Here is a 57,112-nt window from a genome sequence, read left to right as displayed (position 1 = left end):
CGACGGGCCCAGCAGCGAGAACATGGGCGCGCTGAAGATGGACTTCCTCGGCCTGCGCAACCTGACCGTCATCGGTGACGCCGTCCAGAACGTCAAGGACAACCGCGGCATCGACCTGGACATGCTGTCCCTGTCGCTGGACGACCAAAAGACATACGAGCTACTGGCGCGCGGTGACACCCTGGGGGTGTTCCAGCTCGACAGCTCGATGATGCGCGACCTCACCAAACTCATCGCCCCGGCCCGATTCGAAGACATCTCGTCGGTCCTGGCACTGGGCCGTCCTGGTCCGATGGGCGCCAACGCCCACACCAACTACGCGCTGCGCAAGGCCGGCCAGCAGGAGATCACCCCGATTCACCCCTCGCTCAAGGAAGCCCTTGAGCCGATCCTGGGCACCACCTACCACCTGGTCGTCTACCAGGAGCAGGTCATGGCCATCGCCCAGCAACTGGCCGGATACACCCTCGGCGGCGCCGACATCCTGCGCCGTGCCATGGGAAAGAAGAAGAAGGAGGAGATGGACAAGCAATGGGCCACCTTCTCCTCCGGAATGATCGCCAAGGGGTACACCAAGGAGGCCGCCAAGGCCGTCTGGGACGTCCTGGAACCATTCAGCTCCTACGGATTCAACAAGTCCCACACCGCCGGCTACGGACTCGTCTCCTACTGGACCGCCTACCTCAAGGCCAACTACCCGGCCGAGTACATGGCAGCGCTTCTCACCTCGGTCGGCACCAACAAGGACCGGATGGCGCTCTACCTCGCTGAATGCCGCCGCATGAAGGTGAAGGTCCTGCCGCCCGACGTCAACGAGTCCGGGCTGCGTTTCAGCGCCGTCGGCGATGACGTCAGGTTCGGGCTCGGCGCGATTCAGAACGTCGGGGAAAACGCCATCAACGGCGTCATCACCACCCGCAAATCAAAGGGCGCCTACACCGACTTCAATGATTTCCTCACGAAGGTGCCACAGGTCGTCTGCAACAAGCGCACCATCGAATCGCTCATCAAAGCCGGCGCGTTCGACGGGCTCGGCCACCCCCGCCGGGCCCTGGTCCACATCCACGAGCAGGCCATAGACGCGGTCATCGACGTCAAGCGCAAAGAGGCCTTGGGCCAAGACTCGCTGTTCGGCGCGTTCGACGACCCTGACGACAGCGAAATGGGCAATGTCTTTCATATCGCGGTCCCCGAGGGCGAGTGGGACAAGAAGACCAAACTCTCCTTCGAGCGAGAGATGCTCGGCCTCTACGTCTCCGACCACCCGCTCAACGGCGCGGAACGCATCCTGGAACGCAACCGCGACCTGACCATCGCCCAAGTGCTCGACGGCCAGGCAGGGTTCGGCAACGTCCGCATCGCCGGAATCATCTCCGGCGTCGACAAGAAGGTCACCAAGAAGGGCGACGTGTGGGCCATCCTCAAGATCGAGGACCACGACGCCTCCATCGAGGTCCCCTGCTTTCCCCAGACTTACCAGTTGTACGGGAGCAACCTCGCACCCGACCTGGTCGTCTCCGTCACAGGCCGGATCCGCGCACGCGGCGACGGCGAAGATGCCACCGTCTCGTTCAACGCCACCGACATCACATTCCTTGACATCTCCGGAGTCCAGGAAGACGGGCCCGAACCCATCGTGATCTCGCTACGCGAAGAACGCGTGAACCTGGACCTGGTCAACGAACTCAAACGAATCCTGACGTCGCACCCCGGCGACACACCAGTCCGCCTCCGCGTGGAACGCCTCAACCGCAAAATCAGCCTTGTCGCGCTACCCGACTACACGGTGAACATCAACAACGGGGCATTCGCGGGGGACATCAAGGTCCTGCTGGGTGCAAACGCGCTGGTCGCACCGTGACAGGAGATCCGCTTACTCCCCGCTCCGTCGAGGTGGTCCAGTCAACCGACCCCCCTGAATGCGGACGGTGCGGAAGAGCCGGCATTCTGTCCGCCCGAGTCCCGCACAATCTGGTCAACGCGCGCAACGAAACCGTAATGGGTGTCATCACCGTCGTCCTCTGTCCGCGCTGCGATATCGGCCAACCCGAAGCCGGTGCCCTGATCGCTTGGTTCACCGTGAACGCGGAGATCACCGACGAGAACCTGATGGAGGCCGCTGAATTCATTCATGCCTGGGCGTCGGCCGCCAGAGTCCCTGTTCTCAACGAATCCGCTCTGGAAGCCGAGTTCAAAGCATGGCGAGAAGGCAGCCTTTAGCCTCTGTCCGTCCTTGATCGACGTAGCGGGCACCCGGGCGCCCGGACGAGCCCCCACGGCACGTCCGGGCCCCGGAACCTCGGGAAGAGCCCGGCCGGCGGCCTGGAACGGCCATCGGCGGCCGGGCGGCGCCGGTCTAGACTGGCGTTCGATGGATGAAGAGTCGGAAGACCCGCCAGTCCAGCGCTTTCCCGCCGCCTCGACCGGCCACGCTCCCCCTGTCCGGGCGGAACCCGGGGAGTCCCTCCGGCCCGCCGGGCGGGACGGGTGGACGCTCGGTGTCGAGGAGGAGTTCCTGCTCGCCGGTCCGGGGGACGGCGGCCCCGTCCTCGCGAACGCGCGGGTGATGGCCGGCCTCGTCGGCCCGGACGGCTCGCAGGCTCCCGGGGCCGAGTTCAAGATCGAGTTGCTGGCCTCCATGATGGAGTCGGTCTCCCCCGTCTGCACGACCCTGGCCGAGCTGCGCACGCTGCTGAGGTCGTCCAGGGCCCGGCTGGCGCGCGCGGCGGCGCGGGCCGGGGTGCGGGTGGTCGCGACGGGGACGCCGGTGGGCCGCCCGCGCGCGCCCCGCGACGTGTCGGACAAGAAGCGCTACCGCGAGATGCGCGATCTCTACGGCCTGCTGGTCACCCAGCAGGAGACGTGCGGCTGTCACGTCCACGTCGGGGTGGCCGACCGCGAGATGGCCGTGGAGGTCGTCAACCGCCTGCGGCCCTGGCTGCCCACGCTGCTGGCGCTGTCGGCCAACTCCCCCTTCTGCGAGGGCGCCGACACCGGGTACGAAAGCTGGCGCACCGTCGCCCTCTCGCGCTGGCCCGCCACCGACATCCCCCCGCGTTTCGCCTCCGCCGCGCACTACGACCAGGTCACCGGCATGCTGCACCGCAGCGGCGCGCTGGTCGCCACCGCCCACCCGTACTGGCTGGCCCGGCCCTCGGCCCGCTTCCCCACGGTGGAGCTCCGCGCGGCGGACGTCGCGGCGACCGTGGACGAGGCGGTCCTGCAGGCGGCGCTGAGCCGCGCGCTGGTCCGCACCGCCTGCGCCGAGATCGCCGGGGGCGGCGACGCGCCGCCCGCCGAGGACGAGGACCAGATCCTCAGGGCCGCCCTGTGGTCCGCCGCCCGCTACGGCCTGAACGGCACCGGCGTGCACCCGAGGACGGGCGAGCAGGTGCCCGCCCGCGCGATCCTGGAGGAGATGCTGGCCCGGATCCGCCCGGCCCTGCGGGAGGTGGGCGACGAACCCGAGGTGGACAGGCTGCTCGCGGACCTGGACCGCACGGGCACCGGCGCCGAGCGCCAGCGAACCCTGATCGGGACCGGCGACGTCGCCGCGGGGGCGGCACGGGTGGCCGACGCCTTCGCCCTGGAGTCCGGGGACGCCTGACACGAGGGGCGTCCTCCGGGCGCTGCGTTCCACGTCCTGTTCTGCCGGGGCTTCTACCGGGGCCCGCCCGCCCGCGTCCGCGCCGCCATGATCGACGCCGCGGCGTACGCCGTGAGGGACGACGCGAAGGACAGGATGTCGCGGATCCCGGCGACGCCCTTTTCGTCCTCGGCCGGTGGCCGCCGGAGGGCGCGGGCGGCGTCCGCCGCCGGGCGACGTGCTCCCGGGCGGCCTCGCCGCGGCCCCCGGGGCTGAGGGCGGCACCGATCGGGGTGCGGATCGCGGCGCCGGTCACGGGCGGGGCGGTCTCGTGGCGCGGGGGCACGGGGTCGGCGGGGGCCCAGTCGCGGCCGTCGCGGGTGTCGGCGCCGAAGCGCGGGCCGGCCAGGGCCAGGAACGCGGCCGCGGCCAGGAGAATCAGGAGATTGGTCATTTCCAGTCCACTTCCTTGCCTATGCCATCCAGCCTTGACATCTTTGGACGGACTAGCCAGATCCAATAGAAGGCGGAATGGACCGGATTTCTACCGAACGTGATGTCGTCACGCTCCTGGGTGACTGGGCGACGGGCCGCGGCCCCCTCTACCGTCGCCTGGCGAACGCGATCGGCGGGGCCGTCGAGGACGGCGCGCTGCTCCCCGGCGACCGGCTGCCGTCCGAGCGGAAGCTGGCGCAGACGCTGCGCGTGAGCAGGGCGACCGTCGTGGCAGCCTACGAGGAGCTGCGCGCGCGCAGCCTGCTGGTGAGCCGCCAGGGCAGCGGCACCAGGATCGCCAGGGACGTCAAGGTGCGGCCTCCGACGGCCGACGGGCGCGTCCCCGGCGGCACCGCCGTCACGATCTTCCAGCGGCTGATCGACGGCCCAGGCGAGCTGATCTCCATCGCGGTGGCGGCGGGCGGGGCCGCGCCGGAGCTCGCTGTGGCGCTGCGCGAGCTGGTCCGCGACGACCTGGACGAGCTGCTGGCCGGCCCCGGCTACCACCCCTCCGGGCTGCCCGCGCTGCGCGAGGCCATCGCGGCCCACCTCACCGGCGCCGGGCTGCCCACCGCACAGGACGAGATCCTGGTCACGACGGGCGCGCACCAGGGGCTCGTGCTGGTGACCGAGCTGTACGTCCGGCCGGGGGCGACGGTGGTGGTGGAGTCACCGAACTGGCCGGGCTGCCTGGACGTGTTCCGCGCCGCGGGCGCCCGGCTCGCGACCGTCCCGCTGGACGACGAGGGGCCCGAGATCGGCGCGGTCGCCGCCCTGCTGCGCGAACGCAAGCCCGCCCTGCTCTACCTCATGCCGACCTACCACAACCCGACCGGCCTGCTCATGTCGGCGACGCGGCGGCGCCGGATCGCCGAGCTGGCCGCCGAGCACGAGGTGCCCGTCCTGGAGGACAACGCCTACATGACCTACCACCCCGAGTCGGAGGCCGTCCCGGCGCCGCTGGCGGCGTACGCGCCCGCGCGCGCGGAGATGCTCTCCCTCGGCTCGCTGGCCAAGGCCGTGTGGGGCGGGCTGCGCATCGGCTGGGTGCGCGGCCCGGCCGAGATCGTGCAGCGGCTGGCCCGCCGCAAGGTCCTCGCCGACATCGCCAGCCCGGTGCTCGACCAGGCGCTCGCGGCGCGGCTGCTGCCCCGGCTGGAGGAGATCCTGGCGGCGCGGGCCAAGGAGCTCGGCGAGCAGCTCGACCACGTCGACGCCCTGCTGCGCGCGCGGCTGCCGGGCTGGCGCTGGCGGCGTCCCGACGGCGGGGGCGCCCTGTGGGTGGAGCTGCCGGGCGTGGACGCCACGGCGTTCGCCCAGGTGGCGGTGCGGCACGGCGTGGACGTGGTGCCCGGCGGGGCGATGGACCCCGGCGGCGGGCACGCCAATCACATACGGCTGCCGTTCACCTTCGCCCCCGAGGTCCTGGACGAGCTGGTCGACCGGCTGGCCAGGGCCTGGGCGGAGTTCGAACGGCACGGCCCCGCCCCGGCCACCCAGGTGGTCGTGTGAACGGGCTCGGCCCCCGCCGGTGTGGGCGGCGGGTCCTGCCCCGCAGCGGTGCGAGCGGGTGCGGCCCCGCGCCGGTGCGAGCGGGTCCGGCGGGTGCGGACGGGTCCGGCGGGTGCGGACGGGTCCGGCCCCGCGCCGGTGCGGACGGGCTCAGCTCCCGCGCCGGCGCATCAGCCCGTAGAGCACGACCCGCATGACCGGCCGGTCCTCCTGGTCGAGGAACTCGCCGCGCTGCTGCAGGACGCCGCAGTCCGGCCTGGTCAGGGAGGCGGCCGCGCCGAGCACGGTCACCCGTCCGGTGAGGACGTCCCCGGGCCGGACGGGCCTGAGCCACCGCAGCTCGTCGACGCCGGGCGAGACCTCGGCGTCGGCGTGCCGCAGCACCTCGTCGGCGTAGAGCCGCATGAACATGGCGGTCACGTGCCAGCCGCTGGCGATGAGGTCGCCGCCGCCGAGGTGGCGGGGCTGGGGGTCGTACTCCCGCGCGAACCGGACGATCTCCTCGTGGGTGACCTTGCGCGCGCCCAGGTCGAAGACGTCGCCGATCCGGAAGTCCTCAAAGGCGCGCGGCATCCGCGGCTCCCGTGCCCAGCCGTCCGAGCCGCGCCGCCAGCCGGGGGAAGAGGGCGAGCGCGTTGCCGGTGAAATCCACGTCGGGGACGTCCCGCAGGTGCCGCAGGGTGGCCGTGACGACCTCGTCCTTCATGAACGGGTAGTCCGTCCCGAACAGGATGTTCTCCCGGCCGGTCACCTCCCGCAGGCAGGCGAGCGTCGCGGGCGAGGCGGCCTGCGCGGTCTCGTAGTAGAACGCGCGCACCGCCCCGGCGACGTCCGCGCGGGCGTCCGGAAGCACCCAGGTCGAGGCCAGCTCCAGCCGCCAGGCCAGGTACGGGACGGTGCCGCCCGCGTGCGCGAGGACGAACCTGACGCCAGGGCAGCGTCCCACCGTGCCACCGAAGATCAGGTTCGCCACCGCGCGCGTGGTGTCCATCACGAAGTCGACCAGCGGCGGCGGGACTGCGGCCGCGAACCCGGGGCCGCCCGCGCACGAGCACCGGTAGTTCGGGTTCGGGTGGACGAACACCACGGCCCGGCGCCGGTCCAGCTCGTCGAAGACCTCGGCGAAGGCCGGGTCGCCCAGGTACCGGCCGTCGCCCAGGCTCGCGGGCAGCACGACGCCGTCCATGCCGAGCACGTCCAGGGCGTGGCCGATCTCGGCCAGGCTCGCCTCCACGTCCGGCAGGGGCAGGACGGCGAGGGCGCCGAACCTGCCGGGGTGGTCGCGCACCGTCCCGGCCGTCCACTCGTTGGCGAGGCGGACCAGCGACGCCGCGCCCCGGCCGTACGCGGCGTCGGGCAGCAGGATCGACAGGACCGCCGCCTGAACGCCGCCCGCGTCCATGACCCGCAGCGAGTCGGCGACCGTCCACTCCGGCAGGGGGACGCCCGGCGCCATGTGCGTCACCCCGCGGCGCCGCAGCTCGGCGACGAGCGGCGGGTGGTAGGCGTGGTGGTGGACGTCGATCCAGCCGCCCGCCACGTCAGAGCCGCCCGGCCTTGGGCAGCTCGCTCAGCGCCGCCTCCAGCTGGGACTGCGGGATCGTGTAGTCCTCCAGCTTCCCCGCCAGGTAGGAGTCGTAGGCGGCGAGGTCGAAGTGCCCGTGCCCGGACAGGCCGAACAGGATCGTGCGCTCCTCCCCCGTCTCCTTGGCGGCCAGCGCCTCCTGGACGGCGCCGCGCAGGGCGTGCGCGGACTCCGGGGCGATGACGAAGCCCTCGTGGCGGGCGAACCGCACGGCCTCGGCGAACACCTCGGTCTGCTCGTAGGCGCGCGCCTCGATGTACCCCTTGTCGTGCAGCGCGCACATCGTCGGGGCGTCGCCGTGGAAGCGCAGCCCACCGGCGTGGATCGGCGCGGGCATGAAGCCGTGGCCGACCGTGCGCATGGGCAGCAGCGGGCCGAGCCCGGCCGCGTCGGGGTAGTCGTAGGCGTAGGCGCCGCGGGTGAGGGTCGGGCAGGCCGTCGGCTCGGCGGCCACGAACCGGGTGCCGGGACGCTCCCCGGACAGCCGGTCGGCCATGAACGGGAACGCCAGGCCCGAGAAGTTGGAGCCGCCGCCGACGCAGCCGATCACGACGTCGGGGTAGTCGCCGGCCAGCTCGAACTGGCGCCGGGCCTCCAGGCCGATGACGGTCTGGTGCAGCACGACGTGGTTCATCGCCGACCCGAGCGCGAAGCGGGTGTCGTCGTGGGCGAGCGCGTCCTCGACGGCCTCGCTGATGGCGATGCCGAGGCTGCCCGGCGACTCGGCGTCCTTGGCGAGGATGTCGCGGCCCGCCTGGGTGCGCTCGCTCGGCGAGGCGAACACCTCCGCGCCCCAGGTGTGCATGAGCGAGCGGCGGTAGGGCTTCTGCTCGTAGGACGCCCGCACCATGTAGACGGTGACGGCGACGTCGAACAGGCTGCCCGCGAAGGACAGGGCCGAGCCCCACTGGCCCGCGCCCGTCTCGGTCGTCACCCGCCGCACGCCCTCCCTGGCGTTGTAGTACACCTGCGGGATGGCGGTGTTCGGCTTGTGCGAGCCAGCCGGGGAGACGCCCTCGAACTTGAAGTAGATCTTCGCCGGGGTGTCCAGCGCCTTCTCCAGCCGGTCGGCCCGGCACAGCGGCGAGGGACGCCACATCCGGTAGATGTCGCGCACCTGCTCGGGGATGTCGATCCAGCGCTCGGGCGAGAACTCCTGCTCGATCACGGCCTGCGGCAGCAGGGCCGCGAGGTCCTCCGGCCGCAGCGGCTCGTAGGTCACCGGGTGCAGGTACGGCGGCAGCGGGGCGGGCAGGTCGGGCAGGATGTTGTACCACTGCCGCGGGAGCTCGTCCTCGGTCAGGATGAACTTCTTCACCGTGATCCTTCCGTCCTAGAACTGCGGGGCCGCGCTGGGGGCGCGCAGGGTGCCGAGGTGCTTGTGCCACAGGTGGTCGGGATTCTGCTCGACCTGGCGGGTGATCTCACGCATCTTGACCAGCGCGGCGGGTTCACCGCCGTCGTAGACGTCGCCCTGCAGCATCTTCAGGACGTCCAGGCGATATCTCGGGTCCGCGACGAAGGCCGTGAACAGGATGTTCAGCCGGTAGTAGATGGAGATGAACTCGTACCAGTTGCTCACGGCGTTGCGGAGCTTGCCCTCGTACGCGGCGAAGGCGGGCTTGGTGAAGTCGCCCTTCTCGGCGGCGGCGAGGATGTCGTAGGAGGCGATCCTGGCCCCGTTCATGGCGACGCTGACGCCGCTGGAGAAGATCGGGTCGACGAAGCGCGCCGCGTCGCCGATCATCAGCCAGCCGTCGCCGCAGATCTCCCGCATCGCGTAGCTGTAGTCGCCCTCGGGTTTGAACGGCCGGACCCGCCTGCTCGCGCGCAGCGCCTCGGCCAGCTCGGGGCGGCTTTCGACGCACTTCCAGAAGAACGTCTCCCAGTCGGAGCCGGCGTCGCTGAAGTGCTTCTTCTGGGTGACCACCCCGACGCTGGTGACCGTGTCGGTGATGGGGATCTGCCACACCCAGGTGTCGGTGATGGGCAGGAAGTGGATGAAGATGAAGTCGGCCTGCTCCTTGTTCACCGCCAGGGCCGTGCGGTCGAGCCCGTCGAACCAGGTGTGGACGGCGTACTGGTTGAAGACCGGGTCGGAGACCTTCAGCTTGAGCTGCCGGCCGAGGAAGGTGTTGCGCCCGCTGGCGTCGACGACCATGCGCGCCCGCACGTCCATCTCCCGGCCGCCCATCGAGAAGAACACCTGCGGCTCGGGCTCGCCGAAGTCGACGCGCCGCACGCGGATGCCCTCGTACACCTTGGCCCCCCGCGTCTCGGCGTGCTGCAGGAGCAGCAGGTCGAACAGGCCACGGTCGACGTGGTAGGTGTAATCCTGCGAGACGCCGGCCTGGTCGCGCTCGTTGAACTCGATCTCGGCGGCCCGGAAGCCGTGCGAGAGCTCGAAGCCCAGGGTGGGGATCTTCGCCTCGGCGGCCGAGGTCCACGCCGCGCCGTACTTCTTGGGGAACCCGGCCGCCTCGACCTTCTCCAGCGCGCCGATGTCCGACAGCACCGGAGTCGTCGCGGGGATCAGCGACTCGCCCACGTGCTCCCGAGGGAAGAGCGAACTCTCGAACACCGCGCAGGACAGGCCCGCCTGCGCCAGGTAGGAGGCGACGGTCGATCCCGCCGGACCGCCCCCGATCACGGCCACGTCGAAGTCAGCACCGGACATGATTGGTCTTCCCCTCGTTGAGACGCCCGCGGGCACACCCGGGCAGGGTCACGCGGCGCCGAGGCCCGCGACGAGCCTGCCGATGCTGCGCAGGTCCTTGAAGTTCTGGCCCACCATTTCCTCGGTGGGGATCTCGATTCCGAAATGCTCCCTGACGAAACCCACGAGCCGCGTGGTGGTGAGCGAATTGAGAATGCCCCATTCGAGTAACGGAGTGTCCGGCTCTATGGCGACATCCGTCGCGTCGAGGATTCGCTCGGTCAGATACTTCCGGAGTACGTCGGCGACCTCCGACTCGTCCATTCACCAACTCCCGTCTCACAAGTGACCCACCGGGACGGTCACCGGCATGAGACTACGAAGCCCCGGTCAGCGCTGTCCTCATGACAAATGCTGAACTTCGGCCCCGCCGGACGGCCACCACCCGCGACGACCGCCCGTACTTTATGAGGGGGCACAAATGAGGGGGGCCACCTCCGCAGGACGGCATTTCCCCCCGGCCCCGGGCACAACGGCGGGGCGCGTCTTCCCCAGGAATGATGAGGACAGCGGAAACGGGCCGATCCTAAGCTTCCGGACGTGGATTTCTCCTGGGATTCCGGACAGCGGGAGCGCTACGAGCTGGTCTGGAACGAGACGCGCACATGGCCCGACGTGAAAGAGGGATTCTTTTCCCGCGAGGACTGGGAGCGGTGCGCCGGGCTCGGGCTGACCGGCCTCTCGGTCCCGGCCGCGCACGGCGGAGGAGGGCTCGGCTTCCTGGACACGGCGCGCACCGTCGAGGCGTTCGGCCGGGGCTGCCCGGACATGGGCCTGGTGTTCGCGACGATGGCGCACCTGTTCGCCTGCGCGATGCCCGTCGCCGAGCACGGCGCCCCGGAGCTGCGGGAACGGACGCTGCCCGGCCTGTGCTCGGGCGAGCTGATCGGCGCCAACGCGATCACCGAGGAGGACGCCGGCTCCGACGTCACCGCGATCACCACGCGGGCGGTGCGGGACGGCGGCGACTACGTGATCACGGGGGCCAAGTCCTTCGTGAGCAACGCCCCCGTCGCCGACGTGTTCACCGTCTACGCCTCGACCGACCCCGCGTTCGGCCACCTCGGGCTGAGCGCGTTCGCCGTCCGCCGTGACACCCCCGGGCTTACTGTGGGCGAGCCGTTCGCCAAGGTCGGGCTGGACAGCTGCCCGGCGGCGATGGTGTGGCTGGACGGCTGCCGCGTCCCGGCCGCGAACCGCCTCGGCCGGGAGGGGCAGGGCGCGGCGATCTTCCAGTCCTCGATGCGCTGGGAGCGCACCTGCCTGTTCGCCGCCTACCTCGGGCGGACCGAGCGCCTGCTGGAGCGCTGCGTCGCGCACGCCGCGGAGCGCCGCCAGTTCGGCCGCCGTATCGGCGGCAACCAGGCGGTCTCCCACCGGATCGCGCGGCTGCGGCTGCGCCTGGAGGCCGCGCGGCTGCTGCTCTGGCAGGCGTGCTGGCGGCTCGACCGGGGCGAGCACGCCGTGCTGGACATCGCGATGGCCAAGCTCGCCGTCAGCGAGGGCGCGGTCCAGGCGGGGCTGGACGCGATGCAGATCTTCGCCGGGGCCGGGGTCCGCGCGGGCGGCGGGATCGAGCGCGAGCTCAGGGACGCGCTCCCGGCGACCGTGTTCTCCGGGACGTCGGAGATCCAACTCGAACAGATCGCCAAGGAGCTGGGACTGTGATGCTGCACGAGCTGGTGCGCGACAGCGCGCGCCGCACTCCCCTGGCGCCCGCCGTCGTCGCGCCCGACGCGACCCTGACCTACGGCGAGTTGGACGCCGGGGCCGACCGGGTCGCGCGGGCGCTGGCCGCTCTGGGGGTGCGGCGGGGGGACCGCGTGGCGCTGTGGCTGGACAAGTCCGCCCGCGCGGTGGTCGCCATGCAGGCGGTGCTGCGGCTCGGCGCCGCGTACGTCCCCGTCGACCCGCTCAGCCCCGCCGAGCGGGCCGTCCACCTGGTCACGGACTGCGCGCCGCGCGTCGTGGTCACCACCGGGCCGCGGCGGCGGACGCTGGAGTCCGCCGGGGTGGACGTCCCCTGCCTGACCGAGGACCCCCGAGGCGAGGCCGCGGACGCCGCGGACGCCGCCGCCGGGCCCGGTTCCGGACTCGACGCAACCCCCGACGACCTCGCGTACATCCTTTACACCTCAGGTTCCACCGGCGTACCCAAAGGGGTGTGCCTGTCACATCGCAACGCGCTCGCCTTCGTGGGCTGGGCGGCGGCAGAACTGGACGCGACCGCGTCCGACCGGTTCGCCAACCACGCCCCGTTCCACTTCGACCTGTCCGTCCTGGACCTGTACGTGGCCTTCACCGCCGGGGCGTCGGTGCACCTCATCCCCCAGGAGACGGCGTACGCGCCGCGCCTGCTGGTCGACTTCCTCGTCGGGCGGCGCATCACGGTGTGGTACTCGGTGCCCTCGGCGCTGATCCTCATGGCCCGTGACGGCGGCCTGCTCGACGCGCGTCCCGAGGACCTGCGGGCGCTGCTGTTCGCCGGCGAGCCCTACCCGGTGACGCACCTGCGCCGCCTACGCGACCACCTGCCCGGGGTGCGCTTCCTCAACCTGTACGGTCCCACCGAGACCAACGTGTGCACCTTCCACGAGGTCGTCGCGCTGGACCCGGGCCGCGTCTCCCCCGTCCCGATCGGGCGCGCCTGCTCGGGCGACCGCGTCTGGGCCGTCCGCGAGGACGGATCCCCGGCCGCGCCCGGGGAGGAGGGCGAGCTGGTCGTCGACGGGCCCACGGTGATGCTGGGCTACTGGGGCCACCCGCCGCAGGACGGCCCGTACGCCACCGGCGACCGGGTCGTGCTGCAGGAGGACGGCGAATACGTGTTCCTCGGCAGGCGGGACGGCCAGGTCAAGATCCGCGGGCACCGCGTGGAGATCGGCGAGATCGAGGCGGTGCTCCAGGGGCATCCCGCCGTGAGCGACGCGGCCGTCGTCGTCACCGGGAGCGGCATCGACGCCCGGCTGGTCGCCTACCTGGTCCCGGCCGGGGACCGGGGCCCGGACCTGCTGGAGGTCAAGCGGCACTGCGCGGCGTCGCTGCCCCGCCACATGATCGTGGACGCCGTCCGGCACGTCGCCGCGCTGCCGCGCACGCCGACCGGCAAGGTGCACCGCCGGCTCCTGGTGGAGGCCTGATGAGCCACCTGTCCACGGGGGCCGTGGACGCCGGCCCCCGCTCGCCCGAGCCGGCCGCGCCCCCGCGCCGCGGGTTCACCACCCTCGTCTACGTGCTCACCGCGGTGGTGCCGGCCGTGATCGCGCTCGGGCTGCTGGTCGCGGTGAGCGGCGCGTCCGGGCGGGGCGGGACGACGCCGGCGATCGGGACGGCGCCGATCGACCACACCGTGCAGCTGTTCGTCTCGATCGCCATGGTGATCCTGGCCGCGAAGGTCTTCGGACGGCTCGCCCGCCGCCTGGGACAGCCCCCCGTCGTCGGCGAGATCTTCGCGGGCATCTGCCTGGGCCCGTCGGTGCTCGGCGCGCTCGCCCCCGAGGCCGTCGGCTGGCTCTTCGCGCCCGAGCTGCGGCCCGTCCTCCAGGGCCTGGCCGACCTCGGGCTGATCGCGCTGATGTTCGTCGTCGGCCAGGAGTCTCGCCAGACCTCGCTCAGGGGGCAGGGACGGATCGCCATGGCGATCGCGCACGCCGGGGTGGCGGGCCCCTTCCTCGGCGGCGCGCTGCTGGCGATCCTGCTGTACCGGGACTGGGCGGGGCCGCGGGCCGACCCGGTGGTGTTCGCGATGTTCCTCGGCTCCGCGCTGTCGATCACCGCGTTCCCCGTGCTGGCCCGCATCCTGGCCGAGCGGGACATGCTCCGCTCGATGCTCGGCCGGCTGAGCATGCTGTGCGCCGCGATCGCCGACGTGGTCGCGTGGTGCCTGATCGCGGCCATGACCGCGATCGCGGGCCGCGACACCCCCGCCCGCGCCGTGCTCACCGTCCTGCTCGTGATCGTGTACGGCGTCGCCATGGTCTGGCTCGGACGTCCCTGGCTGGAGCGGATCTTCACCGCCCTGGAAGGACGCGGCGAGCCGTTGCGGCTGCTGGTGCTGCTGGCGGGGCTGCTGCTGTCGGCGGCGGCGACCTCGGCGATCGGCATCCACGCGATCTTCGGCGCCTTCCTCTACGGCCTGTGCTGCCCGGCCGGGCTCCTCACCCGGCTCACCGGCCAGATCGACATGGTCGCGGGCACGCTGTTGCTGCCGTTCTTCTTCGTGGGCACCGGGCTGCGCATGGACGTGTGGCGCAGCGGGTTCGACGCCGAGCTGGTCGGCGTCGCGCTGCTGGTCATCGTGGTCGCGATGCTGGGCAAGCTCGCCGGGCCGATGCTGATGGCCCGGTCCTCCGGGCTGAGCTGGCACGACTCCACCGGCCTCGGCGTGCTGCTCAACGCCCGCGGCCTGACCGAGCTGGTGGTGCTGAACCTGGGCCTCGCCCTCGGGCTGATCGGCGACCGGCTGTTCGTCGCCCTGGTCGTCATGGCGCTGGTCACCACGGCGATGACGGCGCCGCTACTCGGGCTGCTCGACCGGCTGCGCGCCCGCCGGCACGGGCACGCGCGCCGGCTGTAGCCCGAGCAGCAGTCCCCCGACGACCAGGGCCGCGCCGAGGAACTCCGGCCAGCCCGGACGGCCTGTGCCCAGCACGAGCGCGGCGATGATGGTGCCGAGCGGGAGGAAGCCGGAGAACAGGCCCGCCCGCTCGGGTCCCAGCCGGGGCAGCGCGTCGTACCAGCAGAAGAACGCGAACGCCGTCACCACCACCGCCAGGTAGGCCAGCGCGGACGCCTCGGGAAGCGTGGGGGCGCGCAGCATGCCGGGCCCGTCCACCACGAAGCCCGCCACCAGCAGCAACGGCACGGCGGCGGTGGCCGAGTAGGCCGCCACCCGGATCGCGCCGAGCCTCGGCAGCAGCGGGATCGCCAGCAGCGAGAACCCCACCTCGCCGCCGAGCGCGCCGAACGCCAGCAGCACGCCGACGAGCGTGGCCGCGCCCAGGCCGATCGTGACGGCCGCCCCCGTGGCGACCAGGACCGCCGCCGCCACGACGTGCGGGGTCGGCCTCCTGCCCTCCATGAGCGGCGTGGCGAGCGCGAAGATGATGGGGACGGTGGCCACGATCGTGCCCACCATCGCGGGGTCGGCGTACCGGGTCGACTCGACGATGAACACGTTGAACGCCGCCAGCCCGACCAGCGCGAGCAGCACGACCAGGAGCACCTCGCGGGCGCTCAGCCGCAGGGGCGGCAGCCTCCTGGCCCGGGCCACGGCGAACAGCAGGATCGCGCCTGCCGCGTAGCGCACGGCCTGCCCGCCGTACACCGGGTACGCGTGGAGCGCGGGTGAGACCCCCGTCAACGTTCCCACGCAGAACATCGCGGTCGCCGCGCCGATCATGCCGCGCCGCCGACCGGCCGCGTCTCGTATGGACGTCATGGCTTGCCATCGTGGCAAGTGGCCGGACCCTGCGAAAGTACCAATGCGCCGCGAAATGGACTGAGCCTCCGCAGGCCCCGGCGCGCCGGTCGGCTAGTTGCGGTCGTCATCCGGATATGTCCGGCGCATCAGGGCCGCGTTGTTCTCCCCCACCTTCGTCAGGCCGGTCTCGTAGGCGTAGATCACGGCGGACGCCCGGTTGCGCAGGTGCTTCTTGTGCAGCACGTTCTGCACGTGCGACTTGACCGTGCTCTCGCTCAGCGAGAGGTCTCGGCGTTGGTGTAGCCGCGGGCGAGCAGGCGCAGCACCTCCAGCTCCCTGCCGGTCATGTCGGAGACGGGCGGCGGCCTGAGACCGGACGGCGCGGGCGGGCGCGGCCTCCTCGGGTGCGCCTCGGGGGCCAGGAAGGAGTACCCGGCGGACAGCATGCGGATCGCGGCGCGCAGTTCCTCGGCCGACGCGTTGGTGTACAGCAGGCCGCCGACCTCCGGCTCGGGCGTGTCGAGGTAGCGCGCGTCCCAGGCGTCGACGAGCGCGAGGAAGCGGGGAGGCCGGGGCGAGACCTCCGCAGCGATCTTCCGGACGGCCGCGATCGAGTCGGCGCAGTCGGTGAGCGGGCCCGTCACGACGATCTCGGGGGAAAGGTCCCGGATGCCGCGGATCGTGTCGGCCGTGTCGGTCGTCTCGCCGGTCACGGCCATGTCGCCGGCCTCCTGGACGATCTCCTTCAACCCGATCCGCAGCAGCGTACGGCTTTCGGCCAGCAGGACCGTCCTTTTTCGTGCGCCATTTTTCATCGTCACCGTGTCGGGCCGGGGAAATCGGGGAGGCGGCGACGCTCGTCCCCTCCGTCCGCGGACGACACCGGGGTTGCGGTCCTTACCGGATCGCGTAGCGGACAGGCCCCCACCATCCGATTTGTCATACCTTATGTATACAACAAAGGCATCATGGCTGTATCTACCGAGTTTGGGCAGAAAATTTAGTGCCATACCCCAAGTCACCCCGAGAGGGAGACTTTTCCGTGAATTCACCCGTTCACATGCACATCACCGCAGCTCACACGGCCCCCACCAGAGAGTTTCGCCCTCGGCGAAGCGGTTGCGGACAGGCATCAATGACCTCCGCCTTACGGACGGGAATTCGATCCCATTAGGGATAGCCCGGAAGAGAGGCCCGCGAACGCGCCACGTCCGCATTACGCCCTAATCGCGAGAGCCACCGAACCCTAACTCCGTCCGGCAAAAAAGAATTTCCGCGTCTTGACCAGCGGAGAATTCCACCGAAACGCGGACCACTCCCGGCGGAACAGCGGCGGCCGGGCGTACGTCACCGGCCCTCGCCCGGGAAGGCCGCGTGCTCAGCGAGGCGTACGCGCCGCGCGGACGTACCGGGGCCGTCCACATGGTCGAGACTCAGTCGGTGAGCACGACCGTGCACGCGGCCTCGGATTTATTCGAAGTCGAACTCGGCAGCGCGGACGCCCGCCAGGAAGGCGTCCCACTCCGCGCGGGTGTAGACGATCACCGGGCCGTCCGGGTGACGACTGTGCCGTACGGCGATCCGGCCGCTGCCGTCGAGGATGGGACCAGCCTCGACGCAGTTGGGGCCGGCGTCAGGACTGAAGCTACTGATGTGCCATGCGACCGGAGGACGATTTTCGGGAGTCATCATTTCGCCTTCCATCTTGTGGCTACCCGAGCTCGTCGACGACTGCGCTGATCAAATCAGTCGATTGAGCCGGGTCGAGCGAATCAGTCCGTATGCGGTCAAACTTCAGTGTAAGCCTTTCCAGCCCCTCTGCCTCGACGTAGATACCGCCTGCTGATGTGTCCACATATGCGACCTGGGGATACGGCTCCGGCATCGCGAAGATCCTGAACGAGCCATCATGACTGGCATGTGCGCCGGAGACGAATGGAAGGATCCTGATCTCGATGTTCGGCCTTTGAGCCAGTTCGACCAGATGGGCAAGCTGCTCTCTGAGGTTGGCACGCCCTCCCACCGTCCGCCGTAGCACGCTCTCATCCAAGATCGCTTCGATGTGCGGCGGCTCGGGGTCAGCGAGGATCTGCTGACGGTCGAGGCGGAAATGGATGCCGGAGGCGATCTCGACCGGCGATGATCGGGCGCGTGGACATGCGGATTCCCCGGACTTGGCCGCTCCCCTACGCGCCGGCGGGTGCCTTACACACCGGTGACCCGGCGCGCCGCGCGGACGTACCAGCGGCCGTCCACGTGGTGCAGGGTGAGCGGGCGGCCGAAGCAGCGGGAGAGGTTCTCGCTCGTCAGGACGTCGTGGACTGGCCCTGCGGCCAGGACGCGGGCGTCGCTCACCAGCAGGGCGTGCGTGGTGGTGGACGGGACCTCTTCCAGGTGGTGGGTGACCAGGACCGTCGTCAGAGCCGGGCGGCCGTGGGCGAGGTCCTCGATCGCGGTGATCAGGTCCTCGCGGGCGGGCAGGTCCAGGCCGGCGAACGGCTCGTCGAGCATCAGGATCGCCGGGTCGGCCATGAGCGCGCGGGCGATGCGCACCCGCCCCCGCTCGCCCTGCGAGCACACCGCGAACGGCCGGTCGGCCAGGTCCTTGCAGCCGAGGTCGGCGAGCAGGGCGTGCGCCTTCTCGTGCTCCCTCGGCCCGTAGCGGTCCCACAGCGGGGCGCTGCTGCCGGTGTGGCCGGTGAGCACGACCGTGTGCGCGGTGAGGCCCTCCTCCTCCATCAGCGCCTCGTCGACGAGGCGCTGACTAGCCGCCACCAGGCCGATGTGGCGGCGCAGCTCGCGCAGGTCGACCCGTCCCAGCCGGTGGCCGAGGACGGACGCCGCGCCCGAGCTCGGGTGACGTACGGCCGCCGCGACCGAGAGCATCGTGGTCTTCCCCGCGCCGTTGCGCCCAAGGATCACCCAGTGCTCGCCGAACTCCACCCGCCAGTCCACCTCGGCCAGAAGCGTGCGCCCCACGACCCTCACGCTCACTCCGGCCATGTCCACCGCGGCACCGGTGGCGCCGTCAAGGCCGTTCTCCAGGCTCATCGAACCTCCTTCACCTCTCGCAGCAGGATAGGGGCCGGTGATCGGACGTTGACCCGGATGCGCGGCCGGCGAGGGGAACCGAGGGGAACAGGGCCGGGCCACCCACCCGGGTGCGGGTGGGTGGCCCGGGTCGTGGTTCAGCCGATCGTCGTGATCACCTTGTCGGCGTCGCGGGTCAGGACCCCGCGGACGTCGGCTCTCGGTACCAGCTTCTGGTCGGCCACCAGCTTCTTGAAGGCCGCCAGGTGACGGACGGCCTTGGCGTCCTTGCCCGACGCCTCCGCGATGCGGGCCTTGGTCAGCTCGCCGGTCAGTGACTTGTGTGCGGACCGGGACAGCCAGCCGGTGCTGTGGAACCTGTCGATCAGGCTCTGCATGTCCCGCATCGAGGTCGTGACGCTGAACCGCACGTTCGTCGTCAGCGAGTTGCCCGCGTTGTCGGTGGCGGTGACCGCGACCGTGTGACCGGCCAGGGCCTGGGTGAAGAGCGGGAGCACCGTGCCGGCCGCGAGCGAAGCCCCGTCGAGGGTGCCCGACGTGGTCTTCACGCCCGATGTGGTGTCCACGGCCTGCCAGGTGATGCGCAGATCCTGGCTGTCGCCGTACGCCTCTCCGTCCGAGACGCCGGAGACCATCAGGGTCGGGCGGGTGCCGTCGATCTTGAGGACGGCGGCCTTCTCCTGCTCGGCGGTGCCGGCGTTGTCGACGGCCCGGTAGCGCACCTCGTGGGTGCCGTCTCCGCCGACCACCACGGGCCGGCCCTCGTAGGCCTTCCAGCCGGCCTGGTCGAGGGAGTACTCGATGCGGGCGACCCCCGAGGTGGCGTCCTGCGCCGACAGGAGCACCGGCACGTCACCGTCGTTCCAGCCGGCGTCGTTGGGCGCGGCGAACGACGCGGTCGTCTGCGGCGCCGTGACGTCGATCTTGAGGGTGAGCGTGCGGGCCTCCTCGACGTTGCCCGCCCCGTCGCGGGAGCGGTACTCCAGCTTGCGCGTCCCGTCGCCGCTGACCAGGACCGCCTCGGTGTAGGGGGTCCAGGGACCGGCGTCGAGGCGCCACTCGGTGGCGGCCACGTCGGAGGCGTCGTCGGTGGCGGTCATCGAGACCTCGACGGGACCTGAGGTGTACCAGCCGTCCTTGCCGTTCGGCTCGGCCGCCTTGGCCGTGGTCACCGGGGGTGTCTTGTCGGCTTCGGCGACCGGCGTGAACCCGAACCTCTGGTTGTCGGCGTTGACGCAGTTCCACTGGATCACCGCGCCGCCGTCCTCGTGGGACCCGCTGTTGATGTCGAGGCACAGGCCGCTCGCCGCCGAGGTGATCTTGTAGGTGTCGCCCGAGGCGAGGGGGAAGAACCGCTGGTTGACCTGGTCGGGGGCGGTAGAGGGGTGACAGCTCCACTGGACGAGCTGGGTGCCCGCCGCGCCCGAGCCGCCCGGCACGTCCAGGCACTTGCCGCTCTTGAGGTTCTTGAACTGGTAGCTGCCGTCGGGGAGAGGCATCGCCTCCCACTTCTGCTCGGGGCCCTGCGTCCCGCTCTTCTGGACGATCAGCGCGTCGTCGGCGTCGCTCACCGGCGTCACGTTCTTGCCGCTGTGCTGGGCGGTGATCGTGTAGGTGCCCGGCTTCAGCCCGCCGCCGATGTCCTCGCCGGTGAACTGGACGGCGTCCAGGTCGAAGGCGTTGTTCCTGCTGTTCTTGAACACGACGTAGATCGTCTTGGTGCGGACGTCGGACTTGACCGGCGTCGACACGGTCATCTGGTAGTTGTTCCAGTCTCCCGTGTTGGGAACGGGGGTGGTGGCCAGCAGCGCGCCGGTGGGCGAGTCGGCGTGCAGCTCGACCGATCCGCCACCGTACGGGCTGGACAGGCGGTAGCTGACGGCGGTGACCCCGTTCAGGTCCATCGGGGTGAAGGCGATCCAGTCCTTGTCGCTGACGTCGCCGATGCGCTTGCCGCTTTCGGCGCCGGGCTCGTCGATGACCCGGACTCCCGACATCGCCGTGAAGTACTCGGCCTGCTTCCGCCTGGGCTGCAGGATCGTCTTGGCGTAACCGGTGAGCGGGTTGCCGCCCTTGTCGGTGTAGTGGGCGTTGATGACGTAGTAGAGGTTGGCGCCCGCCGGGTGGCCGCCGATGTCGCTGGTGGAGATCGTGCCCTCGCACCCGGGGATCTCGACGGTCTCGTGCTCGTGGTCGTCGTGCCCGAGCGCCGGGTTCACGAACACCTTCGAGCAGTCGATCGTGGTGTCCTCGGGGTCGGTGACCTTGACCTTGTACGGCACGTTCTGGCCGAACTCGATCACGCTTCCGTTCGGCGGCGTCTCGATGGTGACCGTGGGCGCGGTGTTGCCCGACGTGATCAACACGTTGGCGAACCCCTCCTTGCCCGTGACGTCGGTCACCTTGAGCTGGGCGGTGACCTGCCCGGCGGAGGAGTAGGCGTGGCTCGCCTTGGGCCCGGTGGCGTCGAAGGTCCCGTCCCCGTCGAAGTCCCAGGCGAACTCGATCGGGTCGCCGTCGGGGTCGTAGCTGCCGGCGCTGTCGAAGTCGACGGTGAGCGGCGCCGGCCCGTTGGTGCGGGAGGCGGTGATCTTGGCGATCGGCGCCCGGGCACCCGCGGAGTAGTCGATGCGATAGAGGCCCGAGTCGTTGTTGCCGCCGCCGAACGAGTTGCCCCATTCCAGAAGGTACATCGAGCCGTCGCGGCCGAAGGTCATGTCCATCGGCTTGATGAACGTCTGGTTCGGCAGGAAGCTGTTGATCTTCAGCAGCTTGTCCTCGCCGTCGAGGTGGATCTCCTTGACGTAGTGGCGCGACCACTCGTAGAAGAAGTTCACCCCGTCGAAGTACGGGGGGAACTTCGTCGTGGAGGTGCTGGCGGCGTCGTAGCGGTAGACCGGTCCGCTCATCGGGGCCGAGCCGCCCGCGCCGAGCTCGGGGAAGTTCGGCGAGGTGCCGTAGCCGTACCACATGACGGGCGGCTCGATCGGCGGCAACTCGGTCAGCCCCGTGTTGTTCGGGGAGTCGTTGGCGGGGTGGGCGCAGTCGAACTTCGGCCCGACCACCTTGGTGTCAGGGTTGTACGGCGCGTAGGGCTGGTTGTCGCCGTGGCAGAACGGCCAGCCGTAGTTGCCGGCCTTCTTGATGATGTTGTACTCCACCAGCCCCTCGGGACCGCGATCGGTCGTCGGGCCGCCCCGGTCGGGGCCGTAGTCGGCCGCGTGCACGTACCCGGTCTTCTGGTCGACGGTGAACCTGAACGGGTTGCGGAAGCCCATGGCGTAGATCTCGGGCCTGGTCTTGGCGGTGCCGGGCGGGAAGAGGTTGCCCGCGGGGATGTCGTAGCCGCCGTCGGCCTTCGGCTTGACGCGCAGGATCTTGCCGCGCAGGTCGTTGGTGTTGCCCGCCGTACGGGCGGCGTCGAGCATGTGCTGCCCCGGGCGCCAGTCGAGGGGCGCGTACCCCTGCCAGTCGGGCGACAGGTTCGGCGGGACGTCGTCGCCGGTGCTGAGGTAGAGGCTGCCGTCGGGGCCGAACTCCACCGCGCCCCCGGTGTGGCCGGGCTCGGGGAAGGTCCTCTGCCGGTAGGCGGGCACCTCGAGCAGCTTCTTCTCGGTGGCCAGGTCGATGCTGTCACCGTCCACCGTGAAGCGGGAGAGCCGGTTGACGTCCTCCGTGCTGTTCTCCGGCGAGTAGTAGACGTATATCCAGTGGTTGTCCTGGAAATTCGGGTCGAGTTCCATTCCGGCCAGACCGTCTTCGCCGCCGGTGTAGACGTTGAGCGTGGCCGCGGTGACCGTGCTGTGGGTGTCCGGCTTGTAGATCTTGATCTCGCCCCTGCGCTGGATGTAGAAGACGCGGCCGTCGGCGGCCACGTCCAGCTCCATCGGGTCGGCGGTGTTGTCGTCGAGCACGACCTTCTCGAAGCTGTTGTTCACCGTCCCGCCGCAGTCGCCGGGCTCGGCGCCGGCGGCCCACTTGACGCCCCCGAGCACGTGCTCGCGGAACAGCGGTTCGCTGTAGGAGGCGCTGTCGTGGCCCATGGCGGTCGCCCAGACCTTGCCGCCCTCGGCGTTGCGGCACCAGGAGATCGGGTGGTCGGGCCCCATGGCGGATCCGCCGGGGTTGTAGGTGGTCTCGTCCGCGGTCACCAGGACGTGCACGTTGCCGCGGGGGTTCGGGGAGAAGTTGTACCACTCCTCGGCGCGCTGCCACCGGTGGGGCAGGTTCCTGGTGGAGGGGTGGACGCGGTCGGCCACCTTGGCGGTGCCCTGGAGCACGCCCGGCGAGTGTGCGGGCATGTGGGCGCCGCCGTTGATCAGGTCGTCCCACCAGGGGAAGTCGCTCTCGACGCCCATGTCCAGGGTGTTGTGGATGCCGACGATGCCCTTTCCGGAGCGGACGTACTTCTGCAGCGCCTCGCGCTGCGCGTCGTTGTCCCAGACCATGCCGGAGTTCTGCAGCATGATGACCACGTCGAACGTGGCCAGGTTGGCGTCGTTGAAGTCGGCGGAGTCGGCGCTCTGGACGACCGCGAAGTGGTTGTCGGCGGCCAGTTCCCTGACCATCTGGATGCCGGCCGGAATCGAGTCGTGGACGTATCCCACGGCCTTGGTGAACAGCAGCGCCCTGAAGGTGTCATGGAGCGCTGAGGCGTGTGCCGTTCCTGTTCCCATCAATGTCAGCAGGATCGGGAGGATGAGGGCAGCAAGAAATCGACGCATGTCGAATCTCCGGGGGCTTGATGACGAACCGGTGTTCCTCGCCGGAGGCGCGTCCGCCTAGCGGGCGCGCGCGTAACGAGGTACCGCGAGCCGGTGGCCAAGAACCGAAGCTCGCGGGAAAAGGGGGGCCGGGGATCGGAGCGTAGGAGTTGAGGAACGCGCAGGAAGATCGGACCGGGGGGCAGAGTCGGCGGGGAAGTGGGAACCAGGAACCGACCCCCTGGGGAGACAGGATCGGCGACCGGCGGGGCTGGGAAGGTGCGAGAAGGTCAGAGGGTTCTGAGGAAGCCGAGCCCCTCTACGGCGAGCGCGTCCTGGCTCGGTGCGAGCGGCCTCCAGATGGAGGCCGCGGTGGCGATCGTCTGGTTGTGGGCGGTGAAGGACTCGATGACGAGGGGGCCCGCGTAGCCGGCTTCACGCAGGGCTCGGGTGAATGCGGGCCAGTCGAACCGGTCGGCGCCCGGTGTGCCCCGATCGGTCCCGCAGACCTGCACGTGCGCGATCCGGCCCGCGGCGGCGTGTACGGCCCGCGCCGGATCCTTCTCCTCGATGTTCATGTGATAGACGTCGAGCGCCAGGTCGCAGCCGTCGGGCAGGGCCTCCAGTGCCTGCTCGACCGTGTTGAGGAGGCTGGTCTCGTAGCGGTTGAGCGGCTCGACCGCGATCCTCACGCCGCGCTCGCCCGCGTAGCCGGCCACGGGCGCGAGGTTCTTCCGCAGCTCGGTGTAGATCGCCTGGCGCTCGCCGGGCGACATCCGCCAGGTCCTGCCGACGGAGGCGTAGGCGGGCCCGCCGATCACCGGCGAGCCCACGGCCACGGCCACGTCGACGCAGTGCCGCAGGTAGTCCTGCGTCTCCTCGACCACCTCGGCGGAGGCGGCCACCAGCTCCCGCCCCGGCGGCATGACCAGCACCACCGACGCCTTCAGCCCGTGCTCGGCCAGCAACGCGGCGGCCCTGTGCGGATCCCAGTCGCCGGGCCGCTCGACCGGCAGTTCGATGACGTCGAACCCCCAGGCGGCGACCTTCGGCGCGAGCCGTTCCAGGTCGCCGTCCGTGAGCGGCGACACCCACACCCAGGTGTTCACTCCGACAGGGAACATGTTCACCCCTTCTTACCACCCCAGTTCTCGGGGAAGCCCGGCATGTTCTCGCAACCGCACAGCGCGTAGTGCAGCGGCGGCATGTTCGGCTGCAGGTACGTCGACAGGGTCTCCGAGGTGATCTTGGGCTGGGGCAGGTTCCAGAGCTTGGGCACCTCCTCGCCCTTGAGGACCTTCAGAGCGGCGATGATCGGGGTACGCCACTGGTAGGTGGGGTATGTGGGGGCGACGGCGGTGAGGTCGCCGTCCTTCCACTTCTGGAGGAAGTCCTGCTGGTCCTCGCCGTTGATCGGCGGCACCGGCAGCCCTGCGTCCTCGAACGCCTCGATCGCTGCCACCGCGGTCGCGCCCGCGTCCATCCAGACGCCGTCGATCTTGCCGTAGCGCTGGATGTAGTCGCTGACGATGCTCTTGGTCTTGGCCGCGTCGCCGTCGGTGAACTCGACGCCGACGACCTTGACCTGGCTCTTGTCGAAGGCGACCTTCGCCGCCGACCAGCGGGTCTCCAGCACGTCCACGCCGGGCAGGATGCGCAGCGCGAGGATCTTGCCGCCGGCGGGGACCTTCTCGATGAGGAACTCGGCCGCGTCGGCGCCGAACGCGTAGCCGCCGATCGGCTTGATGAACGTCACCGGGCAGTCGGTCTCCACGCCGCGGTCGAAGACGATGACCGGCACCTTGGCGCAGGCGCCCTTGACGGCCGGGGTGAGCGTCGCCGTCGTGTTCGGCGAGATGATCAGCGCGTCGCAGCCCTTGGCCTGCAGCTCCGCGATGTCGGAGATCTGCTTGTCGTCCTTGCCCTCGGCGTCGAGCGCCGTGAGCTTGCTGATCTCCTTGTGCATGGCCGCCTCGGCCTGCATGGTCTTCCACCCGACCTGCCGCCAGGGGTTGTTGACCGCCGCGTTGGAGAAGCAGATCTCGTAGGGCCCGTCCTTCTTGTACTCGGCGGTGGAGGTCATCTGGGGCGCGATGGCCTGCTCCCAGGGCTTGTCCGCCGGCCCGTCGGGGGTCTGCGAGCGCATGGCGAGCTGGGCTTCGTAGTCGGCTTGGACGAAGAACTTGGACTGCTCTCCGGTGCCTGCCGCGGGCGCCTCCGACGCGGCGGTGGAAGCCGCGGCGGGGGATCCGCTCGCCGACGTGGCCGGCTTGTCGCTCGCGCAGCTCGCGGTGAAGGTCGCGAGTCCTGCCGCGGCGAGTATGGCCACGACGGGCCGACGACGCATCATGGGGTCTCCTTCTAATTCCCGGGGGGTGTTCAGGTGCTTGCCCTGAGCCTGAAGGGCAGCCGTAGGGCTCCAGCCGCCACGGCCGCGATGATGATGACCCCCTGCACGGTGAACTCCAGCGCCCCCGATATCCCGTACAGGTTGAGCAGAGTGAACAGTGCTTCCAGCGTGAGCGCACCGGCCATCGCGGCCACGACCGAACCGCGGCCGCCGCCCAGCACCACGCCGCCGAGGACGACCGCCGTGATGGCCTGGAACTCCAGGCCCTGGCCGACCTGGGCGGAGACGCCCGCGAAGCCGCCGAGCAGGATGCCCGCGACCGCGGCGGCCAGGCCGGACAGCACGAAGGCGAGGATCCTCGCCCGGTCGACCCGCACTCCGGACAGAGCCGCCGCGCGCTCGTTGTCGCCGGTGGCGACCAGCGTCCTGCCGAAGTCGGCACGCATCAGCAGGACGGCCGCCACCCCCACGGCGAGGAGAATCAGCACCGACCAGGGGATCGGTCCGAGGCTTCCCCTGCCGAAGGCGCGAAAGCCCTGCGAGAGCGCTCCGCGCGGCGCGCCGCCCGTCCACAGGAAGACCGCGCCGGACAGTATGAGCATCATGCCGAGCGTGGTGATGAACGACGGCACCCTCAGCAGGGTCGTGACCGCGCCGTTGACCAGCCCGACGAGCAGCCCGAGCACGAGCAGCAGGCCGAGCACGGGCCAGGTGAGCGACTCGTCGCCGTCGATGAGACGGGCGGCGACGACCACCTCGACGGTGACCAGCGAGCCGACCGACAGGTCGAACTCACCCGAGACGATCACGAAGTACTGGCCGGCCGCCAGGATCACCAACGGCGCGGCACGCTTGACGAAGCCGAGGAACCCGGCGGGCTCCAGGAAGAAGGGGTTCACGACGGCGATGGCGACCAGCAGTACGGCCAGCACCCCGAAGATCGGCAGCGTTCGTCTCATGCCCGCCTCCCGTGCTTACGCCTGGCGTAGATCGCCACGGCGGTCACGATGACCACGCCTCGCACCACGTCCTTGAAGAAGGAGTTGACCTCCATCTGGTTGAAGACGCTGTCCAGGGTGGCGAGCAGCAGCACGCCGCCGACCGTGCCGCCGACCCCGCCTCTGCCGCCGGCCAGCGCGGTGCCGCCGAGGACGACCGCGGCGATGGACTCCAGGTCGTATCCGCCGTCGGTGCCGACCGTGGGGGCGCCGGCGCCGAGCCTGCTCGCCAGCAGCAGACCCGCGATCCCGGCGCAGAGCGAGCAGAGCACGTGCGTGACGATCAGGACGCGGTCGGTCCTGACCCCGGACAGGCGCGCGACCTCCTGGTCGCCGCCCACCGCGTAGATGCGGTGGCCCAGCGTGGTGCGCCGAAGCAGAAACCAGGCGGCGACGGCGACCGCCGCCCAGAGGATCGCCGAGACCGGGAGCGGGCCGAGCCGGTCGTAGCCGAGGTGCTGGAACGACTCGGGCACCTTGCCCGCCGGGCCGTCGTAGAGATGGTCGAGAACTCCCTTGATGATCAGCGCGACGCCGAAGGTGGCGATGAACGGGTGGACGCGCAGCTTGGTGATCACCAGTCCGTTGACCAGTCCCACCGCCGCGCTGATCCCGGCGACCGCGGCGACGGCGATCACGATGTTCCCGTCGCGTCCTGCCATGGTCTCGGCCGCCACCAGCGAGGAAAGGCTGATCAGGTACGCCACGGAAAGGTCGAGGGATCCCGCCAGGATCGCCAGCGTCTGGCCGATCGCCACGATCCCCAGGGCGGCCGAGCGCTGCTGCACGCCGACGAGGTTCTCCAGCGACAGGAACTGCCCGCCGCGCGCCGCGACCAGCACCCAGCCGATCAGGATCACCCCGGCCAGCGCCAGGAACACGACTCCGGCCGGGCTCGAGCCGCGGGTTCGCCAAAAAGGCGGGGTGCGCGCGGGCACGGCCCCGATCTGTTCGCTCTCGCTCACGACGTCACCTCACCTGCGGCCAGGCGCATGACGGCCTCCTCTGTGGGGGCTGGGGGAAGGGTGCCGACGACGCGGCCGTCGCGCAGGACGACGATGCGGTCGCTCATGCCGATCAGCTCGGGAAGCTCGGAGGAGATCATCATGATCGCCATGCCGTCGGCGGCGAGCCTGCGCATCAGGTCATGGATCGCGGCCTTGGCTCCGACGTCGACGCCGCGGGTGGGCTCGTCGAACAGCAGGACGGCGGGGGCGACGGTCATCCACTTGGCGAGGACGACCTTCTGCTGGTTGCCGCCGGACAGGTAGCGGACCTCCTGGTCCTCGCGTGGCGGCGTGAGCCGTACCCGCTCCAGCAGCTCGCGCAGCCCCTGCGGACCCTGCCGACCCTGGCGGCCCAGGGCGCGCGCCACCAGCAGGGCGTTGTCGCGGACCGACTGGCGCAGGGCCAGGCCCTCGGCCTTGCGGTCCTCGGTGACCAGGCCGATCCCCGCGGCCACCCCCTCGCGCACCGAACGCGGGCGGCGCGGCGTCATCTCGCCCCGGGTGAACGGTTCCGCGCCGAACAGCGCCTTGGCCAGCTCGGAGCGCCCCGAACCCTGCAGTCCGGCGATGCCGACGATCTCCCCCGCGCGAAGCTCCAGGTCGATGTCGTGCAGTTTGTCGTTGCCGCCCCCGGTCACGCGAAGCCGTACCTCTCCCACGGAGGTGGCGCGCGGCGGGTAGTAGGCGCTCAGATCGCGGCCGACCATCAACCTGACCAGCTCGTCGGTGGAGACCTCGGAGACCGGCACGGTCGTGACGTGCTTTCCGTCCTTGAGCACCGTCACCCGGTCCGCCAGGTCGAACACCTCGCGCAACCGGTGGGAGATGTAGAGGACCGCGATGCCGCGCTCCTGTAATCGCCGGACGAGCCGGTAAAGGAGCTCGACCTCGTGCTCGGCGAGCGCGGCCGTCGGCTCGTCCATGACCACGATCCTGGCGTCGAGCGAGAGCGCCTTGACGATCTCGACGACCTGCTGCTGGGCGATCGACAGCCGCCTGACCAGGTCCCGGGGGCCGAAGGACTCCTCGCCGAGCTCGGCGAGCAGCCGCTCGGTGGCGGTTTCCATGGCCGTCCTGTCGACCAGGCCCGCGCGGGCGGGTTCGCGGCCAAGGAAGACGTTCTCCGCGACACTGCGCTCGGGCAGGAGGTTGAACTCCTGATAGATGATCGCGACCCCGGCCCGCTGCGCCTGGATGGGGTGCCCGAACGACACCGGGCGCCCGTCGATCTCGATCGTGCCCTCGTCGGGCGCGTGTACCCCGGCGAGGATCTTCATGAGGGTCGACTTGCCCGCGCCGTTCTCTCCCATGAGCGCGTGGACCTCGCCCGCCGCGACCGTCAGGCCCACATCGGACAGCACCCGCACGCCGAGGAAGCTCTTGCCGATGCCCGTCATGGTCAGCACGCGGTCCACCCCCCCGTACGCGCGGAGGTCAGAGGGGCCTCGCGGATCAGCGCGGCGCCGACTATATTCACGCCGGCGAGAAGGGGCGACCGGACGTGTATGCCGCCCATGAATCCGGTCCCGATGATGCCTAATTTGGGTTTGTCGGAAAGTTGCGGACTTATACCCTCCATGTTTCGGGATCGTAGATCCGACTTATGACGATGGTCAAGCAAAAGTCGGCCACGTCTCGGCAAAACCAAATCGCCGAGCACCCGGGGCGCCCACGCCGACGCGAATCAGCCGGTATTCGTGCAGGTGGGAATCGGCATCGGCTGCGGCATCATCACCGAAGGACGGCCGCTCGCTGTCGGCATCCACAGAGCCGTCCTGCGCCGGCTGCCGTCCGGGGCGGACGTGGTCACGGTCAGGCCGCGTCGCACGCAGCCGAGAATGTCGGTTCTCACGCGGCCGGGACCCTCAGCTGATGAGATCGCCCCGGCGGTTCCATCAGGCGGAGGAGGACTCGGTGACCGACGGGCTCGGGAGCGGGGTGGGCTCCCCGGACTCGCCGTCGCCCCACTCGGGGACCTGGCTGATGCTGACCGTCGGCTTGGGCGTCTTCGTCGGCGTCGGCTGCCTTGTGGGCTGCTTGGTCGGTGACTTCGTCGGCTGAGGGTCCTTGGTGGGCTTGCAGGGCCGTTCCTGGCCGCGCTTGTTCGTGCACGGCGGGTCGCTCTCCTGCGGGGGCGGAGGCGGGGGCGGCGTGGTGCGCTCGGGCACGGGGGACCGCACCGGGGTCTCCCACGGGTCGCCGCCGCCCACGGGGCCGCCGGTGGGGTCGGCGTGCCCGGTCGCGACCGGGGTCCGCGCGTCGGCCAAGCCCGGCGGCAGGCTTCCAGGCCCCCCTGTGTAGGGCGACCGCGACGTCCCGGAGCCGGTCACGGGGGTGGAGGTGTCCAGCATCTCCACGGGCACGCGGGTGCCCTGGATCGGCACGACCACCGGAACGGTCCCGGGGTCGCCCGCCCGCCGCTCCACCGTCGTGCCGCCGGTCCCGGCCGCGACGACGGTCACCGCCGCGATCGACACGGTGGCGAGGGCCGCGAAGCCCGCGTGCGAGGTGTGGCCGCGCCGCGCGGCCGAACGCCGTGCCGCCCGCGCGCCGGTCGTGCCGGCCGCGTCGCCGGGCGGCTCTCCCGGCGAATCCTCGGGGCGGGCCGGAGGATGGGCGACGGGGGCCCAGATCTCCTCCATCACCGCGTCCACCGCGTCCCGGCGGTCCCAGGACCGGTCCACTCCCCCGGCCTCCAGCAGCCACGTCAGCAGCGCCGCCGCGCCGGGACGCGCCCCCGGCTCCTTGGCCAGCGCGGCCGCGACCGGATCCCACAGCAGCTTGGGCACCGAGGCCAGCCGCGGGCGCTCCACCAGGATGCGCCGCGTCAGCACGTCCGCCTCGCCGGCGCCGAACGGGTGGTGGCCCGTGGCGGCATAGGCCACCAGGCAGCCCCAGGCGAAGACGTCGGAGGCGGGGATCGCGGGGCCGCCCGTCAGCCGCTCGGGCGCCACCCAGCCGGGGCTGCCCATGATCTGGCCCGCCTGCGTGTGCGCGACCGCGGCGTCCACGTCCCTGGCGATGCCGAAATCGATGACGCGCGGCCCCTTGGGCGACAGCAGGACGTTGCCCGGCTTCAGGTCGCGGTGGACGAAACCGGCCTCGTGGATGGCGGCCAGCGCCGCCGCCGCGCCCAGCGCCACACCGTAGGCCAGGTCGGGCGTCAGCGGGCCGCGCGCCGCGACGACCTGCGACAGGGACGGCCCGGGGATGTACTCGGTGACGAGGTAGGGGCGGTCGCGGTCGATGCCGTGCTCCAGCACCGCGGCGGTGCAGAAGGGGATGACGCGCCGCGAGAACTCGACCTCCTCGGTGAACCGGGCCCGGAGCACGGGGTCGGCGAGATGGACGCCGTGCGGGGTCTTGAGCGCGACCAAGCCGCCTTCCGGGCGCTCGGCGAGGTACACCACGCCCATTCCGCCCGCACCGAGACGGCCGAGAAGAAGGTAGCGCCCGATGATCACCGGGTCGCCCACCGTCAACGGCCGAACGCCTGGAGGCATCCCGCTCGGGATCCCCGCTCCGCCACGTGCCATCCGCAGGAGACCTCTTTCCGAAATGTTCCGAGCAGTCGAGCAGTACGGCACAGGCCACTGTGGCTCTCCCGAAGCACGTTCGGCGCCAACTAGTTCGAAGCGGCATGGGAGGTAAGGCGAATGATCCCTCGAAGTAAGGAGTCGCAGGGTCTCCTGCGATCAGAGAGACTGATGAGGTTTCGGTGAGCGGCCTCGGCGTCGGCCGGCGAGCGGGCCGGGAGGGGCTTCGGGCGACGACCGGGAAGGCTTCGGGCGGCGGCCGGGGAAGGCTTCAGGCGGCGGCCGAGCCGGGGGCCGGATCCGGCGGGGCGGCGGGGTCCAGGCCCGGGTGGGGCGCGGGGGCGCCGGGCGTGCCGGTCACGGCCTGGAGGAAGCGCTCGATGTGACGGAAGACCAGCCGGGCCTCGGGCACCACGTCGGCGAGGATCGGGAACGCGTGCGGCATCCGGTGCCACTCCTCGTAGGTCACCTTGACCCCGGCCCTGCGCGCCTGGAGGGCCACGCGGCGGCCCTCGTCCCGCAGGACCTCGGTCGAGCCGGTGACCACCATGAGCGGCGGGAGCCCCGTGTAGTCGCCGTACACCGGCGAGACCAGCGGGTCGCGGCGGTCGAGGCCGGCCGTCCACCGGCGGGCGAGCCAGTCCACGCGGCCTGCGGGCACGATCGGGTCCACCCAGCGGTTGACGTTGCGCCGCGACTCCGACAGATCGGCCCACGGCGACAGGCAGATCGCCGCCGAGGGCAGCGGCGCCCCCTTGTCGCGCAGGGCAAGGAGGGTGGCGAGGGTGAGGTGGCCGCCCGCCGAGTCACCGGCGATCACGATGTCCCGGGAGTCGTACCCCTGGTCGAGCAGGCCCTCGTAGGCGGCGAGGGCGTCGGAGAGGGACTCCGAGAGCGTGTGCACGGGGCCCTGGCGGTAGTCGTGGGCGTACACCGGGCGCCGGGCGACCGTGGACAGGCGCCAGGTGATCGGCCGATGCGTCGCCGGGGAGCACAAGAAGTAGGCGCCGCCGTGGAAGTAGAGGAGCACCTTGCGCTCGTCCAGATCCTGCCCGGCGCGGATCCACTCCGATCCGCAGGCGTCGTCGCCGTCCTTGACGATCTCGACCCCGGGCGGCGCGTGCAGCGGCAGCCGCTCCCCCAGCGCGGCGATCCGCGCGAGGACGGACATGCCGACGGTGTGGCGCAGCAGGATGGCCGACATAGGCTTGGTCGTGCCGCGCAGGAGGCCGTTGAACGCGCTGGCGCGCCAGCTGATGGGGTACACAGGATGGACGTCCACGTCGATCTCCTGCTGCACGTGTCCCTCCTGCCCGATCCGCGCGGCAGCCTATCTACCAGGCGTTATATCCCGGTTTACATGGACGTTACGTGGTTTGTCGAGTGCTTCCCAAGAGATTTGACCCTGTTGACGGCCTCGCTCCCCCGAAGAGTCAGGAGACGTTTCGGCGGATCTCGCCCAGGAAGCGGATCAGTTGGTCGCGCTCGGTGGCGCTCAGGGTGCGCAGGGCGCGTTCGCTGAGGCGGGTCATCTCATCGGCGATCACGGTCTCGAGTTCTCTGCCGCGCTCGGTGAGCTGGAGCCGGACGAGGCGCGCGTCGGTGGGGTGCGGCTCGCGGCGCAGCAGGCCGGCCGCCTCCATGCGGGTGGTCGCGCGCGTGACGGTGGGCGTGGCGAGTTCCAGGCGGCGGGCGATCTCTCCGGGCGCGAGGCCGTCGGTCTCCCACAGGCACTGGAGGATGAACTGCTGCCCGGCCCGCACGCCGTGCCGGTTGTACGCCGCCTCGGCGGCCATCGCCATCGCCCGCTTGGCCGTCCAGAAAGCGGCCTGGAACTCGTCGGCCACCGCTCCCCCTCTCCGCTCTCCCCGGGCCGGTGCCGCGGACATGTGAGCGCAACGTACCAGGAAAGGGCTTGACGACCTTTCCTGAGCTTCTTGCCGTGCGGCGAACGTTTCAGGCGGGGGGCTTCGGCTGCCGCGTCCGGGAAGGGGCCGTTTAATCGAAGGCGCAACTGGATCGGGTACATCTACAATGCCTCCTGACCTGTTCGGGGCGGCGCGGGGGAACACCGCACCCCGAACACGCCGAGCGGAGCGAGGCCATGAACAGGCCATAAAACAGGAGGTGCCCGACCTTCCCCCTATACGCGACGATCTTCATGTTCGGCTTCCGCCGTCACGCCGTCTACCGGGCCGCCGCCTTCGCCGGAGCGTTCACCAACACGATCTTCGGTGTTCTGCGCGCCTACGTCCTGATCGCCCTGTGGCACGCCAGACCCGGCCTCGCCGGGTACGACGTCGCCGACGCGGTCACCTTCTGCTTCCTCACCCAGGCGTTCATCGGGCCCATGCAGGTGTTCGGCGGCAGCCTCGACCTGGCCGCCCGGGTGCGCACCGGCGACGTCGCCCTCGACCTGCTGCGCCCCGCCTCCCTCCAGCTCTGGACCATGGCCGACGACCTCGGCCGCGCCGCCTACCTGGTCATCGTCAGGAGCGTCCCGCCCATGCTGATCGGCGCGGCGCTGTTCGGCGTCAGGACCCCGGCCCACGCGGCCGGCTGGGCCGTGTTCCTCACCTCGACGGCCCTCGGCGTCGTCGTCAGCTTCGGCCTGCGCTACCTGCTGGCCATGGCCACGTGCTGGATCGTCGACGACCGGGGCCTGCAGCAGATGTCCCTGGTGATGACGACCTTCTTCAGCGGCATGATGCTGCCGCTGATCCTGCTGCCCGGCTGGTTCGGCACGCTCACGCGGGCGCTCCCCTGGGCGGCGATGGTCCAGGTGCCCGCCGACGTCTACCTCGGCAAGACGGACGTCCTGGAGGCCCTGGCCTTCCAGGCGACGTGGGCGGCCGTCCTGCTCGCCGCCGGAGCGCTGGTCACCCGGTCCGCACGCCGCAAGGTGGTGATCCAGGGTGGGTGAGGCGCTCGGCCTGGCCAGGAGCTACGTCCTGCTGGCGGCGACATGGGTCCGCGCCGCCGCGCAATATCCCCTTTCGATGGCCATGCTCACGATCGGCTCGTTCGTCGTCACCTGCCTCGACGCGGCGGCCATCGTGGTCATCTTCGTGCACACGGAAACCCTCGGCGGGTTCAGCCTGCCCGAGGTCATGTTCCTCTACGGGACGGCCGGCGTCTCGTTCGCGCTCGCCGACATGCTGTTCGGCAACGTCGACAAGCTCGGCCAGCACGTGAGGGCCGGCACCTTCGACACGATGCTGATCCGGCCGGTCAGCCCGTTCGTCCAGATGGCGGTGGACCGGTTCGCCTTCCAGCGGGTGGGCCGCGTGCTGCAGGCGGCGATCGTGCTCGCCGTCGCCCTGGCGCGGCTGCACGTGCCGTGGCAGCGCGCGTGGATGATCCCGGTCATGGTGCTGTGCGGCATCGTCCTGTTCACCGCGATGTGGACGCTCGGCGGCGCGCTGCAGTTCCTGCTGACCGAGGCGCCCGAGATCGCCAACGCCTTCACCTACGGCGGCGGCCAGCTCACGCAGTACCCGCTCAGCGTCTACGGCGGCGAGCTGGTGCGGGCCGTCACGTTCATCGTGCCGCTGGCCTTCGTCAACTGGCAGCCGGCGTTGTACGTGCTCGACCGTCCCGACCCGTTCGGCCTGCCGTACTGGCTGCGCTTCGCCGGCCCGGTGGCCGCGGTCACGCTCGCGTGCGCGGCGGGGTGGGCGTGGCGGGCCGGGCTGCGCCGCTACCGTTCCACGGGGAGTTGAACCGCATGATCGAAGTCGACGGGGCCGGCCGCTCCTTCACGGTCACCCGCAGAAAGGGCCTGCTGCGCCGGGAACGAGAGGTGGTGCACGCCGTCAGCGACCTGTCCTTCCAGATCGCGGCCGGGGAGTTCGTCGGCTACCTCGGGCCCAACGGCGCGGGCAAGTCCACGACGATCAAGATGCTGACGGGCATCCTCGCGCCGAGCGCCGGGCGCATCCGCGTGGCGGGCCTGGACCCCTCCCGGCGTCGTACGGCGCTGGCGCGGCACATCGGGGTGGTGTTCGGGCAGCGGACGACGCTGTGGTGGGATCTGCCGCTCAAGGACAGCTTCACCCTGATCCGGCACCTTTACAAAGTAGATCAGGTGCGGCACCGCGAACGGCTCGCCGAGCTGTCCGACGTCCTGGAACTGGGGCCCTTCCTGGACAAACCCGTCCGGCAGCTCAGCCTGGGGCAGCGGATGCGCGGCGACATCGCGGCGGCCCTGCTGCATGATCCTCCGGTGCTGATCCTGGACGAGCCGACCATCGGGCTGGACGTGGTCAGCAAGGCGGCGGTGCGCGAGTTCCTGCGCGGGGTCAACGCCGAGCGCGGCACGACCGTGCTGCTCACGACGCACGACCTCGGCGACATCGAACGGCTCTGCCGCCGGGTGATGCTCATCGACCACGGCCGGCTCACCTTCGACGGCACCCTGGACGCGCTGCGGGCCACCGTCCCAGAGGAGACGTCGATCGAGGACGTGGTCACCCGCCTCTACACCCGCACCGCGGAACCGCGCTGACGGCCCCCGACCTCACCGAGGCCGGTGGGGTCCGGGTCAGTAGTACGCCTCGGGGCTGTCGGCGGCCTCCTCGTACTCATCGTCCTCGTCGTCGCGGCGGCCCGTCCACCGGGAGGGCATGAGCACCGGCACGAACAACGCGATGCCGAGCAGCGCGAAGACGCCCCGGGACAGCAGGTCCTGCATGCCCTTGCCCGCCTGGACGATCATCGGGTCCATCGCGGCGTCGGTGGGTGCGAGGTTGAGCGCCCGGTTCACGTCCAGCGCGTAGATGACCGTCCACGCCAGCAGCGCCATGGAGGGCACGAAGGTCGCCAGGGGCGAGACCCGGCCCGCGACGACCAGGCCGAACAGGAGGCCGACCACGAGCATCGCGCCGATGCCGACGAGCGCCTTGGTGTCGCGCACCGGGTCCACCGCGGTGCCGCCCGCCACGCTCACCATGCCGCGGACCGCGTCCTGCGAGGCCCAACCGGCGCCCGCGAGGAGGACCGCCGTCACGACGACACCGAGCAGCAGGCCGAGAAAATGCCGCATGGTCTCCACCTCGCGTTTCCCGCAATCTGCGAACGCGGGCAACAGTAGCGACAAAACTCCTATTACGGCAGATGTTGGTTCGGGCCGGCGGGACGGGAACCGCGCGGCGCCGCTCGCGTCGTCCGCCACGATGAACGCCTGGCGGCCGCGGACGTCACGATCCAGGACCGGATCCCCCTATGGCGCTGAATATGGGTCGAGGCCCGGCGGGACAGGTGACCCCCCGGCGTGGCACGATGTGGGCGTCATGCGTGCCCGCCTCCCCCTGCGCCTCGCGCGGTCGGCCGCCTTCACGGTCGTCTGCGTCTCGCTCGCCGTGCTCGGCCACCGCGCCGCCGGCGGGTCGGGTCCCGCGTCGTGGGCGGTGGCGGGCGGAGCGGCCACCGTGACCGCCCTGGCGACGCTCATCGCCGGGCGCGAGCGCTCCCCGCAGACGGTCATCGGCTTCCTCGTCGGCACCCAGGTGTTCCTGCACCTGCTGTTCGGCGCCTCCGGGGGCGCCGGGACGGCCCTGCGGGTCCACCTCGGGCACGGGCAGAGCCTCGGCGCCGACGTCGGCATGGCGATCGCCCACCTCACCGCCACGCTGATCGCCGGCTGGTGGCTGGCCCGGGGCGAGTCCGCCCTGTGGTCGGTGCTGCGCCGCCTGGGCACGCTCGCCGTGCGCCGGGCGCGCCGCCTGCTGACCCTGCTGGAGCGGGCCACGCCCGCCCCCCGGCGGCCCCGCCCGGGAGCCGCCGGTCACGTCGCGCCCGCCCCTGTGCGGCGCGAGCTGCGTCACTGCGTCCGCAGGCGCGGGCCTCCACTTCCCGCCGCCTTCTGACCCGTCCGGCGCCCCCGGCCCGCCCCCGTCCATGCCGTCCGGCGGCGTAGGCGACGGCCGCCGCACCACCCGTCCGCGCGCCCCACGCGGACGTCCCTCGCCGCACACCGTGGACGACAGCTCCAGGTGCGCGCGAGCGGACGTGTCCGCGCGAGGCTCCGGACCATGGCGGCCGGCCCGTCCCGCACGCCTCGGCAACGAACATCCGCCGGACAACGCGCCTCCGCCGGGGGATGCCCGTTCACAGGGGACGCACGCCCGCCCGGGAGCCGTGCCCCCGCTCCGTCAGGATCGCCGGCCGATCCCCGGCCGTGCCGTTCCAGTGGGCCGGCCGCTCAGGCGGCCACGGCAGGCCGCCACGGCGGGTGATCACGGCAGGTGGTCACGCCCGGACGGTCCGGCGGCGCTCGCGCCCGATTCGGCTTTACTCATTACAAAGTGGAGATTTCCCCATGTCGCTGACCACCGTCGCACGCCGCGCAGTCGCCGTCACCGCCGGCGCGCTCGCCCTCACCGTGGGCCTGGCCCTCCCCGCGCTCGCACACGTCACCATCCAGCCCGGATCCGTCGAGAAGGGCAGCTTCTCCAAGGTCGCCTTCCGTGTGCCGAACGAGCGGGACGACGCGGCGACCACCAAGCTGGAGATCCAGTTCCCCACCGACCACCCGCTGCCCTTCGTCTCGGTGCGGCCGGTTCCCGGCTGGAAGGCCGAGGTCACGCAGAGCAAGCTGCCCAAGCCGGTCCCGTCCAAGTACGGCGACATCACCGAAGCCGTTACGAAGATCACATGGACCGGCGGGAAGGTCGAGCCGGGCCAGTTCCAGGAGTTCGAGGTGTCGCTGGGCGGCCTGCCCACGGACACCGACCGGCTTCTGTTCCCGACCACGCAGACCTACTCCAGCGGCGAGGTCGTGAAGTGGGCGGACGAGCCGAAGGCCGACGGTTCCGAGGCCGAGCACCCCGTTCCCACCCTCAAGCTGGTCGACCCGGCCCCCGGCGGCGACGAGCACGGCATGGCCTCCCCGAGCGCCTCCGCCTCGGCGCCCGCGTCGTCCCCGGCCGACCCCGCCGTCACCGTGCAGGCGCACGCGGCCTCCGGCACCGAGGACGCCACCTCGGACGGAACCGCCCGCCTGCTGGCCGGCATCGGCATCGTGGTCGGCGTGGTCGGCGCGGCGATCGGCATCGCCGGCTTCCGCCGCGGCCGATCCACCCCGCAGGGCTGACCACGGCCGGGGTCCGGTGCGTCACGGCGCACCGGACCCCGCGTCCCGCCCAGTGCCGGGAGCGGCCGCCGGGGTGGAGTGCTCGGGCCGGATGCCAGGTGGGCGATCAGCTCGTGATGTCGCGGCCGGAGAAACGGCCCCACGCGATCGCGCCGAAGACCAGCGCGTACGCGGCGAAGACGAGTAACCCCTGGCCCATCACGTCGGTCGCGATCGGATCGCGCAGGGCCCCGTCGAAGGACGACCACCACGTGGTCAGCAGATACGGGCGCACGGGCCCGAGCTGCGGGATCGCCCCGATGACCTGGGAGAACACCACGGTGACCACCGTCGCCGCGACCGCGCCGATCGGCACCTCGGTGAGCGTCGACACCGCCAGGCCGACCAAGCCGAGCGCCGCCATGCCCACGGCGCTGTACCCGGTGACGATCAGGACGCGGAGCACCCCGTCCATAATCGGCACCGTCGTGCCCGACAGCAGCGTGACCGGGCCCACGGGGAACATGACCAGGCCGGTGATCAGGCCGGAGACGGCGACCACCGCGCAGGCGGCCAGCCCGAATACCCCGATGTTGACGGCCTTCACCGCCAGCAGCCGGGTGCGCCCGGCGGGCGCGGTGAGCAGGTAGCGCAGGGTGCCCGCGTTCGCCTCACCGGCGATCGAGTCGCCCGCGACCACGCCGACGGCCAGCGGCAGCAGAAGCTGGACCAGCATCGACAGCGACAGGAACGTGAGCATCAGCCCGTTGCCCGCGACCTGCGTGACGATCGCGGGCGTCTCCTCGTCCGAGCCGAACGCCTTCAGCGCGACGCCGATCACCACGGGCACGCACGCGAGCAGGATCAGCATCGCGATGTTGCGCGGCCTGCGGAAAGTGAGCCCCAGCTCGGACCCCACCAGCCGCAGCACCGCCCGCGCCGCCCCTGGCGACGCGTCGGACCGGTCCCGGTGGCCCGCCCCGGCAGCGCGGGCCACCGCCCCGCTCCTCGCCCCTCCGGCCACGGAGGCATCGCCGATCGCGGCACCGCGCGTCGCCGTTCCTGTGCCGGGCTCGGGCGGGGTGTCCGCGGCCGTGGGCGCGGAGGAGGTGCTGTTTTCGGTCTCAACCGTCGACATCGAAACCTTCTCCCGTCAGGCCGACGAACAGCTCTTCAAGACTGGGCCGGACCACCGTGAAGCCGCGCACGGCGACGCCGTCCCCGACCAGCTCGGCGCACACGACCTCCGGCGCGTGGCCGCCCAGCTCGGCCTCGACGTCGTCCTCGCCGGTGCGCACCCGCGCGAGCCCGAGCCGGTTCAGCACGGACGCCGCCTGAGCCGGGTGGGGGGTCTCGACGCGGACGCGGGGCTCGTGCCCGGCCCGCAGCTCGGCGATGGTCCCCTGGGCGACCAGCCGGCCGGTGCGCATCACCCCGATGTCCGTGCACATCTGCTCGACCTCGGCCAGCAGGTGTGAGGAGACGAAGACGGTGGTGCCGTCGGAGGCGATCTCTTTGATGAGCGAGCGCACCTCGCGGGTGCCCTGCGGGTCGAGGCCGTTGGTCGGCTCGTCGAGCACCAGCAGCTCGCGCGGCCCGAGCAGCGCGCCGGCGATGGCCAGGCGCTGCCGCATGCCCAGCGAGTAGGCGCGGTACCGCTTGCCCGCGGCGGCGCCGAGGCCGACGCGGTCGAGGGCGGCGCCCACCCTCTGCCTGGCCGTCCGCGGGTCGGCCTTGGGATCGGCCGCGTCGTACCGCAGCAGGTTGGCCTGCCCGGAGAGATAGGGGTAGAAGGCCGGGCCCTCGACGACGGCGCCGACCTTGGGCAGCGCGGAGGCGAGCCCGCCGGGCATCGGCCGGCCGAGCACCTCGCAGGCGCCGCTGGTGGGGCTGATCAGCCCGAGCAGCATGCGGATGGTCGTGGTCTTGCCCGACCCGTTGGGGCCGAGGAACCCGAACACCGAGCCGCGCGGCACGGACAGGTGCAGATCGTCCACCGCGACCTGGCCGCCGCGGAAGCGCTTGGTGAGACCGCGCGCGACGATCGAGCAGTCACCGGGAGAGGCTTCGGTATGGGTCACCCGAGGGGGCGCCGCCTCGTGCGCCCCCTCCCCCGTGATCGTCGTCACTTGCGGCCGGCCGCCTGGACCAGAGCCTCGGGCGTGACCGCGCCCGCGAAGAGCCTGCCGTCGTCGGTGAGCAGGACCGAGACCAGCTTGGTGGTGATCACCTTGCCGCTGCCCCACGTACCGCTGACCTGCTTGGCGGACTTCAGCACCGACTCGATCATCTGGGCCGGGTCGCCGCCGCCGCGCGGGCCGTTCTGCTGCTTGGACAGGTCGGCGAGCGAGAACGGCACCTCGGCGACGGTCCCCCAGCCGCTGCCGTGCGTGCGCGCGCCCGCGCGGGCGGCCTCGGCGCCGGGCGCGGCGTGGCCGGCCGCCCCGTCCTTGGACCAGGGCTCGCCGGGCTTCGCGGCCTCGGGCTTCTGCTCCTTGACCTTGGCCCCGGCGGGCGGGGTGAACGCGAAGTTCTCCGGCGCGGGCGCGGAGAAGGACACCTGGGTGAAGCCGACCTCGAACGCCGGCTCGGCCGCGCCCTTGGCGAAGATCTGGACGCGCAGCGGGATGTAGGTCTCGCCGTCGAGCGCCAGGGTGACCCGGTCGACCAGGGACGTGGAGTCCTTGGGGGTGAGCACGAGCTGGTAGGCGGCGCGGCCCGCGATGTGCTGGCCGTTCTCGACGGTGACGGCGGTGCTCTCGTCCGCGGCCTTCAGCAGCCGGTCCGCGAGATCCTGCGGGGTGGTGGCCGTGGGCAGCGCCGTGTGCGCGGCCTCGGCCTCCTTGCCCTTGTCGCCCTTGACGCCCTCGGGGAGCGTGAAGCGGGTGACCGTGTTGGTGGCGCTCTCCCACAGCCAGGCCGAGCCCTTGCCGTCGGAGATGACGTCGGTCTCGCTCATCTGGCCCGGCAGGGCGAGACGCAGCCGCCCGTCGCCGCCGTACCAGACCTTCAGCGTGTGCGAGCCGGACAGCAGGGACAGCGGCGAGCTGCTCGTCCCCGACGGCAGCGGCAGCGAGGGCAGGCCGAGCGACGCGGTCTCGACCACGGTGCCCGACATGGCGGGGGGCTGCTGGTGCTGCGCGGTCTTGGCGACCTCGGCGAGCAGTTGCGCGGCGGTGCGGTCGGGAAGCGCGGGGTCTCCCTGCACGGCGGCGATGACGGGCCCCGCGCCGACGGCGGCCCCCACCACGACGAACGCCGCCACGGGGACGGCCCACCTCACGGCGCGCGCCCTTCTCCAAGTGGACTGCATGTCACTCCTCAACGGTAAGTCCTTCGATCCGACACCACGCAGACTGCCGCCCGTGGCCTGAGCCGAAGCTGAGACGGGCTGAGAGAGCTCTCAGATTCCGCCCTGGCCGGCCCGTTCGCGCTGGTGGGGGGCGAGGAGGCGCCGCCGGGGCTCTCAGGCGGGTCTCAGGCGGGACAGGCCAAGATGGGGGGACACCACATATGGGGGGTACGAATGCGCGTGCTCGTCGTCGAGGACGAGAGGCGGATGGCCGCGGCGCTCAGACGCGGGCTCACGGCCGAGGGTTTCGCCGTCGACCTCGCGCACGACGGCGAGGAAGGGCTGCACCTGGCGAGAGAGGGCGACTACGACGTCGTCGTGCTCGACATCATGCTGCCCAGGCTGTCGGGCTACAACGTCTGCAAGCGGCTGCGGGCCGAAGAGAACTGGGTGCCGATCCTGATGCTGTCGGCCAAGGACGGCGAATACGACCTGGCCGACGGCCTCGACCTCGGCGCCGACGACTACCTCACCAAGCCGTTCTCCTACGTGGTGCTGGTCGCGCGGCTGCGCGCGCTCATGCGGCGCGGCGCCCGCCGCCGCCCGTCGGTGCTGCGGTCGGGCGATCTCGCCCTCGACCCCGCGGGCCGCACGGTGGCGCGGGGCGACATCCCGATCGAGCTGACGCCGCGCGAGTTCGGGCTGCTGGAGTTCCTCATGCGCAGGCCCGGTGAGGTCGTGTCCAAGACCGAGATCCTGGAGCACGTCTGGGACACCTACGACACCGACCCCAACGTGGTCGAGGTCTACGTCGGCTACCTACGCAGGAAGATCGACGTCCCGTTCGGGCGCAATGCCCTGCAGACGGTGCGCGGCGCGGGCTACAGGCTGGTGGGCGATGGCGGCTGACCCGTCCCTGTCCCGCACGCCCGGCGAGGCCCCGCCCACCGGCCCCGAGGTGGGCGGCGGGGCGCGTGCCGGGCATGGGGCCGGCGAGGACATGGTGACAAAGGCGGGGCACAGCACGCAGGGCGCCGCGCGGTCGCCCCTGGCGTGGTGGCGGCGGCAGAGCCTGCGGTTCCGGCTGACCGCGACGGCCTCGGCCGCCCTGGCGGTGGCGCTCGCGCTGGCGGCCAGCCTGCTGGTCGGCGTGCTCGGCCGGGCGCTCATGCAGTCCACCGACACGGTCGCCTACCAGCGGGCCAGAGAGGTCGTCGCGCTGGCCGACGACGAGCGGCTGCCGGACCCGATCGCGGTCACCGACGGCACGATCGTCCAGGTGGTGGACGCCCAGGGGCGCATCACGCACGTCACCCCGGGCGCCGACCGGCTGGTGCCGCTGGCCGACCCCCGCTCGGCCGCGCGCGAGTCGTCCGGCGACCGGGGCCGCATGGTGGACGGCGACGCCTTCGGCATCCCCGGCCCGCTGCGCGTGGTGGTCCTGCGCGCCGACCACGGCCGCACGGTGATCGCCGCCCGGCCGTTCAAGGACGTCGCCGACAGCCTCACCACGACCATCCACATGCTCGTCATCGGCACGCCGATGCTGCTCGTGCTGCTCGGAGCGGCGAGCTGGCTGATCATCGGCAGGACGCTGCGGCCGATCGCGGCGCTGCGCCGGGGCGCGGCCGAGGTGAGCGCCGCCGCGCGCGCGCGACGCCTGCCGGTGCCAGAAGCGCGCGACGAGGTGCACGAGCTGGCCACGACGCTGAACGACATGCTGGCCAGGCTGGAGGCCGCCGACGCGTCCCAGCGCGCGCTGATCTCCGACGCCGCCCACGAGCTGCGCAGCCCGCTCGCCAGCATCCGCCTGCAACTGGAGGTCGCGCTCGGCCATCCGGACGGCCAGGACTGGCGGGAGACCGCCGAGGGCGTCCTGGAGGACACGCTGCGCCTGAGCCGTCTGGCCGAGGGCCTGCTGACGCTGGCCCGCCTGGACGAGCGCCGCCGCCCGGCCCGGTGGCAGCCGGTGGACCTCGGCGAGCTGGTGGGAGCGACTGCGGGCCGCTACGACGGCGGCGTGGTCACGGTCACGGCGGCCGAGCCCGCGGTCGTGGACGGGGACGCCATGGACCTCAGCCGGGTGCTGGTCAACCTGATCGACAACGCCGTGCGGCACGCGGCCGCCAAGGTCTCGGTCGAGCTGCGCTCCGCGCGGGCGCAGGCCGTGATCACGGTGACCGACGACGGGCCGGGCATCCCCGAGGCCGACCGGGAGCGCGTGTTCAACAGGTTCACCCGGCTAGACGGGGCCCGCAGCCGCGACGACGGCGGCGCGGGGCTCGGGCTGGCGATCGTCCGCGAGACCGTCCGCGCCCATCGCGGCTCCGTCCACCTGGAGGACGCCTCCCCCGGCCTGCGCGCCGTGATCCACCTCCCCCTCAGCCCCGACCCCTCATAGGCCGGTTCGGTTCGGGGCGGCGGCGCTTGTGCCTCGGCACCCGGCATCCGCCCATGTCCCGGGATATCTGGAATCCGTGGGTCTCCCGGATATCCGGAATCTGGGGGTGGGCGTGGTAATGTCCCTCGCCGATCGGCGCGGCGCCCCGGGTCCGCCGGGGGGCGTCCCGCAAGGGGCCTGCGGCGCCATCCACTCAGCGAGGGAGAACCGCGTGCTTCCCGAGAACGGCCGTTCCGCCGAGGACATCCTCGCCGAGCTCGCCCTGCTGAAGCGGGACGACCTGGAGGTGCGCGGGGGCAAGGTCACCGCCTACGTCTACGACACCGGCCGGCCGGAGGTGCACGACGCGGCCGCGCGGGCGTACTTCGAGATGCTGGAGGTCAACACCCTCGACCCCACGGCGTTCCCGAGCATCGTCGCCATGGAGAAGCAGGTCGTCGGGGCCGTCGCGGAGCTTCTGGGCGGCGGGCCGCACACTCCGGGCATCTTCACCAGCGGCGGCACCGAGTCGATCATGCTGGCGGTGAAGGCGGCCCGGGACGCGCGCCCGGTCGCGGGCAGGCCGAGGATCGTGGTCCCCGTGACCGCCCACCCGGCCTTCCACAAGGCGGCCCACTACCTCGGCGCCGAGGTGGCGCCGGTGGACGTGGACCCGGTCACCTTCCGCGCCGACCCGGCCGCCGTCGCCGCCGCGATCACGCCCGAGACCGTGCTGGTGGTGGCCTCGGCCCCCTCCTACCCGCAGGGGGTCGTCGACCCGGTGGCCGAGATCGCCGCGCTGGCCGCCGAACGGGGGGTGCTCTGCCACGTCGACGCCTGCGTGGGCGGCTGGCTGCTGCCCTGGCTGGCCCAGGCGGGCGCGGCCGTTCCCCCGTTCGACCTGTCGGTGCCGGGCGTGACGTCCATCTCGTGCGACCTGCACAAGTTCGGGTACGCCCCCAAGGGCGCCTCGGTGGTGCTCTTCGCCGACCCGGCGCTGCGCCGGGCCGCGTACTTCGCGTCGGCCGCCTGGCCCGGGTACACGGTGATCAACACCACCGTGCAGAGCTCGAAGTCGGCGGGCCCGCTGGCGGGCGCCTGGGCAACGCTGAACGCGCTCGGCCGGGACGGCTACCTGGGCCTGGCCCGCGACACGCTGGCGGCGACGCGCCGGCTGGCCGAGGGCGTCGGCGAGATCCCGGGCCTGCGCGTGCTCGGCGAGCCGGAGGCGTCGCTGGTGGCGTTCACCGGCGAGGACGGCGTCGACGTCTTCGTGCTGTCGGACGAGGCCCGCAAGCGCGGCTGGTTCCTTCAGCCGCAGCTCTCGTACGCGGGGATTCCGGCGAACCTGCACGTCACGGTCACCGGGGTCACGCTCAAGGGCGTGGAGGCGATGCTCGAGGTGATCGCCGAGTCGGCCGCCGCCGCACGGCGCCGGGGGCCGGCGAAGGTGCCGGAGGGGCTGGCGGATATCCTCGCCTCGCTGGACCTGGACGCGCTGGACGACGCGACCTTCGCCGAGCTGGCCGCCTCGGTCGGCGTGGACCTCGGCGGGTCCGGCGGGCCCGACATGGCGGTGGTCAACACGGTGCTCGACACGCTGCCGGCCGCGACCCGCGAGGCGATCCTGATCAGGTTCCTGTCGCTCCTGTACGGCTGAGGCGGCGAAGGGCCTGACGGCGCGGGGACACGTTCGCCAGGTGACCCGCCGTACAGCGGCGCCGGATTCGCCGTACCAGTCCCACCGCCCGGCGCCGGGCGAGCACGAGACCGTCGAGCGGGAGACTTCGAACCCGCCCGTGAGGCGTTACCGGGCGGCGCGGAGGCGGCCGACCTCGGTGAGGGCCGTGACGGCCGCGGCGGCGTCGTGGACGCGGAACACCCGCGCCCCCTGCCACGCGGAGACGGCCAGCGTGGCCAGCGTGCCGGCGTGACGCTCCTCTACGGCGAGGCCGCCGAGCGTCTCGCCCACGAAGTCCTTGTTGGAGACGGCGACCAGCACGGGCCATCCCGTGGCGACCAGCTCGCCGAGCCTGCGGCCGACCTCCAGCGAGTGGCGCGTGTTCTTGCCGAAGTCGTGGGCCGGGTCGATGAGGATCGCGTCCTCGCGCACCCCGGCGCGCACGGCGCGCTCGGCCAGCCCGACGGTGTGGGAGACGACGTCGGCCACCACGTCGTCGTAGGCGATGCGGTGCGGCCGTGTCCTCGGGGTGACGCCCCCGGCGTGCGCGCACACCAGGCCGATGCCGTGCTTGGCGGCGACGTCGGCGAGGCCGGGGTCGGGTCCGCCCCAGGTGTCGTTGAGCAGGTCCGCGCCGGCCTGGGCCACGACCTCGGCGACCTCGGCGCGGAAGGTGTCCACGCTGATCACCAGACGGGGGTGGGCGTCGCGCACGGCGGCCACCAGATCGGCGACCCTGCGGATCTCCTCGGCGGCGTCGACCGTGTCGCCCGGGCCCGCCTTGACCCCGCCGATGTCGACGATGTCGGCTCCCGCGCGGACGGCGTCGTCCACTGCGGCGAGCGCGGCGTCGAAGCCGTAGGTCCTGCCCCGGTCGTAGAAGGAGTCGGGAGTGCGGTTGACGACGGCCATGACGGCGAAGTCGCCTGGGCGGAACTCGCGGTCACGCAGGCGCAAAGTATGCATCGCCGCCAGCGTACGCCCGCCGTACGGATGCGGGTGCCGGGATCGCCGTGGGGAAGACCGGCTCCACCGGAAAGCGCTCCCATTTGCCGGGAACGCTCCAAAACGACTTAGATCGCGCGCCCGTTCTCCGCCGAGGTGAGGAAGTCCTGGGCCACCGCGGGCAGGCGCCTGCGCGCGTGCACGAGCGCGACGACCCTGCGCAGCGGCGGGTCGAGGGAGCGGACCACGAGCCCGGCCTTGACGGCCTGCTCGGCGGTCCCCCGGTACCAGAGCAGGGACGCCGAGGCGGTGCGCACCAGCGAGGGCCAGGCGCCGCGCTCGTCGGTCTCGGCGGCGACGATCGGCCGTACGCCGTAGGTGGCGAACAGCTGGTCGAACTCCCTGCGCCGCGCGCTGCCCGGCGGGGGCAGGATGAGGCGCATGCCGTTGAGGCGGATCATCGGCACCGTGTCCGGCAGGTCAAGGCCGGGCGGGGAGATCAGGACGATCTCCTGGCGCTCCAGCGGGTGGCTGACCAGGTCGGCCGGGACCGGCAGGTCCGTCAGCCCGAGGTCGGCGCGCTGTTCGCGGATGGCGTGCACGACGCCGTCCCGGCCGTCCGAGCGAACGATTTGCACCCGCACACCCGGATGCTCGGCGACGTAGGCGGGCAGGAGGCGTCCCGCGAGGCCGGGCTCCAGGGTCGGCGGCGACGCTATGCGCAGCTCGCCGCCCCCCGAATGCGTGTGCGTGGCCAGCGCCTCGATTTCGGACACGGCCTCGAGCGCTTCCTTGGCGAGTTTCACGACGCGGCGGCCCTGCGCGGTCACGACCACTCCCCGGCCCGAACGCGCGAAAAGGGTCATCCCCAGTTCGCGTTCCAAGTCGCGAATGGCGCGGGAAAGGGCGGGCTGGGCGATGTACAACGACCTGGCCGCGTCGGTCATGGTGCGGTGCTCCGCAGTGGCGACCACATAACGGAGCTGCTGCAGATTCATGGAATCGAAGCTAGGGCAGAGGGGCGCGGCGATTCCGGAACATCGCAGAGATCACCTTGGATGATTTCAGAATGTAACCATATACGGCTACATCCGTGACTGCTGAGAAATGAGTAGAGTTCTGCCCAAAATGGTGTGAATTGCGGAACCCGTGACTGGGGAGAACGGGTCGGTCCATCGCGACCGGGGAGGGGGCGGACGGAATGGCCACCAACGGGGGCGGCAACGGACGGGAGCCTTTACCACCATCGCACGGGGGGCGTCACCCTTACGGACCACCCCCGGGCGGCGTGCCGCCGGCGCCTCCGCCCGGGCGGCCGTACGCGCCGCAGGGGCCGATGCGGCCGCCGCCCGGCTACCCGCCCCAGGCTCCCCCCGGCCGGTCGCCGTACCCGGGCCAGAACCCCGGGCGACCGCCGGGCCAGAACCCGCCAGGCCGGTTTCCGGGGCCGGGCACGCCGAACCCGGGACAGGGACCGGGACAGGGACCGGCCGCGCCGTACCCGGGCCGGCAGCCGTATCCGGGCCAGGCTCCCGGGCGCCCGCCGTACCCGGGACCCGCGCAGCCGCCTCCCCCGCAGGGCCCGGCCCAGCCGTACCGGCAGCCGTACGCGCCGCCCCCCGGACACGGGACGCCCGCCCAGGCTCCCCCGCCGCAGGGCGGCCGGCCGTTCCCGCAGCCCCCGCCGCCCGGGCACGTCCCGCCCGGTCCGGCGCGAGGGCCGTATGGCCCGCCGGGCTGGGGCGCGCCCGGATGGCGCCCGCCGAAGCGTAGGTCGAGCGGCGCGGCGATCGTCGGCGGCGTGCTCGGGGCGATCGCGGCCGTCTTCGTCCTGCTGGTGATCGGCGGCGCGTTGCTCGCGGGATCGAAGAGCGGCGGCACCACGACCTCGCCCGTGGCGATCCCGACGTACGAGCCGTACACGCCGGGCCCGCGCCCGTCCTTCACGTACACTCCCGTGGAGCCGCGGCCGACGCGCAGCACCGGCTCCCGGCCGGACACGACGCCGCGCACGACCAGGCCCGTCCTCAACACCACGCTGACCGGCAACTCGGTCTACAAGGCGGGTTCGCTGCCGAGGACGAGCTGCCGCGCGAAGGCCACCAACGTCTTCGACAACGCCCAGCTGAAGGCGCTGATCCTCGCGACGTCGAAGTGCATGAACAAGACGTGGGCCGCCGCGCTCGGCAGGGTCGGCATCCCGTTCTCGCCGCCGAACTACGCGATCACGGCCCGGGGCGGGCGCGGCGCGTGCGGGGACTTCCCGCACAAGGGGAGCATCGTTCCGTACTACTGCCCGCGCAACAGCACCATCTACGGCTCCACGTCCGCCATGGCGCAGGGACGGGGGAACCAGCGCGGGTACGGCTCGCTGTCGAGCTGGCACGGGGCCTTCACCGGCATGTTCGCCCACGAGTACGGCCACCACGTCCAGCATCTGACCGGCCTCGAGGACTCGTGGTGGAGCAAGACGCTCGCCTCGCGCACGACGAGCGGCAGGCTGGCGCTCAGCCGCAGGTACGAGTTGCAGGCCAACTGCTTCAGCGGCCTGTGGATGCGGTCGGTCGCCGCGAGCTACCCGATCACGCCCGCGCGCCGCAACGCGTTGTACTACTTCTTCTCCAACGTCGGCGACTGGCCCGGGTACCCGCGCGACCACGGCTCGCCGCCCAACAGCGGCCGCTGGTTCCGCCAGGGCTACGAGCGTCTCAAGACCTACCAGTGCAACACCTGGCTGGCCCCCGCCTCCACGACCTCGTAGCGGTCCGCCCCAGCGCGGCGACATCGCGACTTAAGGCGCTGGTCACCATCCGATTCCCGAATATTGGGCTTGCGTCTGTGATGTCCAGATATGGGGGCTAGAATCCTGGAATCCGTGAACCGGCCGACATGGCGTTTCGCCTGCTTGGCGGCCGGAATCGAACCAGTCAGGGAGCGCTTGTGACGACGCCGCTTGGCCACAATACGGAGGAGGCGGACGCCGGCGGCCCTGAGGAACCCGCTCCCACGCGAGCGGCCACGGCTCCTCCCCGTTTCGCCAAGCCCCCGAGCACCGCGTCCGTCATCGGCTGGACGGGCCTGTCGGCGATCGTCCCGGGCGCGGCCCACCTGCGCGCGGGGCGCCGGCGGACCGGGTTCGCCCTGCTCGGGGCCTTCGGCCTGATCCTGGTGACCGCGGTCGTCCTGGCCCTCGTCCTACGGTCGAACCTCGGCCTGGCCGTGAAGGACAGCACGCTGGTGGCGGTGACCGTCGTCGCCGGGGTCGGCGCGCTGGCGTGGTTCACGCTCGTCCTCACCTCCTACGTCGCTCTCGGCCCGCAACGGCTTCCCCAGAGCGGCCAGGTGGTCTCCGGCGTCGTGGTGGGCGTGCTGTGCGTCACCGTGATGGCGCCCTTCGCACTGACGGCGAGCAGCATGGTCACCGCGCGGGACACCGTCAACGCCGTCTTCCCCTCCGACCCCGACCCGGCCGCCTCGGTGGCGCCGGTCAAGCAGGAGGACCCCTGGAACGGCCGCCGCCGCGTCAACTTCCTCCTCGTGGGCGGCGACGCCGCCGGCAACAGGACGGGCGTGCGGACCGACAGCATGACCGTCGCCAGCGTCGACGTCCGGACGGGCAACGCGGTCATGTTCAGCCTGCCGCGCAACCTGCAGTACGTGCGCTTCCCCAAGGGCGACCCGCTGGCCGCGCGCTTCCCCGACGGCTTCACCGGCGACTCCGGGCAGGGCCTGCTCAACGAGGTCTGGCAGTACGCCGAGGACCACGTCGGCAAGGGCAAGGGCCCGCAGGAGCTCAAGAGCGCCATCGGCCACACCCTCGGGCTCGAGATCGACTACTACGCGATCGTCGACATGTACGGGTTCGCCGCGCTGATCGACGCGATCGGCGGCCTGAGGATCCGCGTCGAGCAGGACATCAAGTGGGGCGGCCACTTCGGGACGGCGGGCACCATCAAGGCCGGCGTCCAGAGGCTCGACGGCGAACACGTGCTCTGGTACGGACGCTCGCGCGTCGACAGCGACGACTTCTCGCGCATGTCGCGCCAGCGCTGCGTCATGGGCGCCCTGCTGGACCAGGCCACCCCCAGCGTCGTGCTGGCCAACTTCGGGAAGATCGCCAGCGCGACGCGGCACATGTTCCGCACGGACATCCCGCGCGACCTGCTGGAGCACCTGGTGCCGCTGGCACTCAAGGTCAAGGACGCCAGGACCACCAGCCTGCAGTTCGTCCCGCCCACGATCTGGCCGGGCGCGGCCGACTGGGTGAAGATCCGCCGCCTGACCGCCCGCGCGATCAAGCAGTCGGAGAACGCGGCCGCCCGCACCGTGGCCGCCGGCGCCAGCGCCTCCCCCACCGCCGCCTCCCCTACCGCCCCGGCCTCCCCCGGCGGCACGCCGTCCGGCCTCGCGCAGGGCACCACCGCGAGCCCGTCCGCCGGCACCCCCGCGGCCACACCGACCCCGACACATTCCCGCCTGGCGGCCCGTCCCACCCCCTCGAAGACCCCCACCCCCAACGACCAGACCGCCAAAACCCTCGCCGACGCCTGCGGCTTCTAACCCGCGACACCGCATCGTGACCAACTACCGGGTGGCCATATCCGGACGAAACGCATCGTCGGGAGAGTCCCCTGGCCGGCCCTTCCCTTCGGGCCATCCGAGCATGTGGCCGGAGTTGCCGCAGTACCGGGCAGGCGCCTGCCCCCGGTTCGTACTCCTCGGTGAAGCCGTTCTCATCGACGGCGCGGAACTGCCCCGCGGCGCGGCGGCATGGTTAAGCCTCGCTGACCGGGCTCGAACCGGCGTCCGGCACACGACTCACGGTCAACTCCAGGTGGCGCGCTTGAGCACATTCGACAGCCCCGGGGTGTTCCAGACGTCCACCACCAGGATCTGCGACTTGGGCAGGAACCACTCCTGCTGGGTGAAGCTCGCCGTCCGCCGGCCACCGTTGTTCGTCACGCACTGGTTGGGCCAGGCGGTGTACTTCGCCTTGTGGCCCCGTCCGACCTGACGCAGACCTGTCGAGGTGGCCTTTTCGGCGGGGTACCAGCTGTTCTTGGCGTTGAACGGGCAGGGAATCACGCCGCTGAAGGGGTGGAACTGGTATTTGCCCGTGTAGGTGATGGAACCGCCCCCGACCGGGAGATTGGTGTACGCCGTCGGCCCGAACAACCAGAACGCCTGGCAGTTCGGAGCGAAGGGTTCCGGCTTCTTGCACTTTCCGGTCGCCACCACGACCTTGTCTCCGTTGCGGTGCACCTTCCAGCCGGCGGGGAGCTTCAGGTTCATGCCCCGGAAGGAGAAGATCGCGGTACGCGAAGCCGACGAGGCCGAGGAGGCCGAGGAGGCCGAGGAGGCCGAGGAAACCCCTGCCGCCGGAAGTCCCGATGCGGCCGAGGCCGCGGCCGGAGCGACGATTACGGCGAGCGCGGCTGGGACGATAACGACAGAAGATCGTTTTCTCATGGTGAGAGAGTACAAGTCCCCACTTGTCGATCTCTAGATTCTCAGTTGCGGTGCGCTTCATCGACGGAACGCCCCGGCGTACTGGGCGTGCTCAGGCGGCGGCACGCCGTCCGGCCTCGCGCAGGGCACCACCGCGAGCCCGTCCGCCGACACCCCGCGGCCACACCGACCCCACACGTTCCCGCCTGGCGGCCCGCCCGCGGGGGACGGATCGGAGTCGCTGGAGTACACGGCCTACGAGTACGGCAGTTCCGATCCCGAGAACCCACGGTTCGACCAGCTGACCTCGATGACGGATCCACGCGGCGGCGGATCCTCGCCCGCGTACCGGACAACTTTCGAGTACGACGCCTTCGGCCAGCTCACCGCCCGGTGGGCTCCCCCCGATACCGGCGGCCATAGGGCCTGGACCCAGTACTACTACACCGTCGGCGACGAGCCTGCCTACGGCGGAGGGGTGGTGCCCCACGGACTGGTACGCCGGGTGATCGCCCCGGGGAGAACCGACCCCGAGCACGGGCCGGTCCATGACTTCACCCTCCCCGACATCGGAGCACGATGGACACAGGCAGGTCGTTTTGTCGGATTCCTGGACTAGTGATGCCCGAGCTCGATCTTGAGAACATCTTGAAGAGCGTGCGTCTCCAAGACGGGGGACTCGTAGAGATTCACGTTCTCGACACGTCCTTCGATGATTGGGCCGCAGTGGTCACATGCCTGCAAGAGGCGGGCTACGTGACAAGCCTGACCTACGCGGGCCAAAGAGTCACCGGCGGGCTGTCTGCGGCGATGTTCACAGAAGGACACGACGCCGGTTACACCCTGGAGATCAAGGTGGGAGAACAACAGACCTGGACGACGGGCCTGTATTCGGAGGATGCCATCGACCTCCAGGGCGATCCGCGATCTATCAAGTCGAGTACGGACCTGACCGAGGTGGTCGGTGTGATGAACCTGATCAGCACAGCAACGGGGAAAACCGTGGTCCTGCTGCCCGAAACCCTCGACCCGAAGAACACGAGACCTTATCTAGCCGTTCAGCGGTGACCCGTGCCCGGCCCCGCCACGCCGGAGCCACTACAGAGCTCGTGCCGTGCGGGGTAGGAGGGCGAAGGCGCCCAGGTACAGGAGGCCGGCGACGACCAGGAGGTCCTCGTAGCCGATGATCAGGCTGAGGTATTCGAGGCAGCCGCCGAGGATCGCCCCCAGCAGGTTGGCGCCGAAGGAGATCGTCGGGTCGGCGGCGTCGGCGAAGCGTTTGGCGAACACGACGTTGGCCGCGAAGATCGGCAGGAACGCGATCACCACCGCGCACACGAGCCGTAGTGGCACCGGTAGCCCGAGCAGCCAGGAATTGGGCACGATCGCGGCGAGCACGAGGCCGCCGAGCAGGATGGCGTACATCACCGGCAGGGACGGCGTGCGGAAGCGCCGCGTCACCTCCACCGCGGCCAGCACGGCGACCAGCACGCCGGCGAACACGACGGCGTTGACCACCCAGGTCGTGCCGAACAGCAGCGCGAAGCCGGTGACGTTCTTGGTCTCCAGCAGCAGGAACGAGACGCCGAGCAGGAACAGGTCGGCGTAGGGCCGCATGCGCCGGAACGGGCCGGCCACGGCGCGCACCGCGACGATGCTGACCAGCAGCACCAGCCCGAGCGTGATCAGGTAGATGGACGGGATGTCGCGCCCGTGCAGGTAGAGGAACGGCCGGTCGTCCACCGCGGGGGGCGGCGTGTCGGCCTTCGCGCCCGCCCACTCGGACGCGCAGCGCTGCGCGTCGGCGGTGACCCCGGCCGTGATCACGGCCTGCTGCCCGCCGCCGACCTCGTCCACGCAGGGCTTGTGCCCGAACGCGGCCTGGGCGGTGGAGGCGAGCCGGTCGACCAGCCACTGCTCGCGGTAGTAGTTGTACATCGAGAAGGCGCCGCCCGGCTTGAGGTGGTCGTGGGCGGCCTTCATCGACTGCTCGGTGAACAGGTAGCTCTCCAGCCGCAGCGAGCTCGCCCCCGAGACCAGGGTGAGCGAGTCGGGCAGCGCGAACAGGATGAGGTCGTACTTCTTGTCGGTGCGCTCCAGAAAGGCGCGGCCGTCGGTGACGTGCGTGGTGACGCGCGAATCGCTGTAGGGCTGGTCGGGGTGGTAGAGGCCGCCGAGCTCGCGCAGCTTGGGGTCGATCTCGACGGCGTCGACGTGCTTGGCGCCCTTGGACAGGGCGATGGCGACGTCGGTGCCGCTGCCCGCGCCGACGATGAGCACGTCGTCGAGTCGTCCCGCCGACGTGGCCCGCTCGTACGGGACGGCGTACTGGCGTTCGTACTGGAGCCTGGCGGCGGCGGGGACGGCCTGCTGGTGCGGGATGCCGTTGACCGAAATGGTGAGGGCGGGCGCGGGGCCGTAACTCTCGCGCTTGTAGGTGACCTTGTAGTACGGGGACCACAGCGCGCCCGCGGTGAGGGTCTCGGAGCCGAGGGCCGCGACCACGACCAGCGAGGGCAGGGTGACCAGCAGGAGGTAGTTGCTCAGCTTGCGTGGCTGCAGCAGCACTCCGTAGGCGACGGCGGCGACGACGCCCCAGACCATGGGCGGGGCGCTGGCGAACGACAGCAGCGAGAACGCGGCGATGCCGGTGAGGCTGCCGATCAGGTCGTAGCGGTAGGCCTCCAGGCGCGGCAGCTCGGGGAAGCACCGGCCGACCAGCTCGGCGGGGCCCATCAGGACGATCGCCGCCGCGAGGAACACCACGGGCAGGATGGCCCACGCGGGCGGCCCGCTGGTGCTCAGGCTGGTGAAGTACAGCACTCCCTCGGTCTCGCGGTTGACGGTCACCGGGAAGAACAGGACCACCAGGACCAGCAGGGCCAGGACGATCGGCGAGTAGTACGGCTGGGCCTTGCTACGGCCGACCCGCAGGAAGCCCAGGCCGATGCCGAGGAACGAGCCGAGCAGGACGAAGTTCGTGAAGTAACTGAGGTGGACGATGTTGGAGCCCGTCCAGCGGATCAGCGCCAGCTCCAGGAAGAGCATGAATGCGCTGGCCACCACCAGCCTGGGGCGCACCGGGAGCCACTGCTCGTCTCCCGTTCCGGACTCTGGACGTGACGGCATGTCCACCTCGGCGATCATGTGTCTCAACGTAGCCAAACGACGCCTCTGACGGAAGGCTTTGCACAAGACCGACTCGGCAGTGGAACGTCCCGAAAAATTTTGGCGCGCTCTTTCGCGGTACCTCGCGGCGATATGGCGGCGCACATGACATTTCTGCTGGTGGACGCGCTGAACGCGATGCACCAACGTTGTTGCGTTCCTACCTCGTGCTCCTTCAGGGTGGTGTCCTCATGCGGGTCCTGATCCAGCTCCGTCCCTCGCCCGACGTCGTCGCCGCCGTCGCGGCCCCCGACCTCACCGCGACCACCGCGGACGTCACCGGCGAACTCCCCGGCGTCGCGCTCGACCACTCCTACACACCTGTCGCCCTCCCCCGCCCCCACCCCGCGGCCGGCGGGGGCGACCCGCTCTCGCTCAACCAGCGGCTGAACTTCTCCATGGCCCCGGAGGAGGCGTCGGTGCTGGTCAGGGGCGAGATCTCCGACGACGAGACCGCCGCCCGCATGGCCCTGCTGCCCGGCCGCCACAACGGCGTCGTCGCCGTCTACGCCGATCCGGTGATCGAGACGAGCCTCACCTGCGGCGGCACCCCGCCCGTCGGGACCTGGCGGGACGTCGAGCGGCTGCTCGCCGTCCCGCGACTCCAGGCCGAGGGATACGACGGCGAGGGCGTCGCGCTCGCGATCTGCGACACCGGCGTCAACTCCGCGCACGTCACCCGTGCCCTCGGCCGGAGCTTCACGGTCGACGCGCGCCGCAGCTGGACCCCCGCGAGCGTCTCCGGGAGCGCCGGGCGGTTCCCCGTCGACCACGGCACGATGTGCGCCTTCGACGCGCTCATCGCCGCCCCCAACGCGTCGATCATCGACGTGCCCGTGCTGCTGTCCCGCCGGCAGGGCGGCACGGTCATGGACGGCCTGCTCTCCGACGCCATCGCCGCGTTCTCCCACCTGCGCACGCTGCTGGACGCCCAGCCCGCCGCCACCCGCTCGCTGGTGGTGAGCAACAGCTGGGGCTCGTTCTCCCCGCTGTGGGACCTGGCGCCCGGCCAGCCGGGAAACTACTCCGACAACGCCGCCCACCCGTTCAACATCATCGTGGGCAGCCTGGAGCGGGCGGGGGCCGACATCCTGTTCGCGGCGGGCAACTGCGGGGCCGAGTGCAAGGACCGCCGGTGCGCCTTCCCGGCGCGGCCGATCGTCGGCGCCAACTCCCACCCGCAGGTGCTGTCGATCGGCGGGGTCGACACCAACGGCGTGCGCGTCGGCTACTCCTCGCAGGGGCCGGGGCGGCTCAGCGACCGCAAGCCCGACGTCTGCTCCTACACCCACTTCGCGGGGTCCGGCGCGTTCGGGGCGGGCACGCCCGATTCGGGTACCTCCGCGGCCTGTCCGGTCGCCGCCGGGCTGGTGGCCGCCATCCGCACGCGCTGGCCCGCCTCGGTGATCTCCCCGGCACAGCTCCGCACGCTGCTCCACCGCACCGCCGACGACCGCAGCGACGTCGGGTTCGACTACGACTACGGGTACGGCGTCGCGGACACGGCGGGCCTGCTGGCGTCGCTCGAGCGGCGGACCGCCCGAACCGCCCTAACCGCCAAGGTGTGAGGCGGTCCCGTTGACCGGCACGGTGACGGGCGCGCCGCCCGGCGCGGTGACCGGGCCGCGGCGGGACGCGTAACGTGAGGGCCATGGTCCTGGTCACGGTACGGCTCCCGCAGGAGGCGACGCTGGAGGACGCCCTGCGGCGGCTCGGCCTCACCGAGGACGACGTCGACACCGCCTACGGCCTGGTGCCGCTCGACCCCGAGCAGGGCCTGTACGCGCTGCGCGTCACCGAGGAGGCCGGCCGCCGCGTCGGCCAGGCCGGGGGCGGCGGCCCGTTCGCCGACCCCCCGATCGAGCCCTACGGTCCGCCAGGCTGAACGGGAATCGAGCGCTACGGCCCGCCGGGCCGAACGGGGATGGCGAGGGTGAAGGTCGCGCCGTGGCCGGGTGAGTGGGGTTGAGTGTCTACAAGATCGGGAGTACTCCAAGCTCAAGCGATCTTTGCCCGCCACCGTCCACGCAACAGCGTGATCTCTCCAGTGGGGCTGATCAACGTCTTAGCACCGTAGACCGGAAGACCTCCGTCCACCAGCCATTGGTGCCGGATCTCCTCCAAGACGTCCCACAGCCGCCGAGGTCCGCCTTGATGGACGAGCG

The 57,112-nt window shown here is 71.4% G+C and carries 50 protein-coding genes and 1 pseudogene (1 of these 51 running past the window's edge); 22 read left to right on the top strand and 29 right to left on the bottom strand.

Annotated elements, in window-relative coordinates:
• The 4 genes from dnaE to DQ384_RS02620 form a co-directional block, all read left to right on the top strand.
• Positions 1-1,861 carry the 3' portion of a DNA polymerase III subunit alpha gene (dnaE, locus tag DQ384_RS02635; protein WP_114026994.1) on the top strand. It extends 1,727 nt beyond the left edge of the window, so 1,861 of the gene's 3,588 nt are visible here — the last part of the coding sequence; its start codon lies beyond the left edge, outside the window; it ends in the stop codon at positions 1,859-1,861.
• On the top strand, positions 1,858-2,220 hold the full coding sequence (locus DQ384_RS40900; protein ID WP_342769352.1) for a DUF6300 family protein: 363 nt from the start codon (positions 1,858-1,860) through the stop codon (positions 2,218-2,220). Before dnaE ends, DQ384_RS40900 begins: the two co-directional genes overlap by 4 nt.
• A gap of 151 nt (positions 2,221-2,371) precedes the next feature.
• Entirely contained in the window at positions 2,372-3,607 is a 1,236-nt protein-coding gene (locus DQ384_RS02630) for a carboxylate-amine ligase (protein ID WP_181870979.1), read from the top strand.
• A gap of 510 nt (positions 3,608-4,117) precedes the next feature.
• Entirely contained in the window at positions 4,118-5,593 is a 1,476-nt protein-coding gene (locus DQ384_RS02620) for an aminotransferase-like domain-containing protein (RefSeq protein WP_114026991.1), read from the top strand.
• Between the two features lie 150 nt (positions 5,594-5,743).
• Here the strand turns inward: DQ384_RS02620 and DQ384_RS02615 are convergent, their stop codons facing one another.
• From DQ384_RS02615 to DQ384_RS02595, 5 genes are read right to left on the bottom strand one after another with little or no spacing between them, the layout of a single operon-like run.
• On the bottom strand, positions 5,744-6,166 hold the full coding sequence (locus DQ384_RS02615) for a MaoC/PaaZ C-terminal domain-containing protein (RefSeq protein WP_114026990.1): 423 nt from the start codon (positions 6,164-6,166) through the stop codon (positions 5,744-5,746).
• Entirely contained in the window at positions 6,150-7,133 is a 984-nt protein-coding gene (locus tag DQ384_RS02610; protein ID WP_114026989.1) for an amidohydrolase family protein, read from the bottom strand. The genes DQ384_RS02615 and DQ384_RS02610 overlap by 17 nt, the downstream gene beginning before the upstream one ends.
• Position 7,134: 1 nt before the next feature.
• The gene (locus DQ384_RS02605) at positions 7,135-8,496 is read right to left on the bottom strand and encodes a TrpB-like pyridoxal phosphate-dependent enzyme (protein ID WP_114026988.1); all 1,362 of its coding nucleotides are present in this window, start codon (positions 8,494-8,496) and stop codon (positions 7,135-7,137) included.
• A 15-nt stretch (positions 8,497-8,511) separates the two neighbouring features.
• Entirely contained in the window at positions 8,512-9,855 is a 1,344-nt protein-coding gene (locus tag DQ384_RS02600; RefSeq protein WP_114026987.1) for an NAD(P)/FAD-dependent oxidoreductase, read from the bottom strand.
• Between the two features lie 48 nt (positions 9,856-9,903).
• Positions 9,904-10,158 (bottom strand): acyl carrier protein, encoded by a 255-nt coding sequence (locus DQ384_RS02595; RefSeq protein WP_114026986.1) that lies wholly within the window; start codon positions 10,156-10,158, stop codon positions 9,904-9,906.
• 276 nt (positions 10,159-10,434) lie between these two features.
• On the opposite strand from DQ384_RS02595, the gene DQ384_RS02590 reads away from it, so the two are divergent.
• Genes DQ384_RS02590 through DQ384_RS02580 form a run of 3 tightly spaced genes read left to right on the top strand, consistent with a single transcriptional unit; the run spans position 10,435 to position 14,470 of the window.
• Positions 10,435-11,562, top strand: a complete 1,128-nt coding sequence (locus tag DQ384_RS02590) for an acyl-CoA dehydrogenase family protein (RefSeq protein ID WP_114026985.1) — start codon at positions 10,435-10,437, stop codon at positions 11,560-11,562.
• On the top strand, positions 11,562-13,034 hold the full coding sequence (locus tag DQ384_RS02585; protein ID WP_220182734.1) for an amino acid adenylation domain-containing protein: 1,473 nt from the start codon (positions 11,562-11,564) through the stop codon (positions 13,032-13,034). The genes DQ384_RS02590 and DQ384_RS02585 overlap by 1 nt, the downstream gene beginning before the upstream one ends.
• A complete protein-coding gene (locus DQ384_RS02580) occupies positions 13,034-14,470 on the top strand; it encodes a cation:proton antiporter domain-containing protein (protein WP_114026983.1) in 1,437 nt (478 codons plus the stop codon). The genes DQ384_RS02585 and DQ384_RS02580 overlap by 1 nt, the downstream gene beginning before the upstream one ends.
• On the opposite strand, the gene DQ384_RS02575 is transcribed toward DQ384_RS02580, so the two are convergent.
• From DQ384_RS02575 to DQ384_RS02510, 16 genes and pseudogenes are all read right to left on the bottom strand, one after another.
• Entirely contained in the window at positions 14,411-15,334 is a 924-nt protein-coding gene (locus DQ384_RS02575) for a DMT family transporter (protein WP_114026982.1), read from the bottom strand. The two genes, DQ384_RS02580 and DQ384_RS02575, sit on opposite strands and share 60 nt — an antisense overlap.
• A 93-nt stretch (positions 15,335-15,427) precedes the next feature.
• A complete protein-coding gene (locus DQ384_RS40895) occupies positions 15,428-15,568 on the bottom strand; it encodes a hypothetical protein (RefSeq protein WP_181870978.1) in 141 nt (46 codons plus the stop codon).
• Positions 15,569-15,591: 23 nt separating this feature from the next.
• The gene (locus tag DQ384_RS02570) at positions 15,592-16,131 is read right to left on the bottom strand and encodes a response regulator transcription factor (protein ID WP_147268608.1); all 540 of its coding nucleotides are present in this window, start codon (positions 16,129-16,131) and stop codon (positions 15,592-15,594) included.
• Between the two features lie 655 nt (positions 16,132-16,786).
• On the bottom strand, positions 16,787-17,008 hold the full coding sequence (locus DQ384_RS02565; protein WP_220182733.1) for a DUF397 domain-containing protein: 222 nt from the start codon (positions 17,006-17,008) through the stop codon (positions 16,787-16,789).
• A gap of 19 nt (positions 17,009-17,027) precedes the next feature.
• Positions 17,028-17,561 carry a DUF5753 domain-containing protein gene (locus tag DQ384_RS42025; RefSeq protein ID WP_281273992.1) on the bottom strand — a complete coding sequence of 178 codons (534 nt, stop codon included), beginning with the start codon at positions 17,559-17,561 and terminating at the stop codon, positions 17,028-17,030.
• Positions 17,522-18,367, bottom strand: a complete 846-nt coding sequence (locus DQ384_RS02555) for an ABC transporter ATP-binding protein (protein ID WP_114026979.1) — start codon at positions 18,365-18,367, stop codon at positions 17,522-17,524. The genes DQ384_RS42025 and DQ384_RS02555 overlap by 40 nt, the downstream gene beginning before the upstream one ends.
• A 137-nt stretch (positions 18,368-18,504) precedes the next feature.
• Positions 18,505-23,043, bottom strand: a complete 4,539-nt coding sequence (locus tag DQ384_RS02550; RefSeq protein WP_220182732.1) for a ThuA domain-containing protein — start codon at positions 23,041-23,043, stop codon at positions 18,505-18,507.
• 317 nt (positions 23,044-23,360) lie between these two features.
• Positions 23,361-24,194: a sugar phosphate isomerase/epimerase family protein gene (locus DQ384_RS02545; protein ID WP_114026977.1), complete on the bottom strand. Its 834-nt coding sequence runs from the start codon at positions 24,192-24,194 to the stop codon at positions 23,361-23,363.
• 2 nt (positions 24,195-24,196) lie between these two features.
• Positions 24,197-25,420: an ABC transporter substrate-binding protein gene (locus tag DQ384_RS02540; protein WP_220182731.1), complete on the bottom strand. Its 1,224-nt coding sequence runs from the start codon at positions 25,418-25,420 to the stop codon at positions 24,197-24,199.
• 41 nt (positions 25,421-25,461) lie between these two features.
• Positions 25,462-26,379, bottom strand: a pseudogene (locus tag DQ384_RS02535) (ABC transporter permease); the annotation flags it as partial.
• Positions 26,376-27,383: an ABC transporter permease gene (locus DQ384_RS02530; RefSeq protein WP_114026975.1), complete on the bottom strand. Its 1,008-nt coding sequence runs from the start codon at positions 27,381-27,383 to the stop codon at positions 26,376-26,378. The gene DQ384_RS02530 and the pseudogene DQ384_RS02535, both read right to left, overlap by 4 nt.
• A complete protein-coding gene (locus DQ384_RS02525) occupies positions 27,380-28,822 on the bottom strand; it encodes a sugar ABC transporter ATP-binding protein (RefSeq protein WP_220182744.1) in 1,443 nt (480 codons plus the stop codon). The genes DQ384_RS02530 and DQ384_RS02525 overlap by 4 nt, the downstream gene beginning before the upstream one ends.
• A 216-nt stretch (positions 28,823-29,038) precedes the next feature.
• Positions 29,039-29,191 (bottom strand): hypothetical protein, encoded by a 153-nt coding sequence (locus DQ384_RS40890; protein WP_181870977.1) that lies wholly within the window; start codon positions 29,189-29,191, stop codon positions 29,039-29,041.
• 129 nt (positions 29,192-29,320) lie between these two features.
• On the bottom strand, positions 29,321-30,928 hold the full coding sequence (locus tag DQ384_RS02520) for a serine/threonine protein kinase (RefSeq protein WP_181870976.1): 1,608 nt from the start codon (positions 30,926-30,928) through the stop codon (positions 29,321-29,323).
• Between the two features lie 304 nt (positions 30,929-31,232).
• Complete coding sequence (locus DQ384_RS02515; RefSeq protein WP_114026973.1) at positions 31,233-32,261, bottom strand: alpha/beta hydrolase; 1,029 nt, start codon at positions 32,259-32,261, stop codon at positions 31,233-31,235.
• A 133-nt stretch (positions 32,262-32,394) separates the two neighbouring features.
• Complete coding sequence (locus DQ384_RS02510) at positions 32,395-32,808, bottom strand: MarR family winged helix-turn-helix transcriptional regulator (RefSeq protein WP_245966200.1); 414 nt, start codon at positions 32,806-32,808, stop codon at positions 32,395-32,397.
• Between the two features lie 314 nt (positions 32,809-33,122).
• Here DQ384_RS02510 and DQ384_RS02505 point away from each other — a divergent pair, with 314 nt between their 5' ends.
• Genes DQ384_RS02505 through DQ384_RS02495 form a run of 3 tightly spaced genes read left to right on the top strand, consistent with a single transcriptional unit; the run spans position 33,123 to position 35,468 of the window.
• Positions 33,123-33,884: an ABC transporter permease gene (locus DQ384_RS02505; RefSeq protein WP_114026971.1), complete on the top strand. Its 762-nt coding sequence runs from the start codon at positions 33,123-33,125 to the stop codon at positions 33,882-33,884.
• Positions 33,877-34,683, top strand: a complete 807-nt coding sequence (locus tag DQ384_RS02500) for an ABC transporter permease (protein WP_245966199.1) — start codon at positions 33,877-33,879, stop codon at positions 34,681-34,683. Before DQ384_RS02505 ends, DQ384_RS02500 begins: the two co-directional genes overlap by 8 nt.
• Positions 34,684-34,688: 5 nt before the next feature.
• Positions 34,689-35,468 (top strand): ABC transporter ATP-binding protein, encoded by a 780-nt coding sequence (locus DQ384_RS02495; protein WP_114026970.1) that lies wholly within the window; start codon positions 34,689-34,691, stop codon positions 35,466-35,468.
• A gap of 36 nt (positions 35,469-35,504) precedes the next feature.
• Here DQ384_RS02495 and DQ384_RS02490 read toward each other — a convergent pair whose 3' ends face one another.
• Positions 35,505-36,005, bottom strand: a complete 501-nt coding sequence (locus tag DQ384_RS02490; protein ID WP_114027066.1) for a hypothetical protein — start codon at positions 36,003-36,005, stop codon at positions 35,505-35,507.
• A gap of 247 nt (positions 36,006-36,252) precedes the next feature.
• Between DQ384_RS02490 and DQ384_RS02485 the strand changes: the two genes are divergently transcribed.
• Both DQ384_RS02485 and DQ384_RS02480 read left to right on the top strand, forming a co-directional pair.
• The gene (locus DQ384_RS02485) at positions 36,253-36,828 is read left to right on the top strand and encodes an MFS transporter (RefSeq protein ID WP_114026969.1); all 576 of its coding nucleotides are present in this window, start codon (positions 36,253-36,255) and stop codon (positions 36,826-36,828) included.
• A gap of 452 nt (positions 36,829-37,280) precedes the next feature.
• Entirely contained in the window at positions 37,281-38,054 is a 774-nt protein-coding gene (locus tag DQ384_RS02480) for a YcnI family copper-binding membrane protein (RefSeq protein ID WP_114026968.1), read from the top strand.
• A gap of 106 nt (positions 38,055-38,160) precedes the next feature.
• On the opposite strand, the gene DQ384_RS02475 is transcribed toward DQ384_RS02480, so the two are convergent.
• The 3 genes from DQ384_RS02475 to DQ384_RS02465 are packed head-to-tail and all read right to left on the bottom strand — an operon-like array spanning position 38,161 to position 41,346.
• Positions 38,161-39,171 (bottom strand): ABC transporter permease, encoded by a 1,011-nt coding sequence (locus tag DQ384_RS02475; protein WP_220182730.1) that lies wholly within the window; start codon positions 39,169-39,171, stop codon positions 38,161-38,163.
• The gene (locus DQ384_RS02470; protein ID WP_245966198.1) at positions 39,158-40,114 is read right to left on the bottom strand and encodes an ABC transporter ATP-binding protein; all 957 of its coding nucleotides are present in this window, start codon (positions 40,112-40,114) and stop codon (positions 39,158-39,160) included. The genes DQ384_RS02475 and DQ384_RS02470 overlap by 14 nt, the downstream gene beginning before the upstream one ends.
• A gap of 44 nt (positions 40,115-40,158) precedes the next feature.
• Positions 40,159-41,346, bottom strand: a complete 1,188-nt coding sequence (locus DQ384_RS02465) for a LolA family protein (protein WP_114026967.1) — start codon at positions 41,344-41,346, stop codon at positions 40,159-40,161.
• A gap of 213 nt (positions 41,347-41,559) precedes the next feature.
• Here DQ384_RS02465 and DQ384_RS02460 point away from each other — a divergent pair, with 213 nt between their 5' ends.
• The 3 genes from DQ384_RS02460 to DQ384_RS02450 all read left to right on the top strand — a co-directional run bounded on the left by DQ384_RS02460 (position 41,560) and on the right by DQ384_RS02450 (position 45,365).
• Entirely contained in the window at positions 41,560-42,234 is a 675-nt protein-coding gene (locus DQ384_RS02460; protein ID WP_114026966.1) for a response regulator transcription factor, read from the top strand.
• Positions 42,224-43,726, top strand: coding sequence for a sensor histidine kinase (locus DQ384_RS02455; RefSeq protein ID WP_245966197.1), 1,503 nt, complete (start codon positions 42,224-42,226; stop codon positions 43,724-43,726). The genes DQ384_RS02460 and DQ384_RS02455 overlap by 11 nt, the downstream gene beginning before the upstream one ends.
• 211 nt (positions 43,727-43,937) lie before the next feature.
• The gene (locus tag DQ384_RS02450) at positions 43,938-45,365 is read left to right on the top strand and encodes a pyridoxal phosphate-dependent decarboxylase family protein (protein ID WP_245966196.1); all 1,428 of its coding nucleotides are present in this window, start codon (positions 43,938-43,940) and stop codon (positions 45,363-45,365) included.
• Positions 45,366-45,512: 147 nt separating this feature from the next.
• On the opposite strand, the gene folP is transcribed toward DQ384_RS02450, so the two are convergent.
• Positions 45,513-46,352 (bottom strand): dihydropteroate synthase, encoded by an 840-nt coding sequence (gene folP / locus DQ384_RS02445; protein WP_114026964.1) that lies wholly within the window; start codon positions 46,350-46,352, stop codon positions 45,513-45,515.
• 107 nt (positions 46,353-46,459) lie between these two features.
• Complete coding sequence (locus tag DQ384_RS02440) at positions 46,460-47,329, bottom strand: LysR family transcriptional regulator (RefSeq protein ID WP_114026963.1); 870 nt, start codon at positions 47,327-47,329, stop codon at positions 46,460-46,462.
• An 803-nt stretch (positions 47,330-48,132) separates the two neighbouring features.
• On the opposite strand from DQ384_RS02440, the gene DQ384_RS02435 reads away from it, so the two are divergent.
• Together DQ384_RS02435 and DQ384_RS02430 are read left to right on the top strand one after the other, a co-directional pair.
• Entirely contained in the window at positions 48,133-49,092 is a 960-nt protein-coding gene (locus DQ384_RS02435; protein WP_245966215.1) for a neutral zinc metallopeptidase, read from the top strand.
• Between the two features lie 179 nt (positions 49,093-49,271).
• Entirely contained in the window at positions 49,272-50,891 is a 1,620-nt protein-coding gene (locus DQ384_RS02430; RefSeq protein ID WP_245966195.1) for an LCP family protein, read from the top strand.
• Positions 50,892-51,155: 264 nt separating this feature from the next.
• Here the strand turns inward: DQ384_RS02430 and DQ384_RS02425 are convergent, their stop codons facing one another.
• On the bottom strand, positions 51,156-51,623 hold the full coding sequence (locus DQ384_RS02425) for a hypothetical protein (protein ID WP_114026961.1): 468 nt from the start codon (positions 51,621-51,623) through the stop codon (positions 51,156-51,158).
• Between DQ384_RS02425 and DQ384_RS02420 the strand changes: the two genes are divergently transcribed.
• The 3 genes from DQ384_RS02420 to DQ384_RS02410 all read left to right on the top strand — a co-directional run bounded on the left by DQ384_RS02420 (position 51,622) and on the right by DQ384_RS02410 (position 52,847).
• Positions 51,622-51,837, top strand: a complete 216-nt coding sequence (locus tag DQ384_RS02420) for a hypothetical protein (RefSeq protein WP_114026960.1) — start codon at positions 51,622-51,624, stop codon at positions 51,835-51,837. The genes DQ384_RS02425 and DQ384_RS02420 overlap by 2 nt on opposite strands.
• Positions 51,838-52,089: 252 nt before the next feature.
• The gene (locus tag DQ384_RS44065) at positions 52,090-52,398 is read left to right on the top strand and encodes a hypothetical protein (RefSeq protein ID WP_114026959.1); all 309 of its coding nucleotides are present in this window, start codon (positions 52,090-52,092) and stop codon (positions 52,396-52,398) included.
• A gap of 2 nt (positions 52,399-52,400) precedes the next feature.
• Entirely contained in the window at positions 52,401-52,847 is a 447-nt protein-coding gene (locus tag DQ384_RS02410; protein WP_147268606.1) for a hypothetical protein, read from the top strand.
• Between the two features lie 30 nt (positions 52,848-52,877).
• Here the strand turns inward: DQ384_RS02410 and DQ384_RS02405 are convergent, their stop codons facing one another.
• Complete coding sequence (locus DQ384_RS02405; protein WP_245966194.1) at positions 52,878-54,926, bottom strand: spermine/spermidine synthase domain-containing protein; 2,049 nt, start codon at positions 54,924-54,926, stop codon at positions 52,878-52,880.
• Positions 54,927-55,138: 212 nt separating this feature from the next.
• Here DQ384_RS02405 and DQ384_RS02400 point away from each other — a divergent pair, with 212 nt between their 5' ends.
• Both DQ384_RS02400 and DQ384_RS02395 read left to right on the top strand, forming a co-directional pair.
• Positions 55,139-56,515 carry a S8 family serine peptidase gene (locus tag DQ384_RS02400; protein ID WP_114027060.1) on the top strand — a complete coding sequence of 459 codons (1,377 nt, stop codon included), beginning with the start codon at positions 55,139-55,141 and terminating at the stop codon, positions 56,513-56,515.
• Between the two features lie 83 nt (positions 56,516-56,598).
• Entirely contained in the window at positions 56,599-56,832 is a 234-nt protein-coding gene (locus tag DQ384_RS02395; protein ID WP_114026957.1) for a hypothetical protein, read from the top strand.
• Positions 56,833-57,112 lie beyond the last annotated feature (280 nt).

The sequence above is a fragment of the Sphaerisporangium album genome (assembly GCF_003323745.1).
Taxonomy (GTDB): domain Bacteria; phylum Actinomycetota; class Actinomycetes; order Streptosporangiales; family Streptosporangiaceae; genus Sphaerisporangium; species Sphaerisporangium album.
Note: the sequence above shows the minus strand (reverse complement) of the source record. Positions and strands in the feature narration are given on the sequence as shown.

What these genes read in the sequence shown, in the direction of transcription:
- DQ384_RS02465 (WP_114026967.1), bottom strand. Translation starts at nt 41,346, where the DNA reads ATGCAGTCCACTTGGAGAAGGGCGCGCGCCGTGAGGTGGGCCGTCCCC.
- DQ384_RS02410 (WP_147268606.1), top strand. Translation starts at nt 52,401, where the DNA reads ATGCCCGAGCTCGATCTTGAGAACATCTTGAAGAGCGTGCGTCTCCAA.
- DQ384_RS02545 (WP_114026977.1), bottom strand. Translation starts at nt 24,194, where the DNA reads ATGTTCCCTGTCGGAGTGAACACCTGGGTGTGGGTGTCGCCGCTCACG.
- DQ384_RS02495 (WP_114026970.1), top strand. Translation starts at nt 34,689, where the DNA reads ATGATCGAAGTCGACGGGGCCGGCCGCTCCTTCACGGTCACCCGCAGA.
- DQ384_RS02630 (WP_181870979.1), top strand. Translation starts at nt 2,372, where the DNA reads ATGGATGAAGAGTCGGAAGACCCGCCAGTCCAGCGCTTTCCCGCCGCC.
- DQ384_RS02555 (WP_114026979.1), bottom strand. Translation starts at nt 18,367, where the DNA reads ATGAGCCTGGAGAACGGCCTTGACGGCGCCACCGGTGCCGCGGTGGAC.
- DQ384_RS02420 (WP_114026960.1), top strand. Translation starts at nt 51,622, where the DNA reads ATGCCCCGGAAGGAGAAGATCGCGGTACGCGAAGCCGACGAGGCCGAG.
- DQ384_RS02490 (WP_114027066.1), bottom strand. Translation starts at nt 36,005, where the DNA reads ATGCGGCATTTTCTCGGCCTGCTGCTCGGTGTCGTCGTGACGGCGGTC.
- DQ384_RS02475 (WP_220182730.1), bottom strand. Translation starts at nt 39,171, where the DNA reads ATGTCGACGGTTGAGACCGAAAACAGCACCTCCTCCGCGCCCACGGCC.
- DQ384_RS02600 (WP_114026987.1), bottom strand. Translation starts at nt 9,855, where the DNA reads ATGTCCGGTGCTGACTTCGACGTGGCCGTGATCGGGGGCGGTCCGGCG.
- DQ384_RS02485 (WP_114026969.1), top strand. Translation starts at nt 36,253, where the DNA reads ATGCGTGCCCGCCTCCCCCTGCGCCTCGCGCGGTCGGCCGCCTTCACG.
- DQ384_RS02540 (WP_220182731.1), bottom strand. Translation starts at nt 25,420, where the DNA reads ATGATGCGTCGTCGGCCCGTCGTGGCCATACTCGCCGCGGCAGGACTC.
- DQ384_RS02620 (WP_114026991.1), top strand. Translation starts at nt 4,118, where the DNA reads ATGGACCGGATTTCTACCGAACGTGATGTCGTCACGCTCCTGGGTGAC.
- DQ384_RS02595 (WP_114026986.1), bottom strand. Translation starts at nt 10,158, where the DNA reads ATGGACGAGTCGGAGGTCGCCGACGTACTCCGGAAGTATCTGACCGAG.
- DQ384_RS44065 (WP_114026959.1), top strand. Translation starts at nt 52,090, where the DNA reads ATGACGGATCCACGCGGCGGCGGATCCTCGCCCGCGTACCGGACAACT.
- DQ384_RS02505 (WP_114026971.1), top strand. Translation starts at nt 33,123, where the DNA reads ATGTTCGGCTTCCGCCGTCACGCCGTCTACCGGGCCGCCGCCTTCGCC.
- folP (WP_114026964.1), bottom strand. Translation starts at nt 46,352, where the DNA reads ATGCATACTTTGCGCCTGCGTGACCGCGAGTTCCGCCCAGGCGACTTC.
- DQ384_RS02400 (WP_114027060.1), top strand. Translation starts at nt 55,139, where the DNA reads ATGCGGGTCCTGATCCAGCTCCGTCCCTCGCCCGACGTCGTCGCCGCC.
- DQ384_RS02455 (WP_245966197.1), top strand. Translation starts at nt 42,224, where the DNA reads ATGGCGGCTGACCCGTCCCTGTCCCGCACGCCCGGCGAGGCCCCGCCC.
- DQ384_RS02480 (WP_114026968.1), top strand. Translation starts at nt 37,281, where the DNA reads ATGTCGCTGACCACCGTCGCACGCCGCGCAGTCGCCGTCACCGCCGGC.
- DQ384_RS02580 (WP_114026983.1), top strand. Translation starts at nt 13,034, where the DNA reads ATGAGCCACCTGTCCACGGGGGCCGTGGACGCCGGCCCCCGCTCGCCC.
- DQ384_RS02440 (WP_114026963.1), bottom strand. Translation starts at nt 47,329, where the DNA reads ATGAATCTGCAGCAGCTCCGTTATGTGGTCGCCACTGCGGAGCACCGC.
- DQ384_RS02615 (WP_114026990.1), bottom strand. Translation starts at nt 6,166, where the DNA reads ATGCCGCGCGCCTTTGAGGACTTCCGGATCGGCGACGTCTTCGACCTG.
- DQ384_RS02395 (WP_114026957.1), top strand. Translation starts at nt 56,599, where the DNA reads ATGGTCCTGGTCACGGTACGGCTCCCGCAGGAGGCGACGCTGGAGGAC.
- DQ384_RS02460 (WP_114026966.1), top strand. Translation starts at nt 41,560, where the DNA reads ATGCGCGTGCTCGTCGTCGAGGACGAGAGGCGGATGGCCGCGGCGCTC.
- DQ384_RS02570 (WP_147268608.1), bottom strand. Translation starts at nt 16,131, where the DNA reads ATGAAAAATGGCGCACGAAAAAGGACGGTCCTGCTGGCCGAAAGCCGT.
- DQ384_RS02405 (WP_245966194.1), bottom strand. Translation starts at nt 54,926, where the DNA reads ATGATCGCCGAGGTGGACATGCCGTCACGTCCAGAGTCCGGAACGGGA.
- DQ384_RS02525 (WP_220182744.1), bottom strand. Translation starts at nt 28,822, where the DNA reads ATGACGGGCATCGGCAAGAGCTTCCTCGGCGTGCGGGTGCTGTCCGAT.
- DQ384_RS02565 (WP_220182733.1), bottom strand. Translation starts at nt 17,008, where the DNA reads ATGATGACTCCCGAAAATCGTCCTCCGGTCGCATGGCACATCAGTAGC.
- DQ384_RS02575 (WP_114026982.1), bottom strand. Translation starts at nt 15,334, where the DNA reads ATGACGTCCATACGAGACGCGGCCGGTCGGCGGCGCGGCATGATCGGC.
- DQ384_RS02425 (WP_114026961.1), bottom strand. Translation starts at nt 51,623, where the DNA reads ATGAACCTGAAGCTCCCCGCCGGCTGGAAGGTGCACCGCAACGGAGAC.
- DQ384_RS02585 (WP_220182734.1), top strand. Translation starts at nt 11,562, where the DNA reads ATGCTGCACGAGCTGGTGCGCGACAGCGCGCGCCGCACTCCCCTGGCG.
- DQ384_RS02520 (WP_181870976.1), bottom strand. Translation starts at nt 30,928, where the DNA reads ATGCCTCCAGGCGTTCGGCCGTTGACGGTGGGCGACCCGGTGATCATC.
- DQ384_RS02550 (WP_220182732.1), bottom strand. Translation starts at nt 23,043, where the DNA reads ATGGGAACAGGAACGGCACACGCCTCAGCGCTCCATGACACCTTCAGG.